The organism is Streptomyces melanogenes, from assembly GCF_014649795.1.
Lineage (GTDB): Bacteria > Actinomycetota > Actinomycetes > Streptomycetales > Streptomycetaceae > Streptomyces > Streptomyces noboritoensis.
This window is the reverse complement of the sequence record NZ_BMTS01000010.1, coordinates 229,653-285,632: the sequence shown is the minus strand read 5'-3', so window position 1 is coordinate 285,632 and position 55,980 is coordinate 229,653. Positions and strand designations below refer to the sequence as shown.

Below are 55,980 nucleotides of genomic sequence, written 5' to 3'. Positions count from 1 at the left end.
TCCCAGCCGTCCTCGGCGAGCACGCGCACGGCGGCCCGCCCGATCTGTCCGGTTGCCCCTATGACGAACGCTGTTCCCTTGCCCATGCACGGGACGCTACGACCAGGTGATCATCGGGACCAGACGGTTGCGCCGTGCGCGGATCCGCTGTCAGCCGAGGATCCTGGGGAACTTTCCGGCCTCCTCGGCCTTCACGTCGGCCGCGTACCGGTCCACGTACTCCTGCCCCGACAGCTCCAGGATCTTGTACATCAGCTCGTCGGTGGCGGCCCGCAGCACCGCCTTCTCGTTCTCCATGCCGGTGTAGCGGGAGAAGTCGAGCGGCTCGCCGAACCGGATGGTGACCCGCCGGATCTTCGGCATGACCTGCCCGGGCGGCTGGATCTCGAAGGTGCCGACCATCGCGCACGGGATCACCGGGACCTGTGCCTTGAGCGCCATCACGGCGACGCCGACCTTGCCCTTGTAGAGCTTTCCGTCGTGCGAGCGGGTGCCCTCCGGGTAGATGCCCAGGAGCTCGTTCTTGCGCAGCACCCCGAGGCCCTCGCGGATCGCCGCCTGCCCGGCCTCCTTGCCGGAGCGGTCCACCGGGATCTGCCCGACCGCGCGGAAGAAGGCGGCGGTGAGCCGGCCCTTGATGCCGGGCCCGGTGAAGTACTCCTGCTTGGCGAGGAAGGTGATGCGGCGTTTGAGCATCACGGGCATCAGGAAGTGGTCGGAGAACGACAGGTGGTTGCCCGCGACGATCGCCGGCCCCTCGTCCGGAATGTGCTCCAGACCCTCGATCCTGGGCCGGAACAGCAGTCTCAGGAGCGGTCCCAGAAGGGCGTACTTGAGCACGTAGTACAGCAACGCACCAGCTCCTCACTCGGCCCGCCCGCCGGGCCGCCGCTCAGGTCCCGTCCGGCGGGACAGGGCCTAGGCGCTGCGCGAAGCCGCCATGCCCACCGTCGCCAGGCCGAGGACCACCCAGCCGAACCAGAGCCAGCCGCTGCTGCCGAGCGCCACCGTGTACGCAGTGATCATCACCAGCGCCACGACGGTGAGCACCACCATCGCCTTCGTCGTGCCGGGCATGGGGTCCCCTTCCTCCCGGCCGCTGCCGTGGAGTCCATGGTCGCCCCGAGGAGGCCCGCCGCGCCATACCGGCGCACCGGGTGTTACTGCCCGCGTGCGTTCAGCGAGGCCAGATAGGCGTTGTAGGCGGCCAGCTCCTTGTCGCCGTCGCGGTCGGCGGCCCGGTCCTGGCGCTTGGCCTCGCGCTTCTCGGTCGCGTACCACTGGAAGACCAGCGCGATCAGGACCACCACGGACGGGATCTCGCTGAACGCCCAGGCGATGCCGCCGGCCGCCTCCTGGTCTGCGAGCGCGTCGATGCCGAGCGAGGAGGGCGGGTTCTTGTACGTGCCGATCATCGGCTGGGTCGCCATCATCAGGGCGATGCCGAAGAAGGCGTGGAACGGCATGCCCGCGAAGAGCTCCAGCATCCGCATGATGTAGCCGGGGCGGTGCGGGCCCGGGTCGACGCCCATGATCGGCCAGAAGAAGATCAGGCCGACGGCGAGGAAGTGGACCATCATCGCGATGTGGCCGGTCTTCGAACCCATCAGGAAGTCGAAGAGCGGGGTGAAGTAGAGCGCGTAGAGGCTCGCGATGAACATCGGGATGGTGAACGCGGGATGCGTGATCACCTTCAGATAGCGGCTGTGCAGCAGGGCGAGCAGCAGCTCGCGCGGGCCCTTGCGGCCGCGCCCGGCGACCGGCAGCGCCCGCAGCGTCAGCGTCACCGGCGCGCCGAGCAGCAGCAGGATCGGCGAGAGCATGCTGATGACCATGTGCTGGACCATGTGCACGCTGAACATGACCATGCCGTAGTCATTGAGCTTGGTGCACATCACCAGGGCGATGCTGAGCACGCCGAGGGTCCAGAAGACCATCCGGCTCACCGGCCAGGAGTCGCCGCGCCTGCGCAGCCGCAGCACCGCCCAGCCGTAAAGACCGAGCCCCGCCAGACAGCCGATCAGGAAGAACGGGTCCATGGACCATTCGAGGCCGCGCCCCAGCGTGAACGGCGGCAGATCCATGTTCATGCCCATGCCGTGCCCGCTGTGATCCATCCGCTGACTCCTGATTTCGTACCGGTTGTCCGCACCCAGAGTAGAGCCGCCCCCGGTTGCGATCGCGACCGGGGGCGGCTCTTTGAGTACAGAACTATCGGGGCGTTACAGGACGCACTCCGCCTCGGCGTACCGCTCGGCGGGGACGGTCTTGAGCGTCGCCGTCGCCTCGGCGAGCGGGACCATGGTGATGTCGGTGCCGCGCAGCGCGGTCAGCATCCCGAACTCGCCGCGGTGCACGGCTTCCACGGCGTGCCAGCCGAACCGGGTGGCGAGGACGCGGTCGTACGCGGTGGGGGTGCCGCCGCGCTGGACGTGGCCGAGGATGACCGCGCGGGCCTCCTTGTTCAGCCGCCGCTCCAGCTCCACGGAGAGCTGGCTGGCGACGCCCGCGAACCGCTCGTGGCCGTAGATGTCGGTGCCGCCCTCGTCGAAGCGCATCGAGCCCTCGCGCGGCTTGGCGCCCTCGGCGACGACCACGATCGCGAACTTCTTGCCCGCCGAGAAGCGGCGGCCGACCAGCTCGGTCAGCTCGTCGATGTCGAAGGGGCGCTCCGGCACGACGATCGCGTGGGCGCCGGCGGCCATGCCCGAGTGCAGGGCGATCCAGCCGGTGTGGCGGCCCATGACCTCGACGATCAGCACGCGCTGGTGCGACTCGGCGGTGGTCTTGAGGCGGTCGAGGGCTTCGGTGGCGACGCCGACGGCCGTGTCGAAGCCGAACGTGACGTCGGTCGAGGCGATGTCGTTGTCGATGGTCTTCGGCACGCCGACGATGGGCAGGCCCGCCTCGGAGAGCAGATGGGCGGCCTTGAGCGTGCCCTCGCCGCCGATCGGGATGATCGCGTCGAGGCCGAGCTCGGCGACATGGCCCTTGGCGCGCTCCACGCCGTCGCGCAGATGCGCGGGCTGGACGCGGGAGGAGCCGAGGATCGTGCCGCCGAGGGCGAGGATGCCGCCGACCGCGTCCAGGTCGAGCTTGCGGTAGTCGGCCTCCAGGAGACCCTTCCAGCCGTCGTGGAAGCCGATGACCTCGTCGCCGTGGTCGACCACCGCGCGGTGCACGACGGAACGGATGACGGCGTTCAGGCCGGGGCAGTCGCCGCCGGAGGTGAGCACACCAATTCGCATTGCCCGGAAAACCTTTGCAACGTGGGCCGACGACCGGACCACGTCGTCCGGTTGGATCCCCGCCACCCTACCGGCGCAGGGTGGCGGGGCCGAATCAGACGTCCGACTGATGGACGTCATACGAAAGTACGAACGCCGTCCGTCGGGGCCGGAGCCGGATCAGGCGGGCTGGGTCGCCGAGGCGATGCGCTCGGCGCGCAGCGCCTCGTACCAGCGGTCGTCGGTCGGCGGCAGCGCGTTCACATCGAGGGCCAGCTTCAGCAGCAGGTCCGCGATCTGCGGGTTTCGCGCGAGCACCGGACCGTGCATGTACGTGCCGAAGACCGTCTCGTTGTACGCGCCCTCGGTGCCGTCGCCGGTGCCGTTGCCCCGGCCCAGGCGGACCCGGGCGAACGGGCGGGCCGTCGGGCCCAGGTGCGTGACGCCCTGGTGGTTCTCGAAACCGGTCAACTGCGGAAGGCCGAGGCGCTCGTCGATGTCGCCCAGCACGTCGCCGACGCACCGCTCGCCCTCGCCCCGGGTGGAGACCACGTCCAGCAGGCCGAGGCCCGGCTCGCGCTCGCCGAGGTCGTTGATGAACTCGTGGCCCAGGATCTGGTACCCGGCGCAGACCGAGAAGATGATCGCGCCGTTGGCGGCGGCGCGCTGCAGCCCGCCGTCGCGGCGCAGCCGCTCGGCCGCCAGCCGCTGCGGCCGGTCCTCGCCGCCGCCGATCAGGTAGATGTCGCCCGACGACGGCACCGGCTGGTCGCTGCGGACGTCGAGGCGGGCCACGTCGAGGCCGCGCTGACGGGCCCGGCGCTCCACGACCAAGGCGTTGCCCTGGTCGCCGTAGGTGCTCAGCAGGTCGGGGTAGACCCACACGAGGCGCAGGCTGTTGTCGCTCATGCTCGCTTGCTCCTTAGGGGGTCTAGTTGCCGACCGTGCGGCGCACGTCCTGGAAGGCGGTGTAGTTGGCGATCAGCTCGATCTGGCCGGGCGGCGCGAGCTGGACGCACTCCGCGAGGCTCTCGCAGACCCGGAAGTCCAGGTTCGCCACCTCCAGGCGGACCGCCAGGTCCAGCTTGCGGTCGCCGATCACGAAGATCGGGTGACCGGCGAGCCGGGTGTAGTCGACGTCCCACAGCCACGAGGTGTCCGTGCCGTCGGCGCCGCGGGCGTTGACGGAGAGGATCACCGGCGTGGGCGGCGGGTCGATCAGGGAAAACGTTTCGAGCCAGCCCGCCGGGTTCTTGGCCAGCAGCAACCGCAGCTCACGGCCCTGGAAGGACACCACGTCGTAGCGCCCCGCGACCGCCTGCACCTGGTACATCCGCTCCAGGGCGACCTGCGGCGGCACCCCGAAGACCGCGGCGACCGCGGCGGAGGTGGCGGCGTTGGCCTTGTTGGCGCGGCCGGGCAGCTGGAGGTGGATCGGCCAGGCCGAACCGTGCGGGTCCAGGACGTAGTCGCCGTTGAGCACCCAGCTCGGGGCGGGGCGGCGGAAGCCGCACTCACCGCAGAACCAGTCGTCGCCGGGGCGCTGCATCACACCGCCGCAGGCGGGGCACGACCAGGCGTCGTCCTTCCACTCCTGGCCTGCCGCCACCCACACCACGTTGGGGGAGGACGACGCCGCCCACACGACCAGCGGGTCGTCGGCGTTGGCGATCACCACGGCCTTGGTGCCCTGCAGCCCCTCGCGCCACTTCTCGGCGAGCATCCGGGTCTCGGCGGCCCGGTCGAGCTGGTCGCGGCTCAGGTTGAGCAGCGCGATCGCCTTGGGCGTCACATCGCGCGCGACACCCGCGAGGTACTTCTCGTCCACCTCGATCACGCCGTAGCGGGCGTCCGAGCCGCCCGCCAGCGCCGAGGTGATGCCCGCGGGCATGTTGGCGCCCAGCGCGTTGGACACCACCGGGCCGCTGGCCCGCAGCGCCTCGGCGATGAGCCGGGTCGTCGTCGTCTTGCCGTTCGTCGCCGAGACCAGGACCACGTCCAGGTGTGTCGCCAGCCGCCCCAGCAGATCGGGGTCCAGCTTGAGCGCCACCCGGCCGCCGATCACCGATCCACTGCCCCGCCCCGCCGCGCGCGACACCGCCGCAGCGGCCTTGCCCGCCGTCACGGCGAGCTTGGCCCGCGGTGACAGCGGCTCCGCGTTGCCTGCCATCGTCCTTGATCCTCCTTGCGCCTGGGTCGGACCTCAGCCTATCGAGATCCGGACAGCGGCCCGAACCGCGCCACCACCGGCGCGGCCGCGAGCCCCCTGGAACGTACGCTTACGGGCATGCGTCACCGTCCCATTCCCGGCAGTTCCGGCTCCGTAAGAGAGATGTCTCTCCTCGGCGACCCCGCTCTGCACGCGCCCTGCGAGCCCGTCACCGACTTCGGTCCGTCCCTCGGGCGGCTGGTCGAGGACCTCTTCGCGACGATGTACGCGGCGCAGGGGGTGGGGCTCGCGGCCAATCAGATCGGCGTGGGGCTGCGGGTGTTCGTCTACGACTGCCCCGACGACGAGGACGTCCGCCACCTCGGACACGTCGTCAACCCGCGCCTGGTGTCGGCGGACGGGGTCGTGGTGCGGGGGCCGGAGGGGTGTCTGTCCCTGCCGGGGCTCGAGGCGGGGACGCAGCGGTACGACTCGGCGGTGGTGGAGGGGGCGACGGTGTCCGGCGCGCCCGTGCGGATCTCCGGCACCGGGTTCTTCGCGCGGTGCCTCCAGCACGAGATGGACCACCTGGAGGGGTTGGTGTACGCGGACCGCTTGACGGGCTGGCGCAAGGCGCGGCTGGAACGGGCGGTGCGGCGCGCGCCGTGGGGCGGGGAGTAGCCCCGCCCCACCCCTTCCCGAAAGCCCTCTGGCGGGCGGCCGGGTTCTTTGTCTGCGGACCGTGCTGGGTTGCTCGCGCAGTTCCCCGCGCCCCTAGGTATTTAGGGGCGCGGGGAACTGCGCGACCAGCCACAGACGGTCCGCAGACGCACACCCACCCCCGGAGGGTTTAGGTGAAGGGGCGGGGTGGGGCTAAAACCCCGGGCCGCCCGCGCGGTCTGCTGCTGCGGCCAGGCGGCCCCACAGGAGGTCCGCCAGGCCGCGTACCAACTCCGCCCGGGAGCAGGGGCGTTCGCCCAGCCACCAGTCGCCCGCCGCGTGCATCATGCCGACGATCCCGTGCCCCCACACCCGCGCCAGCGCCTCGCTCCCCGGCCCGAGGTCGATCCGCTCGGCGATCACCACGCCCAGCTCCTCGCCCATCCGCCGCAGCAGCGGCGCGGAGTGCCGGCCCACGTCGAACCCGGCGTGCTCACCGCTGCCCGTCTCCTCCGCGGGGTGCATCAGGAACCGGTACACCTGCGGCCGCGCCTCGATCGCCACGAGGTACGTCTCCAGCGTCGACTCGACGCGCTCACGGCGCTCCGCGGGCGCGTCCAGCGCCGCCCGCAGCGCCGCGAGCAGCGCGTCCGTGTGGCGCTGCGCCAGCGCCCGGTAGAGCCCGCCCTTGTCCCCGAAGTGCCGGTACAGGATCGGCTTGGTGATCCCCGCCTCCGCGGCGATCGCGTTCATGGATGCCTTGGGGCCGTCCCGGAGCACCACCCGGTCCGCCGCCTCCAGCAGTTCCCGCCGACGGCTCTCCGCCGACGTCCGCTGCTGCTCGGCCTGGTGTGTGGTCTCCATGGCTTCGTCTCCCCGCCCGTACTCGTACTGCGTCTTGCGTTGTTCCGCGATCCGGAATGCCTGCGCAACGTAACACTCCGGCCAGCTCTCGCGCTGATCGAGCGACGGTCGGTTGACAGGCTCTACCGGCCAGTAACATACTGCCGTTACCGCAAGTAACGCTTGTCTGTGGCACGGGAAGTGGTGGAGGGGACATGGCTGAGTTCACGATGGAGCTCAACGACGACCAGAAGCAGGTCAGGGACTGGTTGCACGGGTTCGCGAAGGACGTCATCCGGCCCGCCGCCGCGGAGTGGGACGAGCGCGAGGAGACCCCCTGGCCGGTGATCCAGGAAGCCGCCAAGGTCGGAATCTACTCCCTGGACTTCTACGCCCAACAGTTCTTCGACCCGACCGGTCTCGGCATCCCGGTCGCCATGGAGGAGCTGTTCTGGGGCGATGCGGGCATCGCCCTGTCGATCGTCGGGACCGGCCTCGCCGCCGTCGGCGTCCTCGCCAACGGCACCGAGGAGCAGATCGGCACCTGGATACCCCAGATGTACGGCGACGTGGACGACGTGAAGGTCGCCGCCTTCTGCTCCTCCGAGCCGGACGCGGGATCCGACGTCGCCTCCATGCGGACGAAGGCGGTCTACGACGAGGCCAAGGACGAGTGGGTGCTCAACGGCACCAAGACCTGGGCCACCAACGGCGGCATCGCCAATGTGCACGTCGTGGTCGCGGTCGTCGACCCGGAGCTCGGTTCCAAGGGGCACGCCTCGTTCATCGTGCCGCCGAACACCCCCGGCCTGTCCCAGGGGCAGAAGTTCAAGAAGCACGGCATCCGCGCCTCGCACACCGCCGAGGTCGTGCTCGAAGACGTCCGGGTGCCCGGCCACTGCCTGCTCGGCGGCAAGGAGAAGCTCGACGAGCGCCTCGCCCGGGCCCGCGAGAAGGCGAAGGCGGGCGGCGGAGAGCGGGTGAAGAACGCGGCCATGGCCACCTTCGAGGCCTCCCGCCCGGCCGTCGGCGCCATGGCGGTCGGCACGGCCCGCGCCGCGTACGACTACGCGCTCGAATACGCCAAGGGCCGCGAGCAGTTCGGCCGCCCGATCATCGACAACCAGGGCGTCGCGTTCCAGCTCGCCGACATGCGTACGCAGATCGACGCGGCCCGGCTGCTGGTGTGGCGCGCCTCCTGGATGGCCACGGCGGGTCGGCCCTTCACCTCCGCCGAGGGCTCGATGTCCAAGCTGTTCGCGAGCGAGACCGCCAAGAAGGTCTCCGCCCAGGCGATCCAGATCCTCGGCGGCAACGGCTACACCCGCGAGTACCCGGTGGAGCGCATGCACCGCGACGCGGCGATCTACACGATCTTCGAGGGGACCAGCGAGATCCAGCGCCTCGTCATCGCCCGCACGCTCTCGGGCATGCCGATCCGCTAGCCTCCACCGGCCAGGAAACCGGCTCCGTTCCCGTGTGGCGGGAACGGAGCCGCACTCTTTCCGCGGTAGGTCAGACCGCCAGCTGCGCCTCGATCGCCGCGACGAGCTCCGGGGCCTCCGGCTCGGTGCGCGGACGGATCCGGGCGACCACCTCGCCGGTGGGGGAGATCAGGAACTTCTCGAAGTTCCACTGGATGTCACCGGCCTCGCCGTCCGCGTCCGCGACCTCGGTGAGGCGCTGGTACAGCGGGTGGCGGCCGTCGCCGTTGACGTCCGTCTTCTCCAGGAGCGGAAACGTCACTCCGTACGTCGCCGAGCAGAACGTCTGGATCTCCTCGGCGCTGCCGGGCTCCTGGGCGCCGAACTGGTTGCAGGGCACGCCGAGCACGGTGAAGCCGCGCTCCCCGTACTGCGCCTGGAGGCGCTCCAGACCGGCGTACTGCGGGGTCAGACCGCACTTGGACGCCACGTTCACGACCAGCACCGCCTTGCCCTTGTAGTCGGCCAGCGAGGTGGGCTCGCCGGACAGGGTGCGCAGCGGGATGTCGTACAGGCTCATCAGCAGACTCCTCGTAACAGGGGATGTAAGGGTGTACGGAAGGTCAGTCGCGGGCCGACAGGGGGCGGAAGAGGCCCTCCTGGACCACCGACACCAGCAGCCGGCCCTCGCGGTCGTAGATGCGGCCGCGGGCCAGGCCCCGGCCGCCGGTCGCGATGGGGGACTCCTGGTCGTACAGGAACCACTCGTCGGCCCGGAACGGGCGGTGGAACCACATCGCGTGGTCGAGCGAGGCCATGTCGAAGCCCCGGGGGCCCCACAGCGGCTCCACCGGGATGCGGACCGCGTCGAGCAGCGTCATGTCGGACGCGTACGTCAGCGCGCAGGTGTGCACCAGCGGGTCGTCGCCCAGCGGGCCGACCGCGCGCATCCACACCGCGCTGCGCGGATCCGCGTCCTTGATCTCCTCCGGGGTCCAGCGCAGCCGGTCCACGTACCGGATGTCGAACGGCTGGCGGCGGGCCATCCGCTCCAGGGCCTCCGGCAGGGCGCCCAGGTGCTCGCGGATCTCGTCCACGAGCTTCGGGAGGGTGTCCGGGGGCACCAGATGGCGCGGCGGCAACTGGTGCTCGATGCTGCCCGGCTCCGGCTGGTGGAAGGACGCGGTCAGATTGAAGATCGTGCGGCCCTGCTGGACCGCGGTGACCCGCCGGGTGGTGAACGACCGGCCGTCCCGGACCCGCTCCACCTGGTAGACGATCGGGACGCCGGGGCGGCCGGGGCGCAGGAAGTAGGCGTGCAGCGAGTGCACCGGGCGCTCGCCGTCCGTGGTGCGCCCGGCAGCCACCAGCGCCTGTCCGGCCACCTGGCCGCCGAAGACGCGTTGCAGGGACTCCTGCGGGCTGCGGCCGCGGAAGATGTCGACCTCGATCTGCTCCAGGTCGAGCAGATCGACGAGTCTTTCGGCGGGGTTCGTCATGGGTCCGTCTCCACTCTCGTGATTACAGCTCGCCTACGTCCGTCACCCGGATCACCGCGCGGCCCTCCTCGTCGGAGGCCGCGAGGTCGACCTCCGCGCTGATGCCCCAGCCGTGGTCGCCGTTCGGGTCGGCGAAGGTCTGCCGCACGCGCCACAGCCCGTGCGCCGGGTCCTCCTCGATCGCCAGCAGCTTGGGGCCGCGCGCGTCGGGGCCGGTGCCCAGGTCCTCGTACTCGTCCCAGTACTTGTCCATCGCGTCGCCCCACGCGTCCGCGTCCCAGCCGGACTCCGCGTCCAGCTCGCCGAGCGCGTCCACGTTGTCGAGCGCGGCCAGCTCCACCCGGCGGAACATCGCGTTGCGCACCAGGACGCGGAAGGCGCGGGCGTTCGCGGTGACCGGCTTGACCTCGTCGGCCTTCTCCTGGGCCTGCTCGGCCGTCTCGATCTCCGGGTTGGCGAGCTGCTCCCACTCGTCGAGCAGGCTGGAGTCGACCTGGCGGACCATCTCGCCGAGCCAGGCGATCAGGTCCTCCAGGTCCTCGGTCTTGAGGTCGTCCGGGATGGTGTGGTCGAGCGCCTTGTACGCGCTCGCCAGGTACCGCAGCACGATGCCCTCGGTGCGCGCCAGCTCGTACCAGGAGGTGAACTCCGTGAAGGTGAGCGCCCGTTCGTACATGTCACGGATGACGGACTTCGGCGAGACCGGGTGGTCGCCCACCCACGGGTGCGACTTCTTGTAGACGTTGTACGCGTGCCACAGCAGCTCTTCCAGCGGCTTCGGGTACGAGATGTCCTGGAGCCGCTCCATGCGCTCCTCGTACTCGACGCCGTCCGCCTTCATCTGGCCGACGGCCTCGCCGCGCGCCTTGTTCTGCATGGCGGCGAGGATCTGGCGCGGATCGTCGAGCGTCGACTCGACCACCGAGACCATGTCCAGCGCGTACGAGGGCGACTCCGGGTCGAGCAGGTCGAAGGCGGCCAGGGCGAACGTGGACAGCGGCTGGTTGAGCGCGAAGTCCTGCTGGAGGTCGACGGTGAGCCGGATGGTGCGGCCCTCGGCGTCCGGGGTGTCCAGCTGCTCCACCACACCGCCGTCGAGCAGCGAGCGGTAGATGGCGATGGCGCGGCGGATGTGCCGCAGCTGCGCCTTGCGCGGCTCGTGGTTGTCCTCCAGGAGGCGGCGCATCGCCTCGAAGGCGTTGCCCGGCCGGGCGATCACCGAGAGCAGCATGATGTTGGTGACCCTAAAGCGCGAGGTCAGCGGCTCGGGCTCGGCGGCGATCAGCTTCTCGAAGGTGGTGTCCGACCAGGCCACGAAGCCCTCGGGGGCCTTCTTGCGGACCACCTTGCGGCGCTTCTTCGGGTCGTCGCCCGCCTTGGCGAGCGCCTTCTCGTTCTCGATGACGTGCTCGGGCGCCTGGGCGACCACGAACCCGGCGGTGTCGAACCCGGCCCGCCCGGCCCGGCCCGCGATCTGGTGGAACTCGCGGGCGCGCAGGGTGCGTACGCGGTTGCCGTCGTACTTGGTCAGCGCGGTGAACAGCACCGTGCGGATGGGCACGTTGACGCCGACGCCGAGGGTGTCCGTACCGCAGATCACCTTCAGCAGGCCCGCCTGCGCCAGCTTCTCCACCAGGCGGCGGTACTTGGGCAGCATGCCCGCGTGGTGCACGCCGATGCCGTGGCGCACGTAACGGGAGAGGTTCTGGCCGAACTTGGTGGTGAAGCGGAAGTTGCCGATCAGCTCCGCGATCGCGTCCTTCTCCTCGCGCGTGCACATGTTGATCGACATCAGCGACTGCGCGCGCTCGACCGCCTGGGCCTGGGTGAAGTGCACGATGTAGACCGGCGACTGCCTGGTCTCCAGGAGCTCGGTCAGCGTCTCGGTGATCGGCGTGGTGACGTACTCGTACGAGAGCGGGACAGGGCGGGTCGCCGAGCGGACCACCGCGGTCTCCCGGCCGGTGCGCCGGGTCAGGTCCTTCTCGAACATCGAGACGTCGCCGAGCGTGGCGGACATCAGGACGAACTGGGCCTGGGGCAGTTCCAGGATCGGGATCTGCCAGGCCCAGCCGCGGTCCGCCTCCGCGTAGAAGTGGAACTCGTCCATCACGACCTGGCCGATGTCGGCGTGCTTGCCGTCGCGCAGCGCGATGGAGGCGAGGACCTCGGCGGTGCAGCAGATGACCGGGGCGTCGGCGTTCACGGACGCGTCGCCGGTCAGCATGCCGACGTTCTCGGTGCCGAAGAGCTTGCAGAGGTCGAAGAACTTCTCGGAGACCAGTGCCTTGATCGGCGCGGTGTAGAACGTGACCTCGTCGCGGGCCAGCGCCGCGAAGTGCGCACCCGCCGCGACCAGGCTCTTTCCGGAGCCGGTGGGGGTGGAGAGGATCACGTTGTTGCCCGAGACCACCTCGATCAGGGCTTCCTCCTGCGCCGGGTACAGGGAGATGCCCCGCTCCTCGGCCCAGGTGGAGAAGGCCTCGAAGAGGGCATCGGGGTCGGCACTCGGCGGCAGCTGATCGATAAGGGTCACGCCCCCATCTTGCCTGGCTTCACCCCGTGAGAGGGAACCGGAGGAGGGCCACAAGATCAAGAGCGATAGGCTGCGACGTCAACTGGGCCACGGGACAACAGGAAATGGGGCGGGGCACGGTCATGATGGGACCTGCGCACTCACTGTCAGGAGCGGCGGCCTGGCTGGGGGTGGGGGCCGCGACCGCGGCCGCGGGGCACGCCATGCCCTGGCCGGTGCTCGTCGTCGGCGCGCTGATCAGCGCCGGGGCGGCGCTCGCGCCCGACCTCGACCACAAGTCCGCGACCATCTCGCGCGCCTTCGGACCGGTCTCCCGGGCCCTGTGCGGCATCGTCGACGACCTCTCGCACGCCGTCTACAAGGCGACCCGGGGCCCCGGCGACCCGCGCCGCAACGGCGGCCACCGCACGCTCACCCACACCTGGCTGTGGGCCGTCCTGATCGGGGCGGGCGCCTCGGCCGCGGCGGTGTTCGGCGGGCGCTGGGCGGTCCTCGGCATCCTCTTCGTGCACGTCGTGCTCGCCGTGGAGGGCCTGCTGTGGCGGGCCGCACGGATGTCCAGCGACGTCCTGGTGTGGCTGCTCGGCGCGGCCGGCGCCTGGATCATGGCCGGGGTCCTGGACAAGCCCGGCAACGGCTCGGACTGGCTCTTCACCGGCTCCGGCCAGGAGTACCTGTGGCTGGGCCTGCCGATCGTGCTCGGCGCCCTGGTCCACGACATCGGGGACGCGCTGACCGTCTCCGGCTGCCCGATCCTGTGGCCGATCCCGCTGGGCCGCAAGCGCTGGTACCCGCTGGGCCCGCCGAAGGCGATGCGCTTCCGGGCCGGGAGCTGGGTGGAGCTGAAGGTGCTGATGCCCGCGTTCATGGTGCTCGGCGGGGTCGGGGCGGCGGGCGCGCTCAACTTCATCTGAGCCCGCCCCGCGCGGCCGCGGGTCGCCGGGGCGGAGGGGTTTCCGTGAACCGCCTGCGCCCGCGGCCCGCCGTGGCCGACGATGGGACCCGTCATCGCGGCGGCTCCCGCGTTTGTGGGCGGATGCGCCGCGCTCGTACGGCAGTGAGGGCGGCGGGGCGACCGCATGGGGCAGATTCCGACGATGCCGCCGGCGCACGGCAGCGAGGTGCCGGCCGTGTTCGAGACCGGCGAGGGCGGCGGGTCCTGGGTGCTCATCGCCGAGGGGACGGCCGAGGCGGACCGCACCGTCCGGCTCGGCCGGCACCGCGCCGGAGCATGACCCGGCGCGAGGGCTTCGTCGTCAGGATCCGGCACGCCACGGCCGAACCCCCGATGGCCGCCGGAGTCGGCTGTGTCGTGGGCGAGAGGCACATCGTGACCTGCGCCCATGTGATCAACGCGGCGCTCGGCCGGGACGAGGCCGACCGCGAGCGGCCGCCGGACAGCGCCAGGATCCGCGTCGACTTCCCGCTCCTGGGGGACGCCGAGGGTGCGCCGCTGCGCGAGTGCCGGGTCGCCGCCTGGGACCCGCCCGCGGCGCCCGGGCTCGGCGGGCGCGACACGGCCGGGCTCGTCGTGGTGGGCGACACGCTGCCGGTCGGCGCCGGTCCCGCCCGGCTGGTCGCGGTGCCGGGCGGTGGGGCCGAGGACGTGCGGGCCGGGGTCTTCGGCTATCCGGCGAGCCCGTTCCGTACCGCCAGCGGCGCCTGGTCGTCCTGTCGGCTGCGGGGCGCGGTCGGCGGGGGACTGGTCCAGCTCGACGCCGAGAGCGAGTCGGCGCTGCGCGCCCAGCCCGGCTACAGCGGCGCCCCGGTGATCGTGGGCGACGCGTGGGGCGACGCGGTCGTCGGGATGCTGGCGGTCGCCGGGCGGGAGGGCCGCGCCGGCGACGCGTACGCGGTGCCCATGACCGAGGTGTCGGCGGCCTGGCCCGAGGTCCTCGGCGACAGCATGCTGCCGCCCTGCCCCTACCGGGGCCTGCGGTCCTTCACCGCCGCCGACGCCCGCGCCGGGCTCTTCGTCGGCCGCGAGCGGGAGATCGCCGGGCTGCGCGCGATGGTGAAGGACCGGCCGCTGGTCGTCGTCACCGGCCCGTCCGGGGTCGGCAAGTCCTCGCTGGTGGCGGCCGGTCTCGAACCGGGGCTGCTGGCGGACGGCTGGGCGGTCGCCACCTTCCGCCCGGGTGCCACGCCGTACGACGCGCTGGCCCGGGCCCTGCTCGACCTGGAGTGCCCCGGCGGCGACCACTCGCTCGAACAGCTGGAGAACCGCTGCCACGCCCTGCGCGAGGAGGGCTTCTGGCCGGTGGCGACCCGGGTGTCGGTGCTCACGGGCCGCCGCCTCGCGCTCATCGGCGACCAGTTCGAGGAGGTGTTCAGCGCCGGTACGGACGGGGCGGACCCGGTGCGCTTCCTCCAGCAGACCTTCCCGCCGCCCGAGACGGTGCAGAGCCCCGACGTGCGTCTCGTCTGCACCCTGCGCTCCGACTTCCTGCCCGATCTGCTGGAGCTGGCGGACATCGGGCCGCGGCTCCAGGACCGGCAGCTGAACGTCTCCCCGCTCGACGAGGCGGCGCTGACCCGGGTGATCGTCGAACCGGCCGCGCTCGCCGGGGTGACCTTCACCGAGGGGCTGGCCGAGGCGGTGGCGGCCGAGGCGAGCAAGGGGCCGGGCGGACTGCCGCTCCTGGAGTTCGCGCTGACCGAGCTCTGGCCGATGCAGCGCGAGCGCCGGATCAGCTTCGACAGCTACCACGGCCTCGGCGGCGTCTCGGGCGCCCTCAACCGCCATGCCGAGCAGGTCTACCGCTTCCTGGCCCAGACCCTGGACGCGGCCCGGATCCGGCGCGTACTGCTCTCCATGATCCGGGCCCGGGGCGGCGCGGCCAGCGCGGTACGGGTCGCGGCCCGGCGCGTCCACCTCGGCGCCGACTGGTACGTGGCCCAGCTGATGGCCGACCCCGAGCGGCGACTGGTCGTGCTGGGCCCGGAGGGTCCCGGTACGGCGGAGATCGCCCACGAGGCGCTGATCCGGGGCTGGCAGCGGCTGGCCGACTGGGTCGACGAGGACGCCGACTTCCAGCAGTGGCTGGCGGTCGCCGAGGAGCGTGCCACCGAGGGCGACCTGCTGTCGGCCCCTCGGGTCGCGGAGGCGCAGCGGTGGCTGGACGAACGGCCCGACGACATTCCGCCCGAGGTGGGGGCGCTGATGCGCAGGAGCCTGGCGGTCCTGCGCGAACAGGAGCGCACCGAGCGGCAGATGCAGGCGCTCCAGGCCTCCAACGCGGAGCTGGAGGAGAAGGCCGAACTCCTCGCGCGCGCCAACCGGGACATCGAGGTGAAGAACCACGAGATCGAGGAGGCCCGCCAGATCCTGCAGGAGCGGGCGGAGCTGCTGGCGGTCTCGATGCGCTTCAGGTCCGAGTTCCTGGCGAACATGTCGCACGAGCTGCGCACCCCTTTGAACTCCATGCTGATCCTCGCCAGGTTGCTCGCCGACAACAACGAGGGCACCCTCTCGCAACGGCAGATCGAGTTCGCCGAGACGATCCACCGCGCGGGCTCCGACCTGCTCGAACTGATCAACGACATCCTGGACCTCACCCGGGTGGAGGCGGGCCGGATGGAGGTCGCGCCGACCTGGATCGGGCTCGCCGCGCTGCTGGACCATGTGGAGGCGACGTTCCGCCCGCTGATGGAGGACAAGGGGATCGACTTCTCCGTGAGCCTGGCGCCCGGGGTGTCCACGGAGCTGTACACCGACGAGCAGCGGCTGCTCCAGGTGCTGCGCAACCTGCTCGCCAACGCGGTGAAGTTCACCGACGCGGACGGGGCCGTGGAGCTGCGGGTCGGCCGGCTCGGCCCCCGGATGGTGTTCTCGGTCTCCGACTCCGGGATCGGCATCCCCGCCGACAAGATCCAGGTGATCTTCGACGCGTTCCAGCAGGCCGACGGCACGACGAGCCGCAGATACGGCGGTACGGGGCTCGGTCTGTCCATCAGCCGTGAGATCGCCGGGCTGCTCGGTGGCGAGATCCGCTGCGAGAGCGAGGTCGGCCGGGGTTCGACGTTCACCCTCGACCTGCCCCGGGGGCCGGTGGCGGAGACGTCGGACGACGTCGATCCGCTGCCGGAGGAGACGCCCGCCCTGCTTCCGTTGTTCACCGGCAGGTTCGCGGGCGAGCACGTCCTGGTCGTCGACGACGACGTACGCAACGTCTTCGCCCTCACCTCCGTCCTCGAACAGAACGGGCTGACCGTCTGGTACGCGGAGAGCGGCCAGGAGGCGATCGACATGCTCGAAGGCCGCCCCGGCGTCGGCCTCGTCCTGATGGACGTGATGATGCCGGAGATGGACGGCAACGAGGCGATGAAGCGGATCCGCCGGATTCCGGGCTACGAGGCGCTGCCGGTCGTCGCGCTCACGGCCAAGGCGATGGCGGACGACCGCGAGCGCAGTATCGAGGCGGGCGCATCCGCGTATCTGACCAAGCCGGTCGACACCGACGCGCTGCTGATCGTGATCGAGAAGTGGCTGTCCCGAGGGGAGGCCGGTCCGCGGGACGCGCCCCCGGACTGACCGCCGCCCGGCGAGGGCGTCTCACCCGTGCCAGGACCGCCACAGCGCCGCGTACGCCCCGTCCGCCTCGACCAGGGCGTCGTGGCTGCCCAGCTCGCTGATGCGGCCGTTCTCGACCACCGCGATCACGTCCGCGTCGTGCGCGGTGTGCAGGCGGTGGGCGATCGCCACGACCGTGCGGCCGTCGAGCACCCGCGCCAGCGAGCGCTCCAGGTGCCGTGCGGCGCGCGGGTCCAGGAGCGAGGTCGCCTCGTCCAGGACCAGCGTGTGCGGGTCCGCCAGGACGAGCCGGGCCAGCGCGATCTGCTGGGCCTGGGCCGGGGTGAGGGAGAGCCCGCCGGAGCCGACCTCGCTGTCCAGGCCGTCGTCGAGCGCCCGCGCCCAGCCGTCGGCGTCGACCGCGCCCAGGGCCGCCCACAGCTCGGCGTCCCCGGCGCCCTGCCGGGCGAGCAGCAGGTTGTCCCGCAGCGAGCCCACGAACACGTGGTGCTCCTGGTTGACCAGCGCCACGTGCTCGCGCACCCGCTCGGCGGGCATCCGCGACAGCTCGGCCTCGCCGAGCGTGACGCGGCCCTCGCGCGGGGCGTAGATGCCCGCGAGCAGCCGCCCGAGCGTGGACTTGCCCGCGCCGGACGGGCCCACCAGGGCCAGCCGGGTGCCCGGCGCCACCGACAGGGACACCTGGTGCAGTACGTCCACGCCCTCGCGGTAGCCGAAGCGCACCCCGGCCGCCTCGACGTCCCGGCCGTCCGGGTGCACCTCGGCGTCGCCCGCGTCCGGCTCGATGTCGCGGACGCCGACCAGCCGGGCCAGCGAGACCTGGGCCACCTGGAGCTCGTCGTACCAGCGCAGGATCAGTCCGACCGGCTCGACCATCATCATCGCGAGCATCGCGCCGGTCGTCAGCTGCCCGACGGTGAGCCAGTCGTTCAGGACGAACGTCCCGCCGATCATCAGGACGGCCAGCAGGATCGTGGTGTGGGTGAGGTTGATGACGGGGAACAGGACCGACCGCAGCCACAGCGTGTACCGCTCCCAGGCGGTCCACTCGGTGATCCGCCGGTCGGAGAGCGCGATGCGGCGCTCGCCCAGGCGGTGCGCCTCGACGGTCCGGCCCGCGTCCACGGTCTCGGCCAGCACGGCCGCGACCGCGGCGTAACCGGCCGCCTCCGAGCGGTACGCCGAGGGCGCCCGCCGGAAGTACCAGCGGCACCCCGCCACCAGCAGCGGCAGCGCCACGAGCACCGCAAGGGCCAGCGGCGGCGCGGTGACCCCGAGCGCGCCCATGAGCAGCAGCGCCCACACCACGCCGATGGCCAGCTGCGGCACGGCCTCGCGCATCGCGTTGGCCAGCCGGTCGATGTCCGTGGTGATCCGGGACAGCAGATCGCCGGTGCCCGCGCGCTCCAGGACGCCCGGCGGCAGCCCGACCGACCGCACCAGGAAGTCCTCGCGCAGATCGGCCAGCATCTCCTCGCCGAGCATCCCGCCGCGCAGCCGCACCAGGCGGACGAAGACGGTCTGCACGACCAGCGCGCCCCCGAACAGCGCGGCCGTGCGCCCCAGATGGAGGTCCTGGACGTCGTCGGAGAGGTCCTCGACGATCCCGCCCAGCAGGTACGGGCCGACCATTGAGGAGATCACCGCGACCGCGTTGACCCCGATGAGCAGCGCGAACGCCTTGCGGTGGCGCCGCAGAAGCTGACCTACGTACGCCCGGACGGTCGCCGGGGTGCCGACGGGCAGGGTGGTGGCCGACTGCGGGGCCGCCGGGTCGTACTCGGGTGCCGCCACGCCGATCATGCCGTCTCCTCCCATGTCTGAAGTGCTTTTGTCTCTTCGTCGGTCTCGCGCGTGACCACCGCCCGGTAGCGGGTGTCGGTGCGCAGCAGTTCGCGGTGCACCCCGACCGAGGCGACCTCGCCGTCGTGCACGAGGACGACCCGGTCCGCCAGGTCGAGCAGCAGCGGCGACGACGAGAACACCACCGTCGTACGGCCCGCGCGCAGCCGCTTGATGCCGCCCGCGACCCGTGACTCGGTGTGCGAGTCGACCGCCGAGGTCGGCTCGTCCAGGACGAGAACCTCCGGGTCGGTCACCAACGACCGGGCCAGGGCCAGGCGTTGGCGCTGGCCGCCGGAGAGCGACCTGCCGCGCTCGGTGATGCGGGTGCGCATCGGGTCGCCGTCGGTGTCCACCGACGCCTGGGCGAGCGCGTCGAGCACGTCGCCGCACTGCGCCGCCGCCAGCGCCTCGTCGGGCGCGACCTTCCCGGACGAGGGCACGTCCAGGAGCTCGTGGAGCGTGCCGGAGAGCAGCACCGGGTCCTTGTCCTGGACAAGGACGGCGGCCCGGGCCGCGTCCAGCGCGAGCCCGTCCAGCGCGACCCCGCCGAGCAGGGCGGACGGCAGCTCGTCGGCCTCGGCGGCGTGCCCGCCGAGGCGTTCGGCCAGCCGTCCGGCCGCGTCCGGGTCGCCGCACACGACGGCCGTGAACCGGCCCTCGGGCGCCAGCAGTCCGGTCGCCGGGTCGTACAGGTCGCCGGACGGGCCGTCGGACGTCCGGGACGGCACCCCCGTGTCCGTCCCGGACGGGTCCGTGGCCCGGCCCAGCGCCAGCACGCGGGCCGCGCGCTTGGCCGAGGGCCGCGAGAAGGAGTACGCCATGGCGATCTCCTCGAAGTGGCGCAGCGGGAACAGCATCAGCGTCACCGCGCTGTACACGGTGACCAGTTCACCGACCTGGATCCGGCCGTCGCGGGCCAGCGCCGCCCCGTACCAGACCACCACGATCAGCAGGACGCCCGGCAGCAGCACCTGGACCGCCGAGATCAGCGACCACATGCGGGCGCTGCGCACGGCCGCCCTGCGGACCTCCTGGGAGGCCTCGCGGTAGCGGCCGAGGAAGAGCTCCTCGCCGCCGATGCCGCGCAGCACCCGAAGCCCGGCCACGGTGTCCGAGGCCAGCTCGGTGGCCCGGCCCGCCTTCTCGCGCTGGACGTCGGCCCGCCGGGTGGCGGGCGGCAGCAACGGCAGGACGGCCAGGGCCAGTACGGGCACGCCGATCGCGACCACGACGCCGAGCGCCGGTTGGTACAGCACCAGGCCGACGCAGATGATCACCAGTGCGGTGGCCGCCGCCGCGAACCGCGACAGCGCCTCCACGAACCAGCCGATCTTCTCGACGTCGCCGGTGGAGACCGCGACGACCTCGCCCGCCGCGACCCGGCGCGTGAGTACCGAGCCGAGCTCGGCGGTCTTGCGCGCGAGCAGCTGCTGGACGCGCGCGGCGGCCGTGATCCAGTTGGTCACGGCGGTGCGGTGCAGCATGGTGTCGCCGACCGCGATGGCCACGCCGAGCAGCGCGATGAGGCCGCCCGCGAGGGCGAGCCGCGTTCCCGAGCGGTCGATCACGGCCTGGACGGCGATGCCCACGCCGAGCGGGAGCCCGGCGAGGCCGCACTGGTGCAGCAGCCCCCAGGCCGTCGATTTGAGCTGTCCGGCGAGCTGCTGGCGGCCCAGCCACAGCAGGAAGCGGGGACCCGAGCGGACGTCCGGTTCGCCTGGATCCGTATAAGGAAGATCGCGAATCTGCATGACGTCCCAAGGATCGGAAAGAGTGGTTCAAACCGTGCAAGGTTCGCCTTCCGACGGGCCCCGGGGCAATTGATTTTTCCGCCGTGGCGGCCGGAACGCGCCAAGATAGGCGGCCCGCCCCTGGCGCGCGGGGCCTCCTCGCGCTTCACTCCTGACGCATGAGACCACGAAAGATCATGTCCATGATCGGCGGGGTACTGCTCGCCGCCGGGGCGGTGCTCGGCGCGGGCCCGGCGGCCTCCGCCGCACAGCCGGCCGAGCCGCCCGCCGAGTTCGGCACCGACTGGCACGACCCGGTCACCGCCGCCCCGCCGGTCGCCGTGCCGCACACCCGCAGCTGCCAAGTCACCCTGGCGCAGGCGCAGTTCCGCGACTTCACGCCGTACAAGGGGAGTTACGCGCCGCCGAAGGGGTGCGGCGACCGCTGGAGCAAGGTGGTGCTGCGGCTCGACGGCAAGGTCAAGGGCAGGCAGTACGACCGGCTCGGCTACCTCCACGTCGGCGGCGTCGAGGTGCTGCGGACCTCGACGCCCGAGCCCTCACCGGACGGCATCGTCTGGAACGTCGAGAAGGACGTCACCCGTTACAGCGACACCTTCCGCTTGGCGCAGCCCGTCGAGATGCTGATCGGCAACGTCGTCGACGACACGTACACCGGCGTCATCGACGTCAAGGTCACGCTGACCTTCTATGCCGCAGAAGGCCGGGTGAAGCCCGCCGCGACGCCGGACAAGGTGCTGCCGCTGGACGGCACCGCGCTGACCACGCCGCGCAACTCCGAGCGGATCGTCGCCGAGGTGTACGCGACCGGCTCGGGCGGCGGCTGCGAGGAGTTCTGGTACCTCGCGGTGCCGGACCCCGCGCCCTACTCCTGCAAGGCGGCCGCCGGACCCAACCGCGAGGTGCGGATCAAGGTCGACGGCCAACTCGCCGGAATCGCCTCGCCGTTCCCGAACGTATGGACCGGCGGCTGGTCCAACCCCTTCCTCTGGTACGTCGTCCCGGCGCCCCACGCCTTCGACGTACGGCCGATCGAGTACGACCTGACGCCGTACGCGGCGCTGCTCGACGACGGCCGCGCGCACCAGGTGGAGGTGTCGGTGGCCGGGGTGCCCGAGGGGCAGTCCGGCTGGTCGACGCCGGTCAACGTACTGGTCTGGCAGGACCGGGGCAGCGAGGTCGTCACCGGGGCGCTCACCCGCCACGAGGAGAGCGCGCCCGCCGACTCCACCACGTACACGCCCGGAACCGAGCTGCGCCTCGACGCGAAGGCGAGCCACCGGCTGACCACGGCGGGCTATCTGAACACCTCGCACGGCCGGGTCACCACCACGGTCGCCCGTAGCGTCGCCGCCGACACCGTCCACCGCTGGACCGAGGGCGAGAACACCGACGCCCTGAAGGGGAGTTGGACCGACGACAGCGCGGTCACCACGGACGGGCGCGGCCCGGCCGTCACCGCGCGCGTGCACCGTACGTACACGATGGACGGCACCATCACCATCGGCGCGGACAACCGGCTGCGGACCGTGATCACCCTCGGGGACCGGGCGGACACCGCCACCCTGCGCGGCGGCCGGACCGCCTCGTGGTCGCACCTGGACGACACCTACCGGGGTGACGCCTCCTGGACCATGAACGTCCCGCGCGACCAGCGGCACGCGACCGGCACCTCCGCCGAGCGCTACCGGCTGTACGGCTCCGACGGCTGCTACGACCGGAGCCTGCAGACCGTCCAGGGCACCCTCACCGAGGACCTGCGGCGCTGCTGAACGGCGGGTGCGGGGCCCGTGCTCGCCGCCAAGCACGGGCCCCGCGGTCTCAGGCCTCCGACGGCTTCTCGGAGTCCATTCCGGGGCGGGACCTGTGCCAGTCGCCGCGGGTGAAGTCGGGGATCTGCTGGGGTGCGCCGTTCGCCTTGAGCGAGAGGTGGCTCAGCGGCACCGGCGCCGACCAGGCGGCCGCGTCGTACACGTCGAAGTCCGGGACGAGCCCGAGGCGCATGCACTGCATCGTGCGGAACACCAGCATGTAGTCCATGCCGCCGTGCCCGCCGGGCGGGTTGGCGTGCTCCTTCCAGAGCCAGTGGTCCCAGTCGGTGTACTTGGAGAAGTCGCCCCAGTTGTCGTCGTGGTGGTCCGGCTCGATGTAGATCCGCTCCGGGTAGTCCTCGAAGACGCCCTTGGTGCCGCCGAGGCTGTTGATGCGGCTGTAGGGGTGCGGCGTCGACACGTCGTGCTCCAGGCGGATCACCCGGCCCTTGGCGGTCCGCACCAGGCTGATCGTCCGGTCGCTCTCGATGTACGACTCCTTGAAGCTGGGGTCGCCCGCGGGCATGTGGGCCTCGCGGTACTCGGCGAGGCCGAGCGCGGGTGTGCCGACGCTGACGATGGACACCACGCGGTCGCCGCGGTTGACGTCCATGTAGTTGGCGACCGGGCCGAAGCCGTGGGTGGGGTAGAGGTCGCCGCGCAGCCGGGTGTGCCACAGCCGCCGCCAGGGCCCCTCGTAGTACTTCGGGTCGAACATCAGGCCGCGCAGATCGTGGATGTACGCGCCCGCGCCGTGCAGCAGCTCGCCGAACTTGCCCGCGTGCGCCATCCGCAGCACCCGCATCTCGTTCCTGCCGTAACAGCAGTTCTCCAGCTGCATGCAGTGGCGTCTGGTGCGCTCGGAGAGGTCGACCAGCTCCCACAGCTGGTCCATGCGCATCGAGGCCGGGCACTCCACGCCCGCGTGCACGCCGTTGAGCAGGGCCGCCTTGGTGATGTCGAAGTGGGAGTCCCAGGGCGTGGCGATGTGCACGAAGTCGATGTCATGGCGCCCCAGGAGCTGTTCGTAGTCGTGGTCGCCGTTGGCGTAGACGGCGGGCGCGGGCTGGCCCGCCGCGACCACCTTGGCGGCGGCGCTCTCCGCCTTGGCCCTCACCGGGTCGCAGAGCGCCACGACCCGCACCCCGGGGACGGCGAGGTACAGGTCGATCATGCTCCCGCCGCGGTTGCCGAGACCGATCAGGCCCACCCGGACCGTGGAGCGCCGCTGGAACGGCACCCCGATCATGGTCCGGCCCTGACGCTTCGGCGCGGGCACCTCCTGCGGCTGGGCCGGGGCCTGTGCGGCCTGTTCGGCGGCCGAGGCGCTGCCCGTGCCCAGGCCGCCGATTCCGATCCCGGCGCCCGCGGCCCCCGCCGTCCACAGGACGTCGCGTCGGCTGATGTCGTGGTTCTGCGGAGCTGCGTCGTTCATCGAGTCTCCTGGAAAGAGAGGGAGCTGATTTCTGCGCGGCGTTACACGAACCTCGGTAAGGACCATGGTTGTTGGGGCTGCTGCCGCGCAAGGGGGCCTGTCGACGCTGGGGGCCGCCCCGGGAAGGTACACCGCTGCACCCCGTCACGGTACGTCCGGATACGCCCGGGTCGTGGGAGGCGCGGGGAAAGCACCCGGACGGGTCGTTGACGGCCCGTCAGTCACCGTCGCCCCGCACACGGCTCAGGTGCGCCGCAGATACTCCGGTCCTGGCCGGGTCGCACGCTCCAGCTCCAGCAGTACGGAGACGTAGGCGCGGCCGGTCGCGCGCTCCATGCCGATCTCGCACATCCGGTTCGCGGAGAGATGGGCGTCGAAGTGACGGTCCGTCACCTCGTCGGCCTCGTGTGCGGTGGCCGCTCCGGTGAGCTCCTGGTGGAGCATCCCCCGGTCGCCCGCGAAGGCGCAGCACCCCGCGTCGTCCGGCACCACGACCTCCTCGGCGCAGGCCTCGGCGACCGCGCGCAGCTGCGCCTCGTCGCCCAAATGCCGCATGGAGCAGGTCGGATGGAGCACGGCCGAGCGCGCCCGGCGCAGCACGGTCAGCTCCGGCAGCAGCTCCTCGGCGGCCCACACCACCGAGTCCACGACGGTCAGCGCGGCGTGCAACTCCCGGTTGTCCGCGGTGAGATACGGCACCACCTCGTGCGCGATGCCCAGGGTGCAGGAGGAGGCGTCGACGACCAGCGGGAGCGTGCCGCCGGCCGTCCAGCCCCAGGCGGCCTCGACGATCCGGTTGGCCATCACGGCGTTGCCCAGCTCGTACCCCTTCGAGTGCCAGATGGTGGCGCAGCAGGTGCCCGCCACGTCCTCGGGGATCCACACCGGCTTCCCCGCGCGCGTGGCGAGGGCCACCACGGCCTGCGGCAGCGACGGGCCCCGGTGGCCCTCCGGCTCCCCGAAGATCCGGTTGACGCAGGCCGGGTAGTACACGGCGCTCGCGCCGACCCGTCGGGTACGGGGCAGGGCGCGGGCGGCGGCGCCCGGGATCTCGGGCAGCCACTCGGGCACCAGATCGGGGCGCACCGCCTTGCGGGCGAGACCCGTCACGCGCGCGAGGGCGCGGTCGCCGATGCGGTCGCCGATGGTGCGGGCGGCGGCCACCGCGAGGCGCGCGGAGGCCTCGACGGCCTTGAAGTGCCGGGCGGTCAGCGCGGCCGCCCGCTCCTCGCGCGGGCTGTGCCGAAGGTGGCGGAAGTGCTTCATCAGGGCGCCGGTGTCGATGCCCACCGGGCAGTCGAGCGCACAGGTCGAGTCGCCCGCGCAGGTGTCCACGGCGTCGTATCCGTACGCGTCGAGCAGCGCGTCCTGGACCGGTGAGCCGTCGCCCTGGCGCATCATCTCCCGCCGCAGCACGATCCGTTGGCGGGGTGTGGTGGTCAGGTCACGGCTGGGGCAGGTGGGCTCGCAGAAGCCGCACTCGATGCACGGGTCCGCGATCAGCTCCACCTTCGGGATGGTCTTGAGGCCGCGCAGATGGGCGCGCGGATCGCGGTCCAGGACGATCCTCGGCGCGAGCACCCCGTCCGGGTCGATGAGCCGCTTGGTCCGCCACATCAGCTCGGTGGCCCTCGGCCCCCACTCCAGCTCCAGGAACGGCGCGATGTTGCGGCCGGTGGCGTGCTCGGCCTTGAGCGAGCCGTCGAAGCGCTCCACGGTGAGGCGGCAGAAGTCGGCCATGAACGCCGCGTACCGCTCGACGTCGGACGGCTCGGCCGCGTCGAACGCCAGCAGGAAGTGGAGGTTGCCGTGGGCCGCGTGGCCCGCGACGGCCGCGTCGAAGCCATGGGTCTCCTGGAGCGCGAGCAGCGCCTCGCAGGCCTCGGCGAGCCGGGGCGGCGGCACCGCGAAGTCCTCGGTGATCAGCGTCGTCCCGGCCGGTCGGGAGCCGCCGACCGCCGTCACGAACGCCTTGCGGGCCTTCCAGTACCCGGCGATCGCCTCGGCGTCCCGGGTGAACGCGTTGGTCACCGAGGCGACCGGGGCCACCAGGTCGAGCCCGGCGAGCACCCCGGCGGCCGCCGCCTCGTACGCCTCGCGGCCCGCCTCGTCCGGTGCGCGGAACTCCACGAGGAGCGCGGCCGTCTCCTTGGGCAGCGAGGCCCAGTCGGCGGGGACGCCCGCCACGCTCACCGAGGCGCGCAGGGTGTTGCCGTCGATCAGCTCCACGGCGAGCGCCCCGGCGTCGTTGAAGAGCGGCACCGCCGCGGCGGCGGCCGGGAGCGTGGGGAAGAAGAGCAGCGCCGTGCTGAGCAGGCGCTCCAGCGCCACGGTGTCGAAGACGACCTCGGAGATGAAGCCGAAGGTGCCCTCGGAGCCGACCATCAGCCCGCGCAGGATCTCCACCGGCGTCGAGCCGTCGAGGAACGCGTCCAGCCGGTAGCCGTTGGTGTTCTTGATCGTGTACTTGGCGCGGATCCGGGCGGTGAGCTCCGGGTCCGCCTCGATCTCCGCCTTCAGCTCCAGCAGGCCCGCGCAAAGGCGGGGTTCGGCGTGCGCCAGGTCCTCGTCGGCGCGCGGGTCGCCGGTGTCGACCACGGTGCCGCTCGGCAGGACGAAGGTGAGCGAGGCGACCGTGCGGTACGAGTTGCGGGTCGTGCCCGCCGTCATGCCCGAGGCGTTGTTGGCGACGACCCCGCCGATCGTGCAGGCGAGCGCGCTGGCCGGGTCGGGGCCGAGCACGCGGCCGTGCCGGGCGAGCGCCGCGTTGGCCCGCGCGACGGTCGTGCCGGGCCGGATCCGGGCGCGGGCGCCGCCGTCCCGGACCTCGATCCCGGCCCAGTGGCGGCGCACGTCCACCAGGATGTCCTCGCCCTGCGCCTGGCCGTTGAGGCTGGTGCCGGCCGCCCGGAAGACGACCTCGCGGCCCTTGCCGTGCGCGTACGACAGGACGGCCGAGACGTCGTCGATGTCCTCGGCGACCACCACGACCTGGGGGACGAACCGGTACGGGCTGGCGTCCGAGGCGTACCGCACCAGGTCGGAGACCTTCCACAGCACCTTGTCGGCGCCGAGCAGTGCGGTCAGCTCACCGCGCAGCGGCTCGGGAGTGCCGTCCGCGAGCCGGTCGGGGACCCGGTCCGGGGACGCGGTGCGCCGCCCGGAGGGGCGCAGGGCTTGCGGCTTCGGCTCCAGGAGCGGCATGCGGCGGATCCCCTCAGCAGCGGCGCTCCGGCACTCCGTCGACCAGAGCGGACAGCAGTCCGCCGAGCACCTCGCGCTGGTCGGCGGTCAGCGGCGCCAGGATCTCCTCCGCCGCGCCCCGGCGCGCGCCGCGCAGTGAACGCAGCGTCGCCCGGCCGGTGTCGGTGAGCTCGATGCGCACCACGCGGCGGTTGGTCGGGTCGGGGACCCGGCGCACGTTGCCACTCTCCTCCAGCCCGTCGACCAGGGTGGTCACGGCGCGCGGGACCACCTCCAGACGGGCGGCGAGATCGGCCATGCGGGGCGGGCTCTCGTAGTGCGCGACCGTCCGCAGCAGCCGGGACTGGGCAGGGGTGATGCCGACCGGCTCCAGGTGCTGCTTGTGGATGCGGTGGAGTCGGCGGGTGAGCCGGAGCAGCTGCTCGGCCAGCACGCCGTCGGCGTCGGTGGTGCTCATACGGGAACAATAACAGGACCTTGTACATTGTGAGTATAGGTAACAGTGAGCTATGCTCCACAAAGTCCTGTCAGTGGCGTCGCCGCGGTGACGCCGTCGTCCTGTCGTCCCACCCTTCGAAGGAGCTCATGCACCCCGAGGATTCCTCCTGGACGCCCCCGCCCCGTGACCGCGAGCAGCCGCCCGCCCAGACGCGGCGCATCCTGCGGCTCTTCCGCCCCTACCGCGGCCGGCTGGCGATCGTCGGCCTGCTGGTCGCCGCGTCCTCACTCGTCTCGGTCGCCTCGCCGTTCCTGCTGCGCGAGATCCTGGACGTCGCCATCCCGCAGGGCCGCACCGGGCTGCTCAGCCTGCTCGCCCTCGGCATGCTCGCGACCGCCGTCGTCACCGGCGTCTTCGGCGTCCTGCAGACGCTGATCTCGACGACCGTCGGCCAGCGCGTCATGCACGACCTGCGCACCGGTGTCTACGCCCAGCTCCAGCGGATGCCGCTCGCCTTCTTCACCCGGACCCGGACCGGCGAGGTCCAGTCCCGCATCGCCAACGACATCGGCGGCATGCAGGCGACCGTCACCTCCACCGCCACCTCGCTCGTCTCCAACCTCACGGCTGTGGTCGCCACCGTCGTCGCCATGCTGGCGCTCGACTGGCGGCTGACCGCCGTCTCGCTGCTCCTGCTGCCGGTCTTCGTCTGGATCAGCCGCAAGGTCGGGCGCGAGCGCAAGAGGATCACCACCCAGCGCCAGAAGCAGATGGCCGCGATGGCCGCCGAGGTCACCGAGTCGCTGTCGGTCAGCGGCATCCTGCTCGGCCGCACCATGGGCCGCGCCGACTCGCTCACCAAGTCCTTCGCCGCCGAGTCCGAGCGGCTGGTCGACCTCGAAGTGCGCTCCAGCATGGCCGGGCGGTGGCGGATGTCGACGATCGGCATCGTCATGGCCGCCATGCCCGCCGTCATCTACTGGGCCGCGGGCATCGCCCTCCAGTCCGGCGGCCCCTCGATCTCCATCGGCACGCTCGTCGCGTTCGTCTCGCTCCAGCAGGGCCTGTTCCGGCCCGCCGTGAGCCTGCTCTCCACCGGCGTGCAGATGCAGACCTCGCTCGCCCTCTTCCAGCGCATCTTCGAATACCTCGACCTCCCGGTCGACATCACCGAGACCGAGCACCCGGTCCGCCTGGAGAAGGTCCGCGGCGAGATCCGCTTCGAGTCGGTCGACTTCGGTTACGACGAGAAGAGCGGCCCCACCCTCAGCGGGGTCGACCTGGCCGTCCCGGCCGGCGGCAGCCTCGCCGTCGTCGGCCCCACCGGCTCCGGCAAGTCCACGCTCAGCTATCTGGTGCCGAGGCTGTACGACGTGACGGGCGGGCGGGTCACGCTCGACGGCGTCGACGTGCGCGACCTGGACTTCGACACCCTCGCGCGCGCGGTCGGCGTGGTCTCCCAGGAGACCTACCTCTTCCACGCCTCGGTCGCCGACAACCTGCGCTTCGCCAAGCCCGACGCCACCGACGAGGAGCTGGAGGCCGCCGCCCGCACGGCCCAGATCCACGACCACATCGCCTCCCTGCCCGACGGGTACGACACGGTGGTCGGCGAGCGCGGCTACCGCTTCTCCGGCGGCGAGAAGCAGCGGCTCGCCATCGCCCGGACGATCCTGCGCGACCCGCCGGTCCTCATCCTCGACGAGGCGACCAGCGCGCTGGACACCCGGACGGAACACGCGGTGCAGCAGGCCATCGACGCCCTCTCGGCGGGCCGCACCACGCTCACCATCGCGCACCGGCTCTCCACCGTCCGCGACGCCGACCAGATCGTCGTCCTGGACGGCGGCCGGATAGCCGAGCGCGGCACCCACGAGCAACTGCTCGACCAGGACGGCAAGTACGCCGCGCTGGTGCGCCGCGACGCACGGCTGGCGCCGGTCGCCTCCTGACGGGGGTCGCGGGTTTACCGTGCCTGTATGACGGAGTCCACGCGCGGGTCCGGATCCCGGCCCCGGCTCACCCGGCGCGGCCGGCTGCTCCTGGGCCTCCTCGCCCTGCTGCTCGTGGCGGGAGGAGCGGTGCTCGTCCTGGTGCTGCGGGAGACCGGCGGCAAGGTCAAGTCCCTGGTCGTCCCGGAGGGCTGGCGGGCCGGGCAGGTGTACGCGGCGGTCGACAAGAGCCTCGGGGTGGCGGCGGGCACCACCCGCAAGGCGGCGTCCGAGGCGGGGCTCGCCCTCCCGGCCGACGCCCGGGGCAACCCCGAGGGCTATCTGTTCCCGGCCACCTATCCGGTGACCGGGAAGACCACTCCGCGCGGACTGCTCGCCTATATGGTCGACACCGCCAACAAGCGGTTCGGCGAGGACCACATCGGAGCCGGTGCCCGGCGGCAGGGCATGACGGTCTATCAGACCGTGGTCGTCGCCAGCATCGTGCAGGCCGAGGCCGACACCGCCGCCGACATGGGCAGGGTCTCCCGGGTCGTCTACAACCGGCTGGCCAAGGGCATGCCGCTGCAGATGGACTCGACGCTCAACTACGCGCTCAACCGCTCCACCCTGGCCACCACCCACGCCGACACCCGCACCGACAGCCCGTACAACACCTATGAGCGTGGCGGGCTGCCGCCGACGCCGATCGGCAACCCGGGGCAGCAGGCACTGGACGCGGCGATCGCCCCGCCGCCGGGGGAGTGGCTCTACTTCGTCACGGTGGCCCCGGGGGACACACGCTTCACGGCGGACTACGCGGAACAGCAGCGGAACGTGCGGGAGTTCAATCAGAAGCAGGCCAAAGGCACCCGCTGAGCGAGGTCAGCGCACCTCGAGGGAGCTGGCCAGCAGCTTCCTGATCTCCCGCACCGCCGCCCGCCCCGCCCGGTTCGCCCCGATCGTGGACGCGGAGGGTCCATAGCCGACCAGATGCACCCGCTCGTCCCTGACGGCCCGGGTGCCGTCGATCTCTATGCCGCCGCCGGGCGCCCGCAGCCTCAGCGGCGCCAGATGGTCGATCACGGGCCGGAACCCGGTGGCCCAGAGGATGACGTCCGCGTCCACGACCCGCCCGTCGTCCCACGCCACCCCACTCGGCGTGATCCGGTCGAACATCGGCAGCCGGTCCAGCACCCCGCTCGCGCGCGCGGCACGGATCGCGTCGTTCAGCGGCAGCCCCGTCACCGACACCACACTCTTCGGCGGCAGGCCCTGGCGTACGCGCTCCTCGACCATGGCGACCGCCGCCCGCCCCCACTCCTCGGTGAACGGGCCCTCCCGGAACACCGGCGGGCGCCGGGTCACCCAGGTCGTGGCGGCCGCGTAGTCGGCGATCTCCATCAGATGCTGGGTGCCGGAGGCACCCCCGCCGACCACGACCACCCGCTGACCCGCGAACTCCTCGGGCCCGGGGTAGTTCGCGGTGTGCAGCTGGCGCCCCCGGAACGTCTCCTGGCCCGGGTAGCGCGGCCAGAACGGCCGGTCCCAGGTGCCGGTGGCGTTGAGCAGCGCGCGCGTGGCGTACACCCCCTCGGACGTCTCGACCCGCAGCCGCCCGCCCTCGCCCTCCCGTACGGCGCTGACGTCCACGGGCCGGTGCACCCGCAGCCCGAAGGCGTCCTCGTAGTCGGTGAAGTACTCCCCGATCACCTCCGAGGAGGGCCGGGCCGGGTCCGCCCCGGTCAGCTCCATGCCGGGCAGCGCGTGCATCCCGTGCACCTTGCCGTACGTCAGCGAGGGCCAGCGGAACTGCCAGGCGCCGCCCGCCCGGGGCGCGTGGTCGAGGACCACGAAGTCGCGGTCCGGCTCGAACCCCGCCCGGCGCAGATGGTAGGCGCCGGACAGACCCGCCTGCCCGGCGCCGATGACCACCACGTCCACGTCCTGTGCCCCGAAGCTGTTCACGGTTCTAGCAACCAAGGGGGGTACGCGGATCTTCCCGGAGCCTAGCGACCCCCTCCCACCAGCAGCGGAGCCCCGCCGGGCGCCGAGGCCGGGCGTCCGTTGGCCGCCGGGACGCCGAGGAGCGGGGAGGCCGGGACCGTCGGCAGCAGACCCCGCGCGGCGAGCTCGGGGGTGACGCCCTCGCCGAACCAGTACGCCTCCTCCAGATGCGGATAGCCCGACAGCACGAAGTGCTCGATGCCCAGGTCGTGGTACTCCTCGATCCGGTCCGCCACCTCGCCGTGGCTGCCCACCAGCGCGGTGCCCGCGCCGCCCCGCACCAGACCCACGCCCGCCCACAGGTTCGGGGAGATCTCCAGCTTGTCGCGCTCCAGCGCGCCGCCGCCGTGCAGCGCCAGCATCCGCTGCTGGCCGACCGACTCGCTCTTGCCGAGCGCCTGCTGGGCCGCGGCGACCGTCTCGGGGTCGAGGTCGTCGAGCAGCCGGTGCGCGGTCGCCCACGCCTCGCGCGCCGAGTCGCGCGAGATGGTGTGCAGCCGGATGCCGAACCGAACGGTCCGGCCGCGCTCCTCGGCCAGCCCCCGGATCCAGTCGATCTTCTCCTTGACCTGCTCGGGCGGCTCGCCCCAGGTGAGGTAGACATCGGCGTGGTCGGCCGCGACCGGCCCGGCGGCCGCCGACGAGCCGCCGAAGAAGATCTCCGGCAGCGGGTCCGGCGGCAGCGCGGTGAGCCCGCCCGCCACCTGGAAGTGCTCGCCGTCGAAGTCGTACGGCTGCCCGCGCCAGACGCCCCGTACCACCGAGAGGAACTCCGACGTACGGGCGTAGCGGCGGTCGTGGTCCAAGTGGTCGCCGAAGCGCCGCTGTTCGGTGGAGTCGCCGCCGGTGACGATGTTCAGGAGCAGCCGGCCCCGGGTGATGCGCTGGTAGGTCGCGGCCATCTGCGCGGCGAGCACCGGCGAGATCACGCCCGGCCGGAACGCCACCAGGAACTTCAGCCGCTCGGTGTGCTGGGAGAGGGCGACCGTGGTCAGCCAGGCGTCCTCGCACCAGGTCCCGGTCGGGGTGAGCACCGCCTCGAACCCCAACTGCTCGGCCGCCTTGGCGATCTGGACCAGATAGTCGATGTCGGGGGCGCGGACGCCGCTGACCGGGGTGATCCGGGAGCGTTTGATCCCCCCGTCGGTGTACGCGTGGCGGTCGACCAGGGTGCGGCCGTCGCCGCCGGTGGGCAGGAACCAGTGCAGACGGACGGTCATGAGGCGGCCTTTCCATAGGTGCGGGGCGCGGTGGTGGAGGCGGGCAGGGTGCCGTTGAAGCGGCGGTCGACGTACTCCTTGAAGGAGAAGCGGCGGGGGATCAGCTTCAGGTCGGCGAAGGTGTCCGCGATCCGCTGTTCGGAGGCGATCGCGGCGTCGTCGACGGCGACCGCGACCCGGGTGCCGTTGCTGCGCTTCACCGAGTCCAGGGCGACGTCGTAGGGCAGCCCGGTCTCCTTCGACCAGGCCTTCGCCCAGGCCTCCGGGTGCTTGAAGACCCAGTCCTGGGCGCGCTGGAGGCGGGTGAGGTAGTCGGCGACCGCCTTGGCCTTCGCGGGGTTGGACAGGGCGGCCGGGGCGGCGACCTGGAAGCCGAGGCCGTTGACGCTGCCCTCGCCGGTGGTGAGGACGCGGGCCTTCCCGCTCTTCAGGACCTGGGAGGTGTAGGGGTCCCACACCGCCCAGGCGTCGACCTTGCCCCGGCTGAAGGCGGCGAGCGCGTCCGCCGGCTGGAGGTAGCTGACCTTGACGTCGGACAGGCCGAGCCCGGCCTTCTTCAGTGCGGCCAGCAACTGGTAGTGGGCGGAGCTGCCCTGGGCGACCGCGACGGACTTGCCCTTGAGGTCGGCGGGTCCCTTCAACGGGGAGTCGGCGGGCACGAGGACCGCCTCCCCGGCGGAGGAGCCGTGGGTGGCGGCGACCACCTTGATCTTGGAGTTGGCCCCGGCGGCGAAGACGGGCGGGGTGTTGCCGACGCCGCCGATGTCGACGGCCTTGGCGTTCACGGCTTCGAGCAGCGGCGGCCCGGAGGTGAAGGTGGACCACTTGATCTTGTACGGGAGGTGGTCGAGCTCTCCGGCGGCGCGCAGGACGGCTTCGGAACCACCTTTCTGGTCACCGACGTTGAGCGTGACGGCACCGGACCCGGACCCGCTGTCGGCGGCGGAGTCGCCGCCGCAGGCGGTGAGGACGAGGGGGAGCGGAAGGAGGAGCAGAGGGAGCAGGGGGAGTGAGCGGCGTCGCATGGAGGAGTTCCTTGGGGAGGGGGTCGTCAGGCGGCGGTGGGGTGGCTGGTGGAGGGAACTGCGGGCTGCTCCACACCGAGTTCGGCGAGCAGCCGCGAGCGGAGCTCGGTGAGGGCGGGGGCGCCCGGGGTGCGGGGGCGGGCCGGGGTGACCGGGGTGTCGTACGCGATGACGCCGTCCCGCATCACCAGCGCGCGGTCCGCGAGCAGCAGGGCCTCGTCCACGTCGTGCGTGACCAGCAGCACCGCGCAGCCGCGCCGCTGCCACAGCTCGGCCACCAGTTGCTGGGCCTTGATCCGGGTCAGCGCGTCGAGCGCGCCGAACGGCTCGTCGAGCAGCAGCAGGTCCGGCTCGCGCACCAGGGCGCGGGCCAGCGAGGCGCGCTGGGCCTCGCCGCCGGAGAGCGTCTTGGGCCAGGCGCCGGAGCGGTGACCGAGCCCGACCTCCTCCAACGCCCGTTCCGCCACGGTCCGTTCGGGCTTGCCCGGCAGTCCGAGCAGCACATTGCGCCACACCCGCTTCCAGGGCATGAGCCGGGGCGCCTGGAAGGCGACCGCGCGCCGCTTGGGGACGAGGACGGTGCCCTCGATGTCGCGGTCGAGCCCGGCGAGCACGCGCAGCAGCGTCGACTTGCCGCAGCCGCTGTGGCCCAGGAGCGCGGTGAACTCGCCCGCGCGCAGGGTCAGATCGAGGCCGTCGATGACGGGACGGCCCTCGAAGGCCCGGGTGAGCCCCCGCACCCGTACCGCGTCGGTGGTCACTGGCCCTTGAAGGTCGGTCGCCATTGCAGCAGCAGCCTTTCGAGAGTGCGGACGACGGCGTCGGCGAGCAGGCCGAGGAAGGCGTAGACGACCAGGCAGACGACGATCACGTCGGTGCGGAAGAACTCGCGGGCCTGGTTCATGAGGAAGCCGATGCCGTCCTCGGCGTTGATGGACTCGCCGAAGACGAGGGCCAGCCAGGCGGTGGCGAGCGAGTACCGCAGTCCGGTCATCGCGCCGGGCAGCGCGCCCGGCAGGACCACGTGCCGCACCAGCCCCCACCGGCCGAGCCCCAACGACTCCCCGGCCTCGACGAGTTGCTCGTCCACGCCGCGGATCCCGGCGTACACGTTCAGATAGAGGTGGAAGGCGACGCCGAGCGCGATGAGGGCGACCTTGGGGGCCTCGCCGATGCCGAGCCAGATGATGAAGAGCGGGATGAGCCCGACCCAGGGGACGGTCCTGAGCATCTGGACGGTGGCGTCCACCAGGTCCTCACCCAGCCGCGACAGCCCTGACACCAGGGCGAGTCCGACGCCGACGACCCCGCCGATGAGCAGCCCGAACACGACGCGTTGCAGGGAGACGGCCATCGCGGAGGGCAGGGTGCCGTCCGCGACCAGGTCCCGGCCGGCCCGGGCGATGGTCCCGGGCGAGGCGAGGACGTCGGGGCCGAGCGCGCCGGTGGCGCTGGAGACCTGCCACGCGGCGAGCAGCAGCAGTGGCCCGACGGCCCGCCGCAACCAGCGCGGCACGGCGAGCCGACGGCGGCGGGAGGAGGGCAGGACGGCGACGAGGTCGAGGCCGTGGGGGTGAGGTGGCTCTAGGGAGAGGGATTTACCGGAAATATCCGGCGGAGCATGGCCGACGGTCATGAGGGCTCCAGGGAAGCCGCCGGGTGGGCGGCGGTCGGGGAGAGCGGGCGCGTACGCGGCCGGACGGACCCGGGGAGGGTTGCGTCAGCGGGGTGCGCGTACGGCAGGGCTCAGCCGGGGAACGGCGAGCCGGACGGGGAGGGTGTGAAGGCGCTGAGAGGGCGTCAGCAACCGCGGGGACACGCGGCGGAGGCCACCCGCAGCAGGTCGATGTGACCGCGCGTGGTGAGCAGAGCTGTACGCAACATGGCGCCGAACGTAGCGACCGGTCAGGACCCGGTCAATGGCGTCTCGCCAGCCGGACGCGCGATCTTGCCGGATGGGCGCGAGGATGGGGCCATGTCCGTCTTCACCACGCGCGTCCTGCGCCTCACCACCGGAACGTCCGAGACCGTCACCGATCTGACCGGGGAGTGCGAGCGGTACCTCCGCGAGACGGCCGGCGGCGGCGACGGCCTCCTGAACATCTTCGTGCCCCACGCAACGGCTGGAATCGCCGTCATCGAGACCGGCGCGGGCAGCGACGACGACCTGCTGGCCGCGCTGCACATGCTCCTCCCCGCGGACGACCGCTGGCAGCACCGCCACGGTAGCCCGGGCCACGGCCGTGACCATGTGCTGCCGGCGCTCGTACCGCCGCACGCGACGCTGCCGGTGGTCGCGGGGCACCTGGAGCTGGGGACCTGGCAGTCGGTGTGCCTGGTCGACACGAACAAGGACAACGCGGAGCGGCAGGTGCGGCTGAGCTTCCTCGGCTGAGCCCCTTCGGCTAGCCGCGCGCCCCGGCCCCCGGCGCCCCCGCCCGCAGCCCGTCCATGACGAGGTCGAGGAGGCGGCCGGCGCGGGGCTGCCAGTCGCTGTGCGGGTCGATCTGCCAGAGTCCGGCGATGGCGAGGACGAAGTCGTCAGGGGTCACGCCCGGGCGGATGGTGCCCGCCTCTTCGTTGGCGTCCAGGAGCAGCGTGATGGCCGCGGTCACCGGCCCGTGGCCGAGCGCGGCCAGGGTGCCCCGGGCGGTGGCCTTGCCCAGCGCGTCGGCGAGGCCCGCCTTGGCCATCGAGTACTGGGCGAAGCGGTCCATCCACTCCCGCAGGGCCCGGTCCGGGGCGCGGGTTTCGAGGAGCTGGGCCGCGGTCTCGGCGAGCTGCTGCACCTCGTACCGGTAGACCTCCAGGACGAGTGCCTCGCGGTTGGGGAAGTGGCGGTAGAACGTCCCCTGCCCGACCCCCGCCTTCTTGGCGATCGCGCTCAGCGGGGCGTCGGCCGAGCAGGTGAGCTCGGCGAGCGCCACCTCCAGGATGCGCTCGCGGTTGCGCTGCGCGTCCGAGCGCAACGGCGTGTCCTTCTTCTGCTGCACTCGTCCTCCTTCCGCAGGCGCGGGCACCTGCCGCCGGACCGCCCGGCGGATTCGGCTCTTGTTAAACGGACAGCTGTCCGTTAGGTTCGGGGATAAAGGACAACTGTCCGTTTAGGTCCACCATAGCGGCAGTCGCGGCCGGAGTGGACGGCCGGGGCGCGCCCGACCGCCTTTCGCCCACCGTGCCCGCCGCAGGTTTCCGATGGACGGCGCTTCGCACACCCACGCGAGAGAAGGCTGCTCATGACCCCATCGACGTCCAGCGCCATCACCTTGAACATCAACGGCGAGAAGCACACGCTGCCGGTCGACCACCGCACCACCCTGCTCGACGCCCTGCGCGAGCGCCTCGATCTGACCGGTACGAAGAAGGGGTGCGACCAGGGGCAGTGCGGGGCGTGCACCGTACTGATCGACGGGCGCCGTGCCGTCTCCTGCCTCCAGCTCGCGGTGGCCGCCGAGGGGCGCGAGATCACCACCATCGAGGGCGTCGCGGACGGCGATCGGCTCCACCCCGTACAGCAGGCGTTCCTCGATCTCGACGGCTACCAGTGCGGCTACTGCACGCCCGGGCAGATCTGTTCGGCTCTCGCCGTGATCGAGGAACACGCGGCGGGCTGGCCGAGCGCGGTGACCGCCGACGTCCGGCCGGAGGCGGGCGTGCCGCAGTTGACCGCCGAGGAGATCCGCGAGCGGATGAGCGGCAACCTGTGCCGCTGCGGCGCCTATGTGTCGATCGTCGAAGCCGTGGCGCGGGCGGCGCAAGTCTCAGCGGCCGAGGCCGCCCAGGGCCCGTCGGCCGGGACGGAGGCGGCGGCATGAGGGAGTTCGGCTACCGGCGCGCCGTCGACGTCCCCGGCGCGGTCGCACTGCTCGGCGCCGACCCGGAGGCGCGCTTCCTCGGCGGCGGCACCAACCTCGTCGACCTGATGAAGTCCGGCGTGGAGCGGCCCGCGCTCCTCGTCGACGTCCGCGAACTCCCCCTCGACCGCATCGAGGTGACCCAGGACGGCGGGCTGCGCATCGGCGCGACCGTCACCAACAGCGACCTCGCCGCCCACCCCGAAGTGCGCCGCCGCTACCCGGCGCTGGCGCAGGCGGTCCTGGCCGGCGCGTCGGGCCAACTGCGCAACATGGCCACGGTCGGCGGCAACCTCCTCCAGCGCACCCGCTGCGGCTACTTCACCGACCTCGCCGCCCCCTGCAACAAGCGCGCCCCGGGCAGCGGCTGCTCCGCCGTCGAGGGCGAGCACCACAACCACGCGATCCTCGGCGCCTCCGCGCACTGCGTGGCCGTCCACCCCTCGGACATGGGGGTGGCGCTCGCCGCGTTCGACGCCGTCGTCTCCTACGAAACAGCCGACGGGCCGGGCGAGTTGCCGCTCGACGCGTTCTACCTTCCGGTCGGCGACACCCCGCACCGGGAGACCGCGCTGCCGCCCGGCGCGCTGATCACCGCGGTGACGCTGCCGCCCGCGCCGGTCGCCGCCCTCTCCCGCTACCGCAAGGTGCGCGAGCGTGCCTCGTACGCCTTCGCGATCGGCTCGATCGCGGCCGCCCTGGACGTACGCGACGGCGTCGTCCACGAAGTGCGCCTGGCCTTCGGCGCGGTCGCGTCCCGGCCGTGGCGGGCCCGTACCGCCGAGCGGGCGCTGACCGGGGGACCGGTGAGCGCCGACGCCTTCGCCGCCGCGGCCGACGCGGAGCTCGCGGCCGCCGAGGCGCTGCCCCACAACGGATACAAGGTGACGCTGACGCGCAATCTCGTCGTGGCCGTGCTCACCGATCTCGCCGAGGAGGCCGCCCGATGACCACGACCACCGGACCCACCCGGATCACCGGCGCCGTCGGCACCGCCCACACCCGCGTCGAGGGCCGCGACAAGGTCACCGGAGCCGCCCGCTACGCCGGGGAGATCCCGTTCGCCGACCTCGCCCACGGCTGGCTGGTGGTCTCCACCGTCGCGCGTGGCAGCGTCCGCTCGGTGGAGACCGCCCCGGTCCTCGCCATGCCGGGCGTCCTCACCGTGCTGCACCACGGCAATGCCCCGCGCGTCGACGCGGACTACATCGGCCTGCTGGGTCAGCCCGACCCGATCGTCGGGCTCTTCCAGAGCGACCGGGTGCCGTGCGCGGGCTGGCCGGTTGCGCTGGTCGTCGCCGAGACCTCCGAACAGGCCAGGGAGGCCGCCGAGGCGCTGGTCGTCCGGTACGAAACGGAGCCGCACGACATCGAGTTCACCCCGGACCGGCCCGGTACGTACACCCCGGAGCCGCGCGAGACCATGGAGACCGACAAGGGGGACCTGGAGCGCGAGCTCGCCGCGTCCGCCGTCGTCGTGGACGCGCGCTACAGCACGCCGGAGGAGCACCACCACCCCATGGAGCCGCACGCGGCGACGGTCCGCTGGGACGGCGGCCGCCTGGAGGTCCACGACTCCAACCAGGGCAGCAAGTGGGTGGCGGACGAACTCGCCAAGCTGTTCTCGCTCGACCCGGCCTCGGTACGGGTGCTGTCCGAGCACATCGGCGGCGGCTTCGGCTCCAAGGGCGTCCGCCCCCACCAGGTGGCCGCGGCGATGGCCGCGACCGTGCTGCACCGCCCGGTCCGCGTCGTGCTGACCCGCCGTCAGATGTTCTCCCTCGTCGGCTACCGCAGCCCCACGACGCACCGGGTCAGGCTGGGCGCCGACGCCGACGGACGGCTGCGCGCCTTCGGGCACGACGCCCAGAACCTCACCTCCACCGTCAAGGAGTTCGTCGAGCAGAGCGCCGGGTTCGGCCGCGTGATGTACGACGCCGACGCGCACCGCACCGCCAACCGGCTGGTGCGGCTCGACGTGCCGACGCCGACCTGGATGCGCGCGCCGGGCGAGGCACCCGGCTCCTTCGCCGTGGAGTCCGCGCTCGACGAGCTCGCCGAGCGGTGCGGCATCGACCCGATCGCGCTGCGCGCCCGCAACGAGCCCACCGCCGGACCCGTCTCCGGGCTGCCGTTCGCCGGCCGCAATCTGCTCGCCTGCTTCGAGGAGGGCGCCCGCAGGTTCGGCTGGGCGGAGCGCGATCCGCGCCCGGGAGTGCGCCGCGAAGGGCGCTGGCTGCTTGGCACCGGCACGGCGGCGGCCACCTTCCCGGCGGGCGCAGCCCCCTCCACCGCGGCCGTGACGGCGCAGCCGGACGGCACCTTCACCGTACGGATCACCGCGTCCGACATCGGGACGGGCGCGCGCACCGCGCTGACCCTGATCGCGGCGGACGCGCTGGAGGTCGAGCCCGGCCGGGTCCAGGTGCGCATCGGGGACAGCGACTTCGGCCACGCGATGGTCGCCGGCGGCTCGACGGGCACCCGCTCCTGGGCCTGGGCCATCATGGCCGCTGCCGCCGACCTGCGCGAACAGCTGGCGCTGGGCGGCGACATCCCGCCCGAGGGCGTCACGGCGCGCTCGGACACCTCCGCCGCGATCGCCGCGCTGCCCGAGAAGGAGCGGCATTCGTACGGGGCGCAGTTCGCGGAGGTCGCCGTGGACACCACCAGCGGCGAGGTCCGGGTCCGGCGCATGCTGGGCATCTTCGCCGCGGGCCGGATCGTCAACCCGCTCACCGCACGCGGGCAGTTCATCGGCGGCATGACGTGGGGCATCTCCATGGCGCTGCACGAGGAGGCGGTCCGTGACCGGGCCTCGGGCGCCCACGTCGGGCCGGACCTCGCGGGCTACCACTTCGCCGCGCACGCCGATGTGCCGCGGATCGAGGCGGACTGGGTCGACGACCCGGACGTGGACGACCCGGTCGGGATCAAGGGCATCGGGGAGATCGGGATCGTGGGCGCGGCGGCGGCGGTCGCCAACGCCGTCTGGCACGCGACCGGCGTCCGCCACCGCGACCTCCCGATCCGCCCCGACCGCGTCCTGCTGGCCGGGACCGGGGCCGGGCCGGACGGGAGCCGACGTGCTTGACATCGCCGAGGAGCTGGACCGGTGGGCGCGGGAGGGCCGGGACTTCGCCATGGCCACCGTGGTGGCCGTGGGCGGCAGCGCGCCGCGCGGCCCGGGCGCCGCGCTCGCCGTGGACGGCGACGGCACCGCCATCGGCTCGGTCTCCGGCGGCTGTGTGGAGGGGGCGGTCTACGACCTGTGCGTCCAGGCGCTCCAGGACGGCGAGGCGGTCCGCGAGCGGTTCGGCTACAGCGACGAGGACGCCTTCGCGGTCGGGCTGACCTGCGGCGGGGTCGTCGATGTGCTGGTCACGCCGGTGCGCGGGGACGCGCCGGACCGGGCGGTGGTCGCGGCGGCGCTCGCGGCCGCCGCCGGGGGCGGGGCCGCCGCCCTGGCCCGGGTGGTCGCGGGCCCGGCCGGACGGCTCGGCCGAGCCCTGCTCGTACGCCCCGACGGATCGTACGAAGGGAGCCTCGGCGGGCTTCCCGGCCTCGACCGCGCGGCCGCGATGGAGGCCCACGCCCTCCTGGAGGCGGGGCGCACCGGGGAGTTCGGCCTGGCGGAGACCGGGGAGCGCTGCGGGGCGGGCGGGATCACCGTGTTCGTGGAGTCGAGCGTGCCGCCGCCCCGCATGATCGTCTTCGGTGCCGTGGACTTCGCGGCGGCCCTGGTGCGTACGGGCAAGTTCCTCGGCTACCGCGTGACGGTGTGCGACGCGCGCCCCGTCTTCGCCACCCGGGAGCGCTTCCCGGAGGCCGACGAGGTCGTGGTCGACTGGCCGCACCGCTATCTGCGGGGCACCCAGACCGACGGGCGCACGGTGCTGTGCGTGCTGACCCACGACGCCAAGTTCGACGTCCCGCTCCTGGAGACGGCCCTGCGGCTGCCCGTCGCGTTCGTCGGCGCGATGGGCTCGCGCCGCACCCACGAGGACCGCGACCGCAGGCTGCGCGAGACCGGCCTCACCGAGCGCGAACGGGCCCGGCTGCGCTCGCCGATCGGCCTCGACCTCGGTGCTCGTACGCCCGAGGAGACCGCCCTGTCCATCGCCGCGGAGATCGTCGCCGCGCGGCGCGGCGGGAGCGGAGTTCCGCTCACGGGCTCGCGCGCACCCATTCACCATGACCCGGACGAAAGGGGCACCGGAGCGGTTCTGCCCCACCCGGCCGAATGGAACTCACGGCAATCTTTCGCGAGTTGAGGGTATGGCATCATGGCCGCATTGTCCGCGGGGATCAGGGGCCCTGAATCACGGGCTCGTTGAATCAGTGAGGTCAATTCCGTGCTGCCTGACTCAGCGTTACCGTCAGCGGAGGACCGTCGGCGCAGGCGCCGCCTGAAAAAGGTCCGCCACACCTGTGAGGCGCTGCTCGCGAAGTGGGGCATGGAGCACGGCTGCGGCATCGAGGAACTGCACCGCTTTCTCAGCGTCCAGAACCGGCGGCCGATCCATCTGATTCCGATGCCGTTCCCCGAGCGCCATCTCTTCGGCCTTTGGCTGAAAATGGACGACTTCGACGTCATCGCTTACGAGAAGGCCGCATCGCAGTCACACAAGGAACACATCATCGCCCATGAGCTGGCGCATATCGCCTTCCAGCACCGCGGCTCCGTGGATTTCGACCGCGGTGACGCGGGACAGCTGTTCACCGACGTCGAACCGGGGGTCGTCCAGAGCATGCTGATGCGCTCGCGCTACAGCGACGACGAGGAGCAGGAGGCCGAGACGATGGCCTCGTTGATCCTGGCCAGGGCCACCAAGCGATGGCTCGAACCCGCCTGGGGCGTCCCGGAGGAGGCCGCCGAGGTCGTCGCCCGGATCGAGAACGGTGTGGGGAAGCCGGAAAACGGATGAACGACAACAGATGAACACTGTCTACGGATTCCTGGCGTGGACCTGCGCCGTCGGCGGGCTCGCGGCGTTCGCCTACCGGCTGCCTGATCTGCTGCGCAGAAAGCACGACCCGGCCCTGTGGGCGCTCTGCACCTATTTCCTCTGCTCCGGGATCAGCTTCCTGGTCGATCTGGACGCCCTGCGGGTGCACATCTCGGCCCTCTTCGGCCGCCCCAACGTCACCTCGCTCATCGTGCAGGTGGCGGTGGTCGTGCTCACCGCGGCGCAGCAGGTCGTGCTCGTGTACTGGTCGTGTCCGCCCGAAGAGGCGCGGCTCAGGGCCCGGCGCCGCGTGCTGTTCTTCGGCGTCGCCCTCTGCGTACTGGTGGCCGCGTCGATCGCGGTGAGCCCCGTGACAAAGTCCAAAACGGCGACCTCCACGATCCTGCTCAGTATTCAGCACGGCGAATACGCGCTGTACATGTCGTTCTATTTGGTGATTTGCGCGATTGGCCAATTCGAGACCGTCCGGCTTTCCCTGCGGTTCACCAAGATGGCCAACCGGCAATGGCTCAAGGTCGGCATGCGGACGGTCACGCTCGGCGCGAGCCTGATCCTGGTCTACTGCGTCACGCGCAGCATCCAGATCGCCGGCACCCGGCTGCACTTCGACGGCTCCGCCCTCGACCCGGTGCAGTGGTCGTGCGGCAGCATCGGGGCCCTGCTCCAGATCACCGGCTGGACCATCCCGTCCTGGGGCATCCACATCACCCGCGCGCTCGGCTGGCTGCGCAGCTACCGCTCGTACCTGCGGCTGCGGCCGCTGTGGTGGGCGCTCTACCAGGCGTCCCCGGACATCGCGCTCGACCCGCCGCGGTCCTGGCCGCGCGACCTCATCCCGCCCCGCGATCTGCACTACAGCCTCTACCGGCGGGTCATCGAGATCCGCGACGGCCAGCTGACCCTGCGCACCTCGCTCTCGCTCGCCGACTTCGCGCGCGAGGCCCGCTCCCTCGACCTGCCCGAGGACCCCACCTCGCCGCTCGGCGAGGCGCTCCAGGTGCGGGCCGTGCTGAGCCGTCCGCCCGAGGAGCGGGCCGAGCAGGCCGACGCGTCCGACATCCCGGCGCGTCCGCCGTACGAGGACTTCCGCGACGAGGTGGAGTGGCTGACCGAGGTGGCCTCCTCGTTCACCGCCCTCGCCCAGGGCCGGTCCCCGCGCGCCGAGGCCCGGGTCACCACATGAGCGGTCGCACCTCCCGGGCCGCCTCGGCCCGCGCGCGGACGTGTGCCGGGGAAGAGCCCGCCGCCCTGGTCCCCGAGGCCCTGGCCGCGATCCGGCGCCTGGTCGCCCTCGACGCCTCGCGCGGCGCCACGGCCGCGGTGCCCGCCGTGCGCGAGACCCTGCGCCGCATCCCGCAGCTGTCGGCCGACCCCGCCCGGCTGCGCGACCGCGATCTGCTCGCCGCCCTCGCCGAGTTGAGCGAGGTGATCGGCTGGATCCTCTTCGACGCGGGCCACTACCGCCGGGCCCGCCGGATGAACGCCCGTTCCCTCGCCCTCGCGGAGCTCTGCGGCGACCGCGCCACCGCCCGGCTGACGCTGCTCAACCACAGCATGCTGGAGGCCCACACCGGCCGCCCGAAGGCCGCGCTGGAGGCCGCCGCCCGGGTGGCCGGGCCCCGGCCGCTGCCCGCCCTGGTGGGCAGCCTCGTCCTGGTCCGCCGGGCGCACGCGACCGCCATGCTGGGCGGGCGCCGGGAAGCCGTGGCGCTGATCTCCCGCGCCCGGAGCCGGTTCCTCGACGGCGCCTCCCCGAACGACCCGCCCTGGGCCTGGTGGATCGACCGCACCGAACTGCTCGGCCACGAGGGCTGGGTGCTGTCCCGGCTGCGCGCCTGGGGCCGGGCCGTCCCCCTGCTGTACGAGGCGACCACCGCACCCGGCCCGTCCTACCGCCACCTGTTCACCGCCGAACTCCTCTCCGCGCTGGTACGGGCGCGGGCCTGGGCCGAGGCGGAGGAGCTGATCGCGGACGTCGCGCCCCGGGCCGCCGGGATCGGCTCCGTACGCACCACCGAGACGCTCGGCGCCACGGCGGGCCTGCTGCTCGCGAGCCCCGGGGCCCCGGCGAACCTGCGGGACGCGGCCGCCTTCCTGCTGGAGTCGCTGCCCGCCGGGCCCGGCGGCCCGGACCCCCTCGACCCTCGGAACCACCCGGCCTGACAGCCGCCTGGTTCCGAGCACCACTTGTTCCGTGAACCACCCGTTCCGAGAACCACCCCCACCGCCCGTCGACAGACAGGACCCGCATGCTGCACATTCGGATTTCGACGCCCGCGGCCGCCGCCCTCGTGGCGATCGCGCTCCTCTTCGCCACCGGGGGACCGGTCTCCGAGGTCGCCTACGGCACGGCCGCGCGCACGGCCGCGACCTCTCAGAATGCCGAGGAGAGCACCGAAGGACGCGGCAGCCCGTACATCTCGACGCACCTCTACTTCGGCACGGGCCGCCACGGCGGCAAGCCGCCCATCCCCGAGGAGGAGTTCATGAAGTTCGTCGCCGACGTGGTCACCCCGCGCTTCCCCTCCGGCCTCACCCTCCAGGAGGGGCGCGGCCAGTGGCGCGACAAGGACGGCGACATCAACCGGGAGCGCTCGTACGAGCTGACGGTGCTGTATCCCGTCGGCGAGGCCCGCACCCGCGACCGCGACATCGAGTACATCCGCCACCTGTACTGCACGACGTACGAGCTGGAGTCCGTCGGGCGCGCCGACGTCAAGGCGCAGGCCAGCTTCTGACGGTTCGTCAGTACCGGTAGCGCCTACCGTAGCTGCGGCCGCACCAGCTCGTGGAGCCGCCCGCCCGTGTCCGCCAGGAGCTCGGCGGGCGGCCCCTGCTGTACGACGCGGCCCTCGGACATCACGATCACGCGGTCGGCGTCCAGGACCGTGGAGAGCCGGTGGGCGATCACGACGCGGGTGGCGTCCAGGGCGCGGGTGCTCTCGATGACCACGCGCTGGGTCTCGTTGTCGAGCGCGCTGGTCGCTTCGTCGAAGAAGAGGATCCGGGGGCGCCGGACCAGGGCCTGGGCGATCATCAGCCGCTGGCGCTGGCCGCCGGAGACCGCGCCGCCGTTCGCGATCATGGTGTGCAGGCCCATCGGCATGCGCTTGATGTCCTCGGCGAGCCCCGCCATCGCGGCCGCCTCCCACACCTCCTCCTGGGTGAACGCCTCCGCGCCGCAGACGCACTCCAGGATCGACCCGCTGAGCGGCTGGGCGTGCTGGAGGACCACCCCGCACTGGCGGCGCACGGCCGCCCGGTCGAGCGCCGCCAGGTCCTGCCCGTCGTACAGGACGCTGCCCGCGACCGGCCGGTCGAAGCCGATCAGCAGCCTCAGCAGGGTCGACTTGCCGCAGCCGCTGGGGCCGACGATCGCCACGAACTCGCCGGGCCGCACCTTCAGGGACACGTCGTCCAGGACCAGCGGCCCGTCGTCGGTGTAGCGGAAGGACAGGCCCCGGGCCTCGATCTCCCCGGACAGCGCGCCGGGCTGGGTGCCGCTGCCGCGCACCTCGGGCGCCTCGTCGAGCACCGGCTTGATCTGTTCGAACATCGGCAGCGCGGCGGCGGCCGACAGGAACGCCCCGGTGAGCTGGGTGACCGAGGTCAGCAGCATGGTCACGGCGGTGTTGAAGGTGAGGAAGGCGCCGGCCGACAGCGAACCGCGCGCCGGGCCCGCAAGGAGCACGAACATCACCAGGGAACACAGCGGCAGATAGACCGCGTTGAGCACGGTCGTCAGGTTCTTGATCCGGTCCGCCCGCCGCTGGAGCTCCCGGCTGCGGGCGAACTCCCGCGCCCACGCCCCGTACGCGAAGCTCTCCGCCGCCGCGACTCGCAGCTTGGGCAGTCCGCGCAGGGTCTGGAACGCCTGGTTGTTGAGCTTGTTGCCGAGCTCGACCAGACGGCGCTGCCAGCGCAGCTCCCAGATGCCCAGGGCGAGGAACACCGCCGCGATCACGGTGAGCATCCCGAGCGCGGCCAGGGCGAGTGGGACGCTGAAGCAGAGCAGCAGCACCAGGTTCATCGCGCCGACCGTGCCCGCCTGGACCACCACCGGGGTCAGCCCGGACAGCACCCGGCGGATCGCGCTCACGCCCATCGCCGCGCTCGCCAGCTCACCGGTGGAGCGCTCGGTGAAGAACTTCGTCGGCAGCCTCAACAGTCGGTCCCACACGGCCGGTTGGAGCGTGCTCTCGATGCGCCCCTCCATCCGCAGCAGCGTGAGGTTCTGCAGCAGCGAGAACGCCGCCGCGACGACCCCGCTGACGATGATCGCCAGCGAGACCTGGGCGATCAGACTGGTCTCGGCCTGCGGGACGTACACCCCGAGCACCTGGCCGGTGGCGAGCGGCACCAGCGCGCCGAGCCCGACCGTGACCAGCCCCGCGAGGACCAGGTTGCGCAGATCGGCCCGGGTGCCGCGCAGCCCGAACCGCAGCAGCCCCCACTTGCTCAGCGGCGTGTCGGGCAGCGGCCGGTAGAACATGACGGCCCGCCGCTCGAACTCCTCGGCGTTGGCCGCGCCGATGCGGGTGCGCCGCCCGGTCGCCGGGTTCACCGCCTCGTACCCGCCGCGCCGCCACAGCAGCGCGACCGGCGTTCCGCTCGCCCGGCGGCCCACCAGGGGACCGGCGTTCTCGCTCCACCAGCTCCCGTCGAGCCGCACCGGGCGGGTCCGGATCCGGGAGGCGACCGCCACCTGCTCGACGGGGTCGATCCGCTCGCTCACCGCGCCGCTCCTGGACGGCTCGGTGAGCGTGATCCCGGCCGCGCGGGCGACGAGGGAGCACACCGCGTACGTGGCGTCGTCGCTCGCCCCGGCCGTGCGCGAAGGCGTTCTGCCGGGGCGGCCGATGGAGGTCAGCAGGGCGCGGTCGGCCTCGTCGCGGACCGCCTCGCCCGCCTTGATGCCGGCCGCCGTGCGGTCCTCGTGCGCGCGCTCCACGCGCTCGATCCAGCGGTCCAGGGCGGTGAGCAGCCGGTGCTGCCGGTTGACCATGCCCTGCCACAGCGCCCCGTCGACCAGCAGGTCCCCGGCCGCCTCGGCGCTGAACGCGGCGCCGTACTGGACGCTGCCGGGGGAGACCGGCAGCCACAGCACGTCGTCGTCGGCCACCGGCTCGTCCACGGTCGTCCGGCCGTCCAGCGGGGCCTCGAACAGCACGCGCTGGCCACGCCCGACGCCGAGCGAGAAGGCGTGTTCGAGGAGGCTGAGAGCCGCGTCGCCGGTGTCGTAGTGGCTGCCGTAGCCGCCCTCGTACGCCATCGCGTCGGCGTAGGCGGACCGGTAGAGCTCGCGCAGCGGGATCCGGCGCAGCACGCACTCGCGCAGGGGTCTGCCGACCAGGGTGTGCTGGGGTCCCTCCACCGGGCCGAGCAGCAGGGTGCCGGGTTCCAGGCGGCCGAGGAAGTGCCAGTGGCCCTGCGCCGCCGCGTCCACGGCGAACAGGTCGAGGGCGCCGCCCACGACGAGCCACAGGACCTGCGGCCCTTCCAGGGAGAAGCCGCGCAGACCGGTGCAGTCGACCTCCTGGCCGAGGCCGCCGAGCGCCGCCAGGACCGGGTCGTGGCCGAGCGCGCCGGGGTCCGCGAGACCGTGTACGGACGTCATCTCAGTGCTCCTTGACCAGCTCGGCGTACGGCCCGCCCGCCGCGAGCAGCTCCTCGTGGCGGCCGCGCTCCACCACGGCGCCGTGGTCCAGGACCACGATCTCGTCACTGTCGCGGACGGTGCTCAGCCGGTGGGCGATCACCACGCAGGCGCAGCCGCGCCGGCGCAGGTTGTCGATGATGACCTGCTCGGTCTCCGCGTCCAGGGCGCTGGTGACCTCGTCGAGCACCAGGATGCTGGGGCGGCGCACCAGGGCGCGGGCGATCTCCAGGCGCTGGCGCTGCCCGCCGGAGAAGTTGCGGCCGTCCTGCTCGACCCGGCCGTGGATGCCTCCCGGGCGGCGGGCGACGACCTCGTACAGGGCCGCGTCCTGGAGAGCGGCGACGACCGCGTCGTCCGGGATCGACGGGTCCCACAGCGCCACGTTGTCCCGCACGCTGCCCTCGAAGAGGAAGACGTCCTGGTCGACGAAGGACACCGAGGCGGCGAGCGCGCTGCGGGGGATGTCCTCCAGGCGCTGCCCGTCGATGCGGATCGTGCCCTCCCACGGGGTGTAGAGCCCCGAGATGAGCCTCGACACCGTCGACTTGCCGCTGCCCGAGCCGCCGACCAGCGCCACCTGCTGCCCGGGCCCCACCGACAGCGAGAAGCCGGTGAGCAGCGGCGCGTCCAGCGGGCTGTAGCCGAAGGTGATGTCGTCGAGCGTCACATGGCCCTTGAGCCTGCGGGTGCTCGCCTCCGGCTCGTCGCGCGTGTACAGCGCGTCCACCGGGAAGTTCTCCACGTCCTTGAGCCGGGCCACGTCGGCCGCGAAGTCCTGGATGCGGCCCGCCACCGAGTTGAGCCGGGTGACCGGCGCGGTGAAGCGGGTCACCAGCGCCTGGAACGCCACGAGCAGCCCGATCGAGAGGTGCCCCTCGACCGCCCGCAGCCCGCCGATCCACAGGATCAGCGCGCTGTTCAGCGTGGCGAGCAGCGGGGCGACGACACCCAGCCAGGCGCTCGGCACCCCGAGCCGCTGCTGCTCCTCCAGGGTGGTGGCGTGCTGCCCCGCCCAGCGGCGGAAGTAGCCGTCCTCGCCGCCGGTCGCCTTCATCGTCTCGATCAACTGGAGGCCGGTGTACGAGGTGTTGGTCAGCCGGGCGCTGTCGGCCCGCAGCTTCTGCGTACGGGTCGCCCGCAGACGTACCACCACGCGCATCGCGACCACGTTGAGCAGCGCGATGCCCACCCCGATGACGGTGAGCTGCGGGTCGTAGGTCCACAGCAGGAAGGCGTAGAGCAGCACCACGACGCCGTCGACGCCCGCCGCCGTGAGGTCGCGGGCCAGGGTCTCGGCCACCGCGTCGTTGGACTGGAGGCGCTGGACGAGGTCGGCGGGGCTGCGCTGGGCGAAGAACGTCACCGGCAGCCGGAGCAGGTGCCGGAAGAAGCGGGCGCCGCCGAGCGTGGACGAGATCATGCGCCCGCGCAGCAGATTGGCCTGCTGGAGCCAGGTCAGCGCGGCGGTGAGCGCCACCATGGTGCCCATGGCCGCGAACAGCACGCCGAGCGGCGAGGTCTGATCGCCTATCAGGAACGTGTCGATGTACGTACGGCTCAGCGCGGGCAGCGTCGCGCCGACCGCCACCAGCAGCAGGCTGGCCAGGAGCGCGACCAGCATCGTGCCGGTGGTGCCGCGCAGCCGCGCGGGCAGCGCGCCGAGCACCCCCGGCCTGCGCCCGCCGCGCCGGAATCCGTCACCGGGTTCCAGGACCAGGACGACCCCGGTGAAGCTGGTGTCGAAGTCCTCGGCGGGCACGAACCGGCGGCCCTTGTCCGGGTCGTTGATGTACACGCCCCGCCGTCCGAAGCGGCGGCCGGTGCCGTCGTAGACGACGTAGTGGTTGAACTCCCAGAACAGGATGGCGGGCCCGCGCACCTCCGCCAGCGCGGCGGGCTCCATCTGCATGCCCTTGGCCGTGAGCCCGTAACTACGCGCCGCCTTCAGCACGTTGCTGGCCCGCGAGCCGTCGCGCGAGACGCCGCACGCGATGCGCAGCTCCTCAAGGGGCACATGGCGGCCGTGGTGCGCGAGCACCATCGCCAGCGAGGCGGCGCCGCACTCCAGGGCCTCCATCTGCAGGACGGTGGGGCTGCGCACGGTCCTCGCCCGCTTCGCCTTCGGCGCCGGCCGCGCCCGGCGCCTGCCCGCGGGCGCGCTCTCGGGGCGGTGGCGGCCGCGGCCGGGGGGCGGGAGCTGCGGGGGCGCCGAGGAGGTGGTCGGTGCGGTCACGGGAGGAGCCAATCGAGGGGACGCTGGTCGGCCAGGTGGACGGAGCCGGTGGCCGGGGTCATGGAGTCGACCGCGTACGGCGGGCCCTGGGCGGAGGACCAGCGGTAGCCCGACCTGGTGGCGGCCGAGCGGTCGAGCTCCACCAGGACCGCGACCGGCCTGCCGTGCCGCGAGAACTGCTCGCCGAGCTGGGCGTCGCCGAGGAAGGCGGCGATCCGCTCGCGGGTCTGGGCGCTGCGGCCGACGGCCGCCACCCTGCCCCGCAGCACTCCGTACCGCCCGCTGGGCACCGACTGGACGGTGAGGTCGACGGGCGCGCCCACCCGGACCGAGGCGCCGCCGTCGCCCGGCACGTACAGCATCGCCATCAGTGGGTCGTCGGCGCCGCCGGTCCGCTCGACGCTCGCCACGTCCGCGCCGGTGGCGACGACCGCGCCGATCGCGGCCCTGAGCGCGGTCAGCCGGCCCGCCGCGATGGCGTGGACGACCCGGTCACCGTGCTCGGTGCGGACCTTGAGGAGCGGCGCTCCGGCGGGGAGGGCCTGGCCCTCCTTGGCGAGCACACCGGTGACCTGTCCGGCCACGGGGCTCTGCAGGACGTAACTGCCCTGGGCGTGGGTGAGGATGCCGGGCGCGCTCAGGGTGGAGGAGACCGATCCGGTAAACGCCCAGAAGCAGGCGGCGGCCATGACGGCCACGGTGACGGCGAGGACGAGCCGCCCCTGCGGGCGCGCGAAACGCACCGGCAGGTCGAGTTCCTCCGGTGACTGGAGCTTGGAAAGGGCCTGTTGACGAAATTGCACGGGACGCTGCCCTTACCTGGGAACGAATGCGGGGAGCCCCGGAACCGAGCGGGTTCCGGGGCTCGCGCGCAGTCTCAGAGACCGGCGACGAGGCCGGAGGCCAGGCCGGTGACCGCGCCGGTGTTCACACCGGTGGTCGACTCGACCAGACCCGTGACCGAGCCCACGATGCCCGAGACCGGCAGGAGCGAGTCGGCGGTGCCGGTCACGTTGCCGAGCGCGGTGCCGACGAGGCCGCCGGACACGTTGTCGAGGTCGGCGTCGGAGATCTCGCGGGTCTCGACCTGGGGGGTGATGTTCATGGGGAAACTGCCCTTCGTGTTGGGGGGAATGGTGTGGGGGGAATCCCTGCGGAGAAGGCCCGTCAGGGGGGCTCCGCATGGGGCTGGATCAAAGCACGCCGACGCGGCGCCCAGCCAATCCCACCGGGCCCGATCAGGCCTTCTCCCGGTGCCGGACTACCTCTTGGTGCAGGTCCGTTGAGGAATCGGTGGCAGCTTCTTCACGAGCTTCACTTCATGGATTCCGTTCGGCCGGGCGCCCTTTCTCCCAAGTGGGACACTCCGGCCTTTAAGGCGCCCTCCCGCATGGGTCACGTCCGGCCCGGGCGGGCCGGACGTGACCGGTCTGGGCATGCGGTGTGCAGGTTTGCGGAAGGTGAGGTTCCGCGGTGGAGTAACAAAATCAGCGTCCTTGCAGCGCCTTCACGTTGTTGCCGAACGTCCAGCTCTTGGACCCGTCCCAGTTGATCGACCAGGTCATCAGGCCCTTCAGCGCTCCGCCGTAGCGGTTCCACGCCTGCGCCACCAGGCTCGGCGACATATAGCCGCCCCCGGCGCCCGGCTGCGCGGGCAGCCCCGGCACCTGCTTGTCGTAGGGGACCTTGATGGTGGTGCCCTGGACGACCAGGCCCTTGTTGAGGCAGTCGGTCTGGGCGGTGAAGCCCTGGACGGTGCCGGCCGAGTACGAGTCGCCGGAGCAGCCGTACATGTTGCCGTTGTAGTACTGCATGTTCAGCCACCACAGCCGGCCGTTGTCCGCGTATTTCTTCACGATCGGCAGATACGCGCCCCAGATCGACCCGTAGGTGACGCTGCCGCCCGTCACATACGCGGTTTCCGGTGCCATGGTGAGTCCGAAGTTCGCGGGCATCTGGGCGAGGACGCCGTCGATGATGCGGACCAGGTTCGCCTGGGAAGCGGAGAGTTGGCCGATGTTCCCGCTGCCGACCAGACCGGTCTCGATGTCGATGTCGATTCCGTCGAAGTTGTACTTCTTGAGGATGGGCACGATCGTCGCGACGAACCGGTCCGCGACCGCGCTGGAGCTCAGGTCGATCCCGGCCGCCGCCCCGCCGATGGACAGCAGGATCGTCTGCCCGGCCGCCTTGGCCGCGCACATCTCCGCCGGGGTGGCGACCTTCACGGTCGCGTCCATCCCGTCCTCCCACAGCGCGGTGCCGTCGGAGCGGATGACGGGGAAGGCCGCGTTGACGACGTTGTAACCGTGCGCGGCGATACGGGAGTCGGTGATCGGGGTCCAGCCGAACGGCGGGTGGACGCCGTTGGAGGAGCCGTCCCAGTTCTCCCAGTAGCCCTGGAGCACCTTGCCCGCGGGCTTCGACTTGACCGCGCAGGTGTCGCCCTGGGGCGCGGCCGCCGCGGGCAGCTGCGCGGCGAGGGCCAGCACCAGGCCGGCTCCCGCGAGACGTAACATCCGACCGAGCATGGGGGTACCTCCTGGGCTGTGGGGAACCTGGAGACGTACGGGTCCGGTTGCGCTACGGGGTCCGGCTGCGCCACACCGTAAAGTGGTCCAGACCTTCCGTCAATAGGTCTGGACCAAGCCGGGGCGGGTGTTCCCGGTGGTCCCCTTGGCGCAGCCCAAGTGGCGGGCCCGGCGGCCGCCGCGTACCGATGGCACGGTGACCCGTCCTCCCGGCCCCTGGTGGGCCGAACTCCCCCCGGCGGCCGGCGCCGCCGTCATGGCGACCGGCATCGTCTCCGTCGGCCTCCACCTCGTCGGCCACGAGACCTTCTCGCGCGCCGCGCTGGCGCTGGCCGGTGCGGTGTGGCTGGTGCTCGCCGCCGACTTCTCGGCCCGGTTCCTGCGCGACCGCCCGCGCTGGCACGCGGAGGCCGACACCCCGCCCGCGCTCACCGCCGTCGCGGCCACGGCCGTGCTCGGCACCCGGCTCTCCCTGCTCGGCTGGCAGACGGCCGCCGCCGCCCTGCTCGCGCTGGCCGCGGTGCTCTGGCCCGGGCTGCTCTACTCCGTCGTACGCCACTGGAAGCGGCGGATGCCCGGCGGGGCGTTCCTGGTGTGCGTCGCCACCCAGGGCCTCGCGGTCCTCGCGGCCACGCTGGCGGCGGCGGGCGAGGGCGAGTGGCTCGCGTGGGCGGCCCTCGCCGTCTTCTGCCTCGGGGTGCTGCTGTACGGGGAGGCGCTGGTCCGGTTCGATTTCCGCCAGGTGTGGACCGGGGCGGGCGACCAGTGGATCGCGGGCGGGGCGCTGGCGATCTCCGCGCTGGCCGGCTCGAAGCTGACCGCGTCCCCGCTGTGGACCGGGGACGCCCACCAGGCCCTGCGCACGGCCACCCTGGTTCTGCTCGGCCTCGATCTCGCCTGGTACGCCATCCTGCTGACGGCCGAGGTGGTCAGACCCCGGCCGCACTACGACGTACGGCGCTGGGCGACCGTCTTCCCGCTGGGCATGGCGGCTGTGGCCACGCTCTCCACGGGCGCCGCCGCGCACGTCAGGGGGCTGCACACGCTGGGCGTGGTACTGCTGTGGGTCGCGGTGGCGGCCTGGGTGCTGACGCTGGCCGGCTTCCTGGTGACCCGGGTGGGAGCGCGCTCCGCTACCCGATCGCCGTGACGGCGGTGAGGAGCACCGCCGAGTCCTCCAGGGCGAGCAGGCCGTGGCGCTCCTTGGGGATCTCGCAGAGCTCGCCCGCGCGCAGCTCCTTGTTGCCGCTGTTCGACGTGAGGCGCACATGGCCGCGCAGCACCTGGAGGGTGGCCGAGAGCGGCGTGTTGTGCTCGTCGAGCTCGGAGTCCGAGGTCAGCGCGATCACGCTCTGCCGCAGCGCGCCGTCGTGCACGATCAGATGGGCGCTGCGGCCGTGCGAGGCGAGGCGTGCCTTGGCCAGGTGCTCCTCCGCGAGCGCTGCGAGGTCCTGCATGGATCTCCCCTTGCTGAGCCGGACGGCCGTGCTCCGATGCCGTACGGGCGACTCCCGCACGGCATCGTCCATACGGGCGTCTTCCGTACGGGCGTCGCTCCCCAGCCTTCCGGCTCCCGGGCGGGACGCAACTCGGGGGAGAGGTCCTAGCCTTCAGGCGGCCAGCCGCTTCAGGAGCTCGGCGGCCAGCGGAGCGGCGGACGCCGGGTTCTGCCCGGTCACCAGATTGCGGTCGGCGACCACGTGCGGGGCCCACGGCTCGCCCTCCTGGAAGTCGGCGCCGAACTCCACCAGCCGGTCCTGGAGCAGCCACTTCGCCTTGTCCGCGAAGCCCGCCTGGGTCTCCTCGGCGTTGGTGAAGCCGGTCAGCCGGTAGCCCGCGAACGCGTTGGAGCCGTCCTCGCCGGTCGCGGCGAGCAGCGCGGCCGGGGCGTGGCACACCACGCCGAGCGGCTTGCCCGAGGCGAGCGCGGCGGTCAGCAGGCGACCGGAGTCGGCGTTGACCGCCAGGTCCTCCATCGGGCCGTGGCCGCCGGGGTAGAACACCGCGTCGTACGCGTCGAGGTCGACCTCCTCCAGCTTCAGCGGGCGGCGGAGCTCGTCCATCGAGGCCAGCACCTCGGCCACGTGGTCGGCGTTCTCCTGGCCGCCGTTGACCTCGGCGGCCAGGCTGCCCTTGTCGACGGGCGGGACGACGCCGCCGGGCGTGGCGACCACGATCTCGTGGCCCGCGCCGGTGAACGCCTCGTACGGCGCCACGGCCTCCTCCGCCCAGAAGCCGGTCGGGTGCAGGGTGCCGTCGGCGAGCGTCCACTGGGCGGCGCCGGTCATCACGAAAAGGATCTTTGCCATGTCAGATGTCTCCGAGGGGAGTCGGGCCGCCGGGATGCCGGGGCGGCCCGGGGAAGGTGCGGGCTGCGGCGCCGGGCCGGGTGGGCCGTCGCGCCGATGTCCTCGAACGTAGACCCGTCTTCGTTGGGCGGCCAATGGAGAACCGCATGGCAGCCATGGGAAATCCGATGGGTCAGCGGGAATGCGCGCCGGTGCCGCTCTCCTGCGGCGCCCCGGCGGCCCGCCCCACCGCCTCCACCAGCGGCAGCAGCCGGTGCGGCACCCGCTCGCGCAGCGCCACCTCGGTGCGGGTGCGCACCACGCCGGGGAGCTGGATCAGGCGCTGGATGACGTCTTCGAGATGACCGGCGTCCCGGGCCACGACACGGGTCAGCAGATCGCCGCCGCCGGTGATGGAGAACGCCTCGACGATCTCCGGGACGCCCGCGAGGGCGTCGCCCACCTCGTCGAGGTGGCCCTGGGTGACCTCGACGTGGACGAAGGCGAGGACGGGGTGGCCGAGGGCGGCGGGGGAGAGGAACGGGCCCGTCCCGGTGATCACCCCGTCCCGCTCCAGCCGGTCGAGCCGCGCCTGGAGCGTGCCGCGCGCGATGCCGAGCAGCCGGGCGTACTCCCGCACGCTGGTGCGCGGCCGCTCGATGAGGAGCCGCAGGATCCGGGTGTCGAGCGCGTCCACCGCCATGGTCCGTTGGTCCCTTCCTGGTCCTGTCGTACGCGATTCAACTGTACCAATGGCCCAGTCGGAACGAGAGCAGTTGAGCCAGTGTCACTGCGGGTGCTTTCCTCTGTATGTAGCAAGTAGATGGCGCTGCGCAGCGCCGGGCGGCGACGACGCCGGTCCCGGACCGCGGCGCCTTTGCCATGTCCGAGGCCGCCGCGCAGCC

At 72.4% G+C, this 55,980-nt stretch carries 49 protein-coding genes (1 of these 49 cut by a window edge); 18 read left to right on the top strand and 31 right to left on the bottom strand.

Going from position 1 to position 55,980, the window contains the following annotated elements; all coding sequences use genetic code 11:
• From IE252_RS23000 to IE252_RS22970, 7 genes are all read right to left on the bottom strand, one after another.
• Window positions 1-86: the start of an NAD-dependent epimerase/dehydratase family protein gene (locus tag IE252_RS23000; protein ID WP_190091334.1), read on the bottom strand. 943 nt of this gene lie to the left of the window's left edge; only the first 86 of its 1,029 coding nucleotides appear in the window; it begins with the start codon at window positions 84-86; its stop codon lies off the left edge, out of view.
• A 64-nt stretch (window positions 87-150) separates the two neighbouring features.
• Complete coding sequence (locus IE252_RS22995; protein ID WP_190091333.1) at window positions 151-852, bottom strand: lysophospholipid acyltransferase family protein; 702 nt, start codon at window positions 850-852, stop codon at window positions 151-153.
• A gap of 66 nt (window positions 853-918) precedes the next feature.
• Entirely contained in the window at window positions 919-1,077 is a 159-nt protein-coding gene (locus IE252_RS22990) for a hypothetical protein (protein ID WP_180357116.1), read from the bottom strand.
• A gap of 83 nt (window positions 1,078-1,160) precedes the next feature.
• Window positions 1,161-2,117, bottom strand: a complete 957-nt coding sequence (locus IE252_RS22985; protein WP_190091332.1) for a cytochrome c oxidase assembly protein — start codon at window positions 2,115-2,117, stop codon at window positions 1,161-1,163.
• A gap of 105 nt (window positions 2,118-2,222) precedes the next feature.
• Window positions 2,223-3,248: a 6-phosphofructokinase gene (locus IE252_RS22980; RefSeq protein ID WP_190091331.1), complete on the bottom strand. Its 1,026-nt coding sequence runs from the start codon at window positions 3,246-3,248 to the stop codon at window positions 2,223-2,225.
• Window positions 3,249-3,407: 159 nt separating this feature from the next.
• A complete protein-coding gene (locus tag IE252_RS22975) occupies window positions 3,408-4,136 on the bottom strand; it encodes a type 1 glutamine amidotransferase (protein ID WP_190091330.1) in 729 nt (242 codons plus the stop codon).
• A 22-nt stretch (window positions 4,137-4,158) separates the two neighbouring features.
• On the bottom strand, window positions 4,159-5,397 hold the full coding sequence (locus IE252_RS22970) for a MurT ligase domain-containing protein (RefSeq protein ID WP_190091329.1): 1,239 nt from the start codon (window positions 5,395-5,397) through the stop codon (window positions 4,159-4,161).
• 117 nt (window positions 5,398-5,514) lie between these two features.
• Between IE252_RS22970 and def the strand changes: the two genes are divergently transcribed.
• Window positions 5,515-6,057: a peptide deformylase gene (def, locus tag IE252_RS22965; RefSeq protein WP_190091328.1), complete on the top strand. Its 543-nt coding sequence runs from the start codon at window positions 5,515-5,517 to the stop codon at window positions 6,055-6,057.
• Window positions 6,058-6,249: 192 nt separating this feature from the next.
• Here def and IE252_RS22960 read toward each other — a convergent pair whose 3' ends face one another.
• Complete coding sequence (locus IE252_RS22960) at window positions 6,250-6,900, bottom strand: TetR/AcrR family transcriptional regulator (RefSeq protein ID WP_101387168.1); 651 nt, start codon at window positions 6,898-6,900, stop codon at window positions 6,250-6,252.
• A 194-nt stretch (window positions 6,901-7,094) separates the two neighbouring features.
• On the opposite strand from IE252_RS22960, the gene IE252_RS22955 reads away from it, so the two are divergent.
• On the top strand, window positions 7,095-8,324 hold the full coding sequence (locus IE252_RS22955; RefSeq protein ID WP_190091327.1) for an acyl-CoA dehydrogenase family protein: 1,230 nt from the start codon (window positions 7,095-7,097) through the stop codon (window positions 8,322-8,324).
• A 70-nt stretch (window positions 8,325-8,394) separates the two neighbouring features.
• Here IE252_RS22955 and IE252_RS22950 read toward each other — a convergent pair whose 3' ends face one another.
• From IE252_RS22950 to IE252_RS22940, 3 genes are read right to left on the bottom strand one after another with little or no spacing between them, the layout of a single operon-like run.
• The gene (locus IE252_RS22950; RefSeq protein ID WP_190091326.1) at window positions 8,395-8,883 is read right to left on the bottom strand and encodes a glutathione peroxidase; all 489 of its coding nucleotides are present in this window, start codon (window positions 8,881-8,883) and stop codon (window positions 8,395-8,397) included.
• 43 nt (window positions 8,884-8,926) lie between these two features.
• Window positions 8,927-9,802, bottom strand: coding sequence for an acyl-CoA thioesterase (locus tag IE252_RS22945; protein ID WP_190091325.1), 876 nt, complete (start codon window positions 9,800-9,802; stop codon window positions 8,927-8,929).
• 22 nt (window positions 9,803-9,824) lie between these two features.
• Window positions 9,825-12,398 (bottom strand): DEAD/DEAH box helicase, encoded by a 2,574-nt coding sequence (locus IE252_RS22940; protein WP_190091324.1) that lies wholly within the window; start codon window positions 12,396-12,398, stop codon window positions 9,825-9,827.
• A 62-nt stretch (window positions 12,399-12,460) separates the two neighbouring features.
• On the opposite strand from IE252_RS22940, the gene IE252_RS22935 reads away from it, so the two are divergent.
• The 3 genes from IE252_RS22935 to IE252_RS44160 all read left to right on the top strand — a co-directional run bounded on the left by IE252_RS22935 (window position 12,461) and on the right by IE252_RS44160 (window position 16,872).
• The gene (locus tag IE252_RS22935) at window positions 12,461-13,252 is read left to right on the top strand and encodes a metal-dependent hydrolase (RefSeq protein WP_190091323.1); all 792 of its coding nucleotides are present in this window, start codon (window positions 12,461-12,463) and stop codon (window positions 13,250-13,252) included.
• A gap of 165 nt (window positions 13,253-13,417) precedes the next feature.
• Window positions 13,418-13,573: a hypothetical protein gene (locus IE252_RS22930; RefSeq protein WP_190091322.1), complete on the top strand. Its 156-nt coding sequence runs from the start codon at window positions 13,418-13,420 to the stop codon at window positions 13,571-13,573.
• Window positions 13,570-16,872, top strand: a complete 3,303-nt coding sequence (locus IE252_RS44160; protein ID WP_190091321.1) for an nSTAND1 domain-containing NTPase — start codon at window positions 13,570-13,572, stop codon at window positions 16,870-16,872. Before IE252_RS22930 ends, IE252_RS44160 begins: the two co-directional genes overlap by 4 nt.
• Window positions 16,873-16,893: 21 nt before the next feature.
• On the opposite strand, the gene IE252_RS22920 is transcribed toward IE252_RS44160, so the two are convergent.
• Together IE252_RS22920 and IE252_RS22915 are read right to left on the bottom strand one after the other, a co-directional pair.
• Entirely contained in the window at window positions 16,894-18,675 is a 1,782-nt protein-coding gene (locus IE252_RS22920) for an ABC transporter ATP-binding protein (RefSeq protein WP_190091320.1), read from the bottom strand.
• On the bottom strand, window positions 18,672-20,468 hold the full coding sequence (locus IE252_RS22915) for an ABC transporter transmembrane domain-containing protein (protein ID WP_190091319.1): 1,797 nt from the start codon (window positions 20,466-20,468) through the stop codon (window positions 18,672-18,674). The genes IE252_RS22920 and IE252_RS22915 overlap by 4 nt, the downstream gene beginning before the upstream one ends.
• A gap of 158 nt (window positions 20,469-20,626) precedes the next feature.
• On the opposite strand from IE252_RS22915, the gene IE252_RS22910 reads away from it, so the two are divergent.
• The gene (locus IE252_RS22910) at window positions 20,627-22,240 is read left to right on the top strand and encodes a peptide-N4-asparagine amidase (protein ID WP_308434553.1); all 1,614 of its coding nucleotides are present in this window, start codon (window positions 20,627-20,629) and stop codon (window positions 22,238-22,240) included.
• A gap of 49 nt (window positions 22,241-22,289) precedes the next feature.
• Here the strand turns inward: IE252_RS22910 and IE252_RS22905 are convergent, their stop codons facing one another.
• The 3 genes from IE252_RS22905 to IE252_RS22895 all read right to left on the bottom strand — a co-directional run bounded on the left by IE252_RS22905 (window position 22,290) and on the right by IE252_RS22895 (window position 27,375).
• Window positions 22,290-23,714, bottom strand: a complete 1,425-nt coding sequence (locus IE252_RS22905) for a Gfo/Idh/MocA family protein (protein ID WP_190091318.1) — start codon at window positions 23,712-23,714, stop codon at window positions 22,290-22,292.
• Window positions 23,715-23,957: 243 nt separating this feature from the next.
• Entirely contained in the window at window positions 23,958-26,918 is a 2,961-nt protein-coding gene (locus tag IE252_RS22900) for an FAD-binding and (Fe-S)-binding domain-containing protein (protein ID WP_190091317.1), read from the bottom strand.
• 13 nt (window positions 26,919-26,931) lie between these two features.
• Entirely contained in the window at window positions 26,932-27,375 is a 444-nt protein-coding gene (locus IE252_RS22895; protein WP_190091316.1) for a MarR family winged helix-turn-helix transcriptional regulator, read from the bottom strand.
• Window positions 27,376-27,503: 128 nt separating this feature from the next.
• Here IE252_RS22895 and IE252_RS22890 point away from each other — a divergent pair, with 128 nt between their 5' ends.
• Together IE252_RS22890 and mltG are read left to right on the top strand one after the other, a co-directional pair.
• A complete protein-coding gene (locus tag IE252_RS22890; protein WP_190091315.1) occupies window positions 27,504-29,309 on the top strand; it encodes an ABC transporter ATP-binding protein in 1,806 nt (601 codons plus the stop codon).
• Between the two features lie 27 nt (window positions 29,310-29,336).
• Window positions 29,337-30,167: an endolytic transglycosylase MltG gene (mltG, locus tag IE252_RS22885; protein ID WP_190091314.1), complete on the top strand. Its 831-nt coding sequence runs from the start codon at window positions 29,337-29,339 to the stop codon at window positions 30,165-30,167.
• Between the two features lie 6 nt (window positions 30,168-30,173).
• Here the strand turns inward: mltG and IE252_RS22880 are convergent, their stop codons facing one another.
• From IE252_RS22880 to IE252_RS44305, 6 genes are all read right to left on the bottom strand, one after another.
• The gene (locus tag IE252_RS22880; RefSeq protein ID WP_190091313.1) at window positions 30,174-31,256 is read right to left on the bottom strand and encodes an NAD(P)-binding domain-containing protein; all 1,083 of its coding nucleotides are present in this window, start codon (window positions 31,254-31,256) and stop codon (window positions 30,174-30,176) included.
• 41 nt (window positions 31,257-31,297) lie between these two features.
• Window positions 31,298-32,515, bottom strand: coding sequence for an LLM class flavin-dependent oxidoreductase (locus tag IE252_RS22875; RefSeq protein WP_190091312.1), 1,218 nt, complete (start codon window positions 32,513-32,515; stop codon window positions 31,298-31,300).
• Window positions 32,512-33,540 (bottom strand): ABC transporter substrate-binding protein, encoded by a 1,029-nt coding sequence (locus IE252_RS22870; RefSeq protein WP_190091311.1) that lies wholly within the window; start codon window positions 33,538-33,540, stop codon window positions 32,512-32,514. Before IE252_RS22870 ends, IE252_RS22875 begins: the two co-directional genes overlap by 4 nt.
• Window positions 33,541-33,566: 26 nt before the next feature.
• Entirely contained in the window at window positions 33,567-34,325 is a 759-nt protein-coding gene (locus IE252_RS22865; protein ID WP_190091310.1) for an ABC transporter ATP-binding protein, read from the bottom strand.
• On the bottom strand, window positions 34,298-35,176 hold the full coding sequence (locus IE252_RS22860; protein WP_190091309.1) for an ABC transporter permease: 879 nt from the start codon (window positions 35,174-35,176) through the stop codon (window positions 34,298-34,300). Before IE252_RS22860 ends, IE252_RS22865 begins: the two co-directional genes overlap by 28 nt.
• Before the next feature lie 164 nt (window positions 35,177-35,340).
• Entirely contained in the window at window positions 35,341-35,424 is an 84-nt protein-coding gene (locus IE252_RS44305) for a putative leader peptide (RefSeq protein WP_356842044.1), read from the bottom strand.
• Window positions 35,425-35,515: 91 nt separating this feature from the next.
• Between IE252_RS44305 and IE252_RS22855 the strand changes: the two genes are divergently transcribed.
• Entirely contained in the window at window positions 35,516-35,935 is a 420-nt protein-coding gene (locus IE252_RS22855) for a YjbQ family protein (RefSeq protein WP_190091308.1), read from the top strand.
• 10 nt (window positions 35,936-35,945) lie between these two features.
• On the opposite strand, the gene IE252_RS22850 is transcribed toward IE252_RS22855, so the two are convergent.
• The gene (locus tag IE252_RS22850) at window positions 35,946-36,533 is read right to left on the bottom strand and encodes a TetR/AcrR family transcriptional regulator (RefSeq protein ID WP_190091307.1); all 588 of its coding nucleotides are present in this window, start codon (window positions 36,531-36,533) and stop codon (window positions 35,946-35,948) included.
• Window positions 36,534-36,776: 243 nt separating this feature from the next.
• On the opposite strand from IE252_RS22850, the gene IE252_RS22845 reads away from it, so the two are divergent.
• The 8 genes from IE252_RS22845 (at window position 36,777) to IE252_RS22810 (ending at window position 45,102) form a co-directional block, all read left to right on the top strand.
• Window positions 36,777-37,355, top strand: a complete 579-nt coding sequence (locus tag IE252_RS22845) for a (2Fe-2S)-binding protein (protein ID WP_190091306.1) — start codon at window positions 36,777-36,779, stop codon at window positions 37,353-37,355.
• On the top strand, window positions 37,352-38,344 hold the full coding sequence (locus IE252_RS22840) for an FAD binding domain-containing protein (protein ID WP_190091305.1): 993 nt from the start codon (window positions 37,352-37,354) through the stop codon (window positions 38,342-38,344). The genes IE252_RS22845 and IE252_RS22840 overlap by 4 nt, the downstream gene beginning before the upstream one ends.
• Window positions 38,341-40,488: a xanthine dehydrogenase family protein molybdopterin-binding subunit gene (locus tag IE252_RS22835; RefSeq protein WP_190091304.1), complete on the top strand. Its 2,148-nt coding sequence runs from the start codon at window positions 38,341-38,343 to the stop codon at window positions 40,486-40,488. Before IE252_RS22840 ends, IE252_RS22835 begins: the two co-directional genes overlap by 4 nt.
• Window positions 40,481-41,668: an XdhC family protein gene (locus tag IE252_RS22830; RefSeq protein ID WP_190091303.1), complete on the top strand. Its 1,188-nt coding sequence runs from the start codon at window positions 40,481-40,483 to the stop codon at window positions 41,666-41,668. The genes IE252_RS22835 and IE252_RS22830 overlap by 8 nt, the downstream gene beginning before the upstream one ends.
• Window positions 41,669-41,749: 81 nt before the next feature.
• Window positions 41,750-42,322, top strand: coding sequence for a M48 family metalloprotease (locus IE252_RS22825; RefSeq protein ID WP_190091302.1), 573 nt, complete (start codon window positions 41,750-41,752; stop codon window positions 42,320-42,322).
• 10 nt (window positions 42,323-42,332) lie between these two features.
• Window positions 42,333-43,547, top strand: coding sequence for an MAB_1171c family putative transporter (locus IE252_RS22820; RefSeq protein WP_190091301.1), 1,215 nt, complete (start codon window positions 42,333-42,335; stop codon window positions 43,545-43,547).
• The gene (locus IE252_RS22815) at window positions 43,544-44,527 is read left to right on the top strand and encodes an NsdA family TPR-like regulatory protein (protein ID WP_229848735.1); all 984 of its coding nucleotides are present in this window, start codon (window positions 43,544-43,546) and stop codon (window positions 44,525-44,527) included. The genes IE252_RS22820 and IE252_RS22815 overlap by 4 nt, the downstream gene beginning before the upstream one ends.
• A gap of 86 nt (window positions 44,528-44,613) precedes the next feature.
• Window positions 44,614-45,102: a DUF3574 domain-containing protein gene (locus tag IE252_RS22810; RefSeq protein WP_190091300.1), complete on the top strand. Its 489-nt coding sequence runs from the start codon at window positions 44,614-44,616 to the stop codon at window positions 45,100-45,102.
• A gap of 23 nt (window positions 45,103-45,125) precedes the next feature.
• Here IE252_RS22810 and IE252_RS22805 read toward each other — a convergent pair whose 3' ends face one another.
• The 5 genes from IE252_RS22805 to IE252_RS22785 all read right to left on the bottom strand — a co-directional run bounded on the left by IE252_RS22805 (window position 45,126) and on the right by IE252_RS22785 (window position 52,787).
• Window positions 45,126-47,981 carry an NHLP bacteriocin export ABC transporter permease/ATPase subunit gene (locus tag IE252_RS22805; RefSeq protein WP_190091299.1) on the bottom strand — a complete coding sequence of 952 codons (2,856 nt, stop codon included), beginning with the start codon at window positions 47,979-47,981 and terminating at the stop codon, window positions 45,126-45,128.
• A gap of 1 nt (window position 47,982) precedes the next feature.
• On the bottom strand, window positions 47,983-50,256 hold the full coding sequence (locus IE252_RS22800; protein WP_190091298.1) for an NHLP family bacteriocin export ABC transporter peptidase/permease/ATPase subunit: 2,274 nt from the start codon (window positions 50,254-50,256) through the stop codon (window positions 47,983-47,985).
• Window positions 50,253-51,059, bottom strand: coding sequence for an HlyD family efflux transporter periplasmic adaptor subunit (locus IE252_RS22795; protein ID WP_190091297.1), 807 nt, complete (start codon window positions 51,057-51,059; stop codon window positions 50,253-50,255). The genes IE252_RS22800 and IE252_RS22795 overlap by 4 nt, the downstream gene beginning before the upstream one ends.
• A 74-nt stretch (window positions 51,060-51,133) precedes the next feature.
• The gene (locus IE252_RS22790; protein WP_101387136.1) at window positions 51,134-51,361 is read right to left on the bottom strand and encodes a type A2 lantipeptide; all 228 of its coding nucleotides are present in this window, start codon (window positions 51,359-51,361) and stop codon (window positions 51,134-51,136) included.
• Window positions 51,362-51,743: 382 nt separating this feature from the next.
• Window positions 51,744-52,787 (bottom strand): chitinase, encoded by a 1,044-nt coding sequence (locus IE252_RS22785; RefSeq protein WP_190091296.1) that lies wholly within the window; start codon window positions 52,785-52,787, stop codon window positions 51,744-51,746.
• Between the two features lie 256 nt (window positions 52,788-53,043).
• Between IE252_RS22785 and IE252_RS22780 the strand changes: the two genes are divergently transcribed.
• Window positions 53,044-53,937: a tellurite resistance/C4-dicarboxylate transporter family protein gene (locus IE252_RS22780; protein WP_190091425.1), complete on the top strand. Its 894-nt coding sequence runs from the start codon at window positions 53,044-53,046 to the stop codon at window positions 53,935-53,937.
• Here the strand turns inward: IE252_RS22780 and IE252_RS22775 are convergent.
• The 3 genes from IE252_RS22775 to IE252_RS22765 all read right to left on the bottom strand — a co-directional run bounded on the left by IE252_RS22775 (window position 53,921) and on the right by IE252_RS22765 (window position 55,778).
• Entirely contained in the window at window positions 53,921-54,244 is a 324-nt protein-coding gene (locus IE252_RS22775) for a cupin domain-containing protein (protein ID WP_190091295.1), read from the bottom strand. The two genes, IE252_RS22780 and IE252_RS22775, sit on opposite strands and share 17 nt — an antisense overlap.
• Before the next feature lie 153 nt (window positions 54,245-54,397).
• On the bottom strand, window positions 54,398-55,096 hold the full coding sequence (locus IE252_RS22770; RefSeq protein ID WP_190091294.1) for a type 1 glutamine amidotransferase domain-containing protein: 699 nt from the start codon (window positions 55,094-55,096) through the stop codon (window positions 54,398-54,400).
• Window positions 55,097-55,268: 172 nt separating this feature from the next.
• Window positions 55,269-55,778, bottom strand: a complete 510-nt coding sequence (locus IE252_RS22765; RefSeq protein WP_190091293.1) for an Lrp/AsnC family transcriptional regulator — start codon at window positions 55,776-55,778, stop codon at window positions 55,269-55,271.
• Between the last annotated feature and the right edge of the window lie 202 nt (window positions 55,779-55,980).

What these genes read in the sequence shown, in the direction of transcription:
- IE252_RS22990 (WP_180357116.1), bottom strand. Translation starts at nt 1,077, where the DNA reads ATGCCCGGCACGACGAAGGCGATGGTGGTGCTCACCGTCGTGGCGCTG.
- IE252_RS22985 (WP_190091332.1), bottom strand. Translation starts at nt 2,117, where the DNA reads ATGGATCACAGCGGGCACGGCATGGGCATGAACATGGATCTGCCGCCG.
- IE252_RS22980 (WP_190091331.1), bottom strand. Translation starts at nt 3,248, where the DNA reads ATGCGAATTGGTGTGCTCACCTCCGGCGGCGACTGCCCCGGCCTGAAC.
- IE252_RS22975 (WP_190091330.1), bottom strand. Translation starts at nt 4,136, where the DNA reads ATGAGCGACAACAGCCTGCGCCTCGTGTGGGTCTACCCCGACCTGCTG.
- IE252_RS22970 (WP_190091329.1), bottom strand. Translation starts at nt 5,397, where the DNA reads ATGGCAGGCAACGCGGAGCCGCTGTCACCGCGGGCCAAGCTCGCCGTG.
- def (WP_190091328.1), top strand. Translation starts at nt 5,515, where the DNA reads ATGCGTCACCGTCCCATTCCCGGCAGTTCCGGCTCCGTAAGAGAGATG.
- IE252_RS22960 (WP_101387168.1), bottom strand. Translation starts at nt 6,900, where the DNA reads ATGGAGACCACACACCAGGCCGAGCAGCAGCGGACGTCGGCGGAGAGC.
- IE252_RS22955 (WP_190091327.1), top strand. Translation starts at nt 7,095, where the DNA reads ATGGCTGAGTTCACGATGGAGCTCAACGACGACCAGAAGCAGGTCAGG.
- IE252_RS22950 (WP_190091326.1), bottom strand. Translation starts at nt 8,883, where the DNA reads ATGAGCCTGTACGACATCCCGCTGCGCACCCTGTCCGGCGAGCCCACC.
- IE252_RS22945 (WP_190091325.1), bottom strand. Translation starts at nt 9,802, where the DNA reads ATGACGAACCCCGCCGAAAGACTCGTCGATCTGCTCGACCTGGAGCAG.
- IE252_RS22935 (WP_190091323.1), top strand. Translation starts at nt 12,461, where the DNA reads ATGATGGGACCTGCGCACTCACTGTCAGGAGCGGCGGCCTGGCTGGGG.
- IE252_RS22930 (WP_190091322.1), top strand. Translation starts at nt 13,418, where the DNA reads ATGGGGCAGATTCCGACGATGCCGCCGGCGCACGGCAGCGAGGTGCCG.
- IE252_RS44160 (WP_190091321.1), top strand. Translation starts at nt 13,570, where the DNA reads ATGACCCGGCGCGAGGGCTTCGTCGTCAGGATCCGGCACGCCACGGCC.
- IE252_RS22920 (WP_190091320.1), bottom strand. Translation starts at nt 18,675, where the DNA reads ATGATCGGCGTGGCGGCACCCGAGTACGACCCGGCGGCCCCGCAGTCG.
- IE252_RS22915 (WP_190091319.1), bottom strand. Translation starts at nt 20,468, where the DNA reads ATGCAGATTCGCGATCTTCCTTATACGGATCCAGGCGAACCGGACGTC.
- IE252_RS22910 (WP_308434553.1), top strand. Translation starts at nt 20,627, where the DNA reads ATGAGACCACGAAAGATCATGTCCATGATCGGCGGGGTACTGCTCGCC.
- IE252_RS22905 (WP_190091318.1), bottom strand. Translation starts at nt 23,714, where the DNA reads ATGAACGACGCAGCTCCGCAGAACCACGACATCAGCCGACGCGACGTC.
- IE252_RS22900 (WP_190091317.1), bottom strand. Translation starts at nt 26,918, where the DNA reads ATGCCGCTCCTGGAGCCGAAGCCGCAAGCCCTGCGCCCCTCCGGGCGG.
- IE252_RS22895 (WP_190091316.1), bottom strand. Translation starts at nt 27,375, where the DNA reads ATGAGCACCACCGACGCCGACGGCGTGCTGGCCGAGCAGCTGCTCCGG.
- IE252_RS22890 (WP_190091315.1), top strand. Translation starts at nt 27,504, where the DNA reads ATGCACCCCGAGGATTCCTCCTGGACGCCCCCGCCCCGTGACCGCGAG.
- mltG (WP_190091314.1), top strand. Translation starts at nt 29,337, where the DNA reads ATGACGGAGTCCACGCGCGGGTCCGGATCCCGGCCCCGGCTCACCCGG.
- IE252_RS22875 (WP_190091312.1), bottom strand. Translation starts at nt 32,515, where the DNA reads ATGACCGTCCGTCTGCACTGGTTCCTGCCCACCGGCGGCGACGGCCGC.
- IE252_RS22870 (WP_190091311.1), bottom strand. Translation starts at nt 33,540, where the DNA reads ATGCGACGCCGCTCACTCCCCCTGCTCCCTCTGCTCCTCCTTCCGCTC.
- IE252_RS22865 (WP_190091310.1), bottom strand. Translation starts at nt 34,325, where the DNA reads ATGGCGACCGACCTTCAAGGGCCAGTGACCACCGACGCGGTACGGGTG.
- IE252_RS22860 (WP_190091309.1), bottom strand. Translation starts at nt 35,176, where the DNA reads ATGACCGTCGGCCATGCTCCGCCGGATATTTCCGGTAAATCCCTCTCC.
- IE252_RS44305 (WP_356842044.1), bottom strand. Translation starts at nt 35,424, where the DNA reads ATGTTGCGTACAGCTCTGCTCACCACGCGCGGTCACATCGACCTGCTG.
- IE252_RS22855 (WP_190091308.1), top strand. Translation starts at nt 35,516, where the DNA reads ATGTCCGTCTTCACCACGCGCGTCCTGCGCCTCACCACCGGAACGTCC.
- IE252_RS22845 (WP_190091306.1), top strand. Translation starts at nt 36,777, where the DNA reads ATGACCCCATCGACGTCCAGCGCCATCACCTTGAACATCAACGGCGAG.
- IE252_RS22840 (WP_190091305.1), top strand. Translation starts at nt 37,352, where the DNA reads ATGAGGGAGTTCGGCTACCGGCGCGCCGTCGACGTCCCCGGCGCGGTC.
- IE252_RS22835 (WP_190091304.1), top strand. Translation starts at nt 38,341, where the DNA reads ATGACCACGACCACCGGACCCACCCGGATCACCGGCGCCGTCGGCACC.
- IE252_RS22820 (WP_190091301.1), top strand. Translation starts at nt 42,333, where the DNA reads ATGAACACTGTCTACGGATTCCTGGCGTGGACCTGCGCCGTCGGCGGG.
- IE252_RS22815 (WP_229848735.1), top strand. Translation starts at nt 43,544, where the DNA reads ATGAGCGGTCGCACCTCCCGGGCCGCCTCGGCCCGCGCGCGGACGTGT.
- IE252_RS22810 (WP_190091300.1), top strand. Translation starts at nt 44,614, where the DNA reads ATGCTGCACATTCGGATTTCGACGCCCGCGGCCGCCGCCCTCGTGGCG.
- IE252_RS22805 (WP_190091299.1), bottom strand. Translation starts at nt 47,981, where the DNA reads ATGACGTCCGTACACGGTCTCGCGGACCCCGGCGCGCTCGGCCACGAC.
- IE252_RS22790 (WP_101387136.1), bottom strand. Translation starts at nt 51,361, where the DNA reads ATGAACATCACCCCCCAGGTCGAGACCCGCGAGATCTCCGACGCCGAC.
- IE252_RS22785 (WP_190091296.1), bottom strand. Translation starts at nt 52,787, where the DNA reads ATGCTCGGTCGGATGTTACGTCTCGCGGGAGCCGGCCTGGTGCTGGCC.
- IE252_RS22780 (WP_190091425.1), top strand. Translation starts at nt 53,044, where the DNA reads ATGGCGACCGGCATCGTCTCCGTCGGCCTCCACCTCGTCGGCCACGAG.
- IE252_RS22775 (WP_190091295.1), bottom strand. Translation starts at nt 54,244, where the DNA reads ATGCAGGACCTCGCAGCGCTCGCGGAGGAGCACCTGGCCAAGGCACGC.
- IE252_RS22770 (WP_190091294.1), bottom strand. Translation starts at nt 55,096, where the DNA reads ATGGCAAAGATCCTTTTCGTGATGACCGGCGCCGCCCAGTGGACGCTC.
- IE252_RS22765 (WP_190091293.1), bottom strand. Translation starts at nt 55,778, where the DNA reads ATGGCGGTGGACGCGCTCGACACCCGGATCCTGCGGCTCCTCATCGAG.